At 72.0% G+C, this 49,035-nt stretch carries 42 protein-coding genes and 1 tRNA gene; 18 read left to right on the top strand and 25 right to left on the bottom strand.

The features are described 5' to 3' along the window. Positions 1–305: 305 nt before the first annotated feature. The 4 genes from ACFV0O_RS08560 to polA form a co-directional block, all read right to left on the bottom strand. Positions 306–971 (bottom strand): hypothetical protein, encoded by a 666-nt coding sequence (locus tag ACFV0O_RS08560; protein ID WP_380338139.1) that lies wholly within the window; start codon positions 969–971, stop codon positions 306–308. A 212-nt stretch (positions 972–1,183) separates the two neighbouring features. After that, positions 1,184–1,966 (bottom strand): hypothetical protein, encoded by a 783-nt coding sequence (locus ACFV0O_RS08555; RefSeq protein WP_380338137.1) that lies wholly within the window; start codon positions 1,964–1,966, stop codon positions 1,184–1,186. A 642-nt stretch (positions 1,967–2,608) separates the two neighbouring features. Next, entirely contained in the window at positions 2,609–3,382 is a 774-nt protein-coding gene (locus ACFV0O_RS08550; protein ID WP_380338135.1) for a GNAT family N-acetyltransferase, read from the bottom strand. Between the two features lie 139 nt (positions 3,383–3,521). Continuing rightward, positions 3,522–6,209 carry a DNA polymerase I gene (gene polA / locus ACFV0O_RS08545; RefSeq protein WP_380338302.1) on the bottom strand — a complete coding sequence of 896 codons (2,688 nt, stop codon included), beginning with the start codon at positions 6,207–6,209 and terminating at the stop codon, positions 3,522–3,524. Between the two features lie 303 nt (positions 6,210–6,512). Between polA and ACFV0O_RS08540 the strand changes: the two genes are divergently transcribed. The 6 genes from ACFV0O_RS08540 to ACFV0O_RS08515 all read left to right on the top strand — a co-directional run bounded on the left by ACFV0O_RS08540 (position 6,513) and on the right by ACFV0O_RS08515 (position 13,432). Next, positions 6,513–6,977: a hotdog fold thioesterase gene (locus ACFV0O_RS08540; RefSeq protein WP_360256764.1), complete on the top strand. Its 465-nt coding sequence runs from the start codon at positions 6,513–6,515 to the stop codon at positions 6,975–6,977. A 643-nt stretch (positions 6,978–7,620) separates the two neighbouring features. Then, the gene (locus ACFV0O_RS08535; protein ID WP_380338133.1) at positions 7,621–8,856 is read left to right on the top strand and encodes a branched-chain amino acid ABC transporter substrate-binding protein; all 1,236 of its coding nucleotides are present in this window, start codon (positions 7,621–7,623) and stop codon (positions 8,854–8,856) included. 148 nt (positions 8,857–9,004) lie between these two features. Then, positions 9,005–9,934: a branched-chain amino acid ABC transporter permease gene (locus tag ACFV0O_RS08530; protein WP_360256768.1), complete on the top strand. Its 930-nt coding sequence runs from the start codon at positions 9,005–9,007 to the stop codon at positions 9,932–9,934. Between the two features lie 5 nt (positions 9,935–9,939). Next, positions 9,940–11,871 carry a branched-chain amino acid ABC transporter permease gene (locus ACFV0O_RS08525; RefSeq protein WP_380338299.1) on the top strand — a complete coding sequence of 644 codons (1,932 nt, stop codon included), beginning with the start codon at positions 9,940–9,942 and terminating at the stop codon, positions 11,869–11,871. Positions 11,872–11,879: 8 nt separating this feature from the next. After that, on the top strand, positions 11,880–12,719 hold the full coding sequence (locus ACFV0O_RS08520) for an ABC transporter ATP-binding protein (protein ID WP_380338297.1): 840 nt from the start codon (positions 11,880–11,882) through the stop codon (positions 12,717–12,719). Beyond that, positions 12,716–13,432 carry an ABC transporter ATP-binding protein gene (locus ACFV0O_RS08515; protein WP_380338129.1) on the top strand — a complete coding sequence of 239 codons (717 nt, stop codon included), beginning with the start codon at positions 12,716–12,718 and terminating at the stop codon, positions 13,430–13,432. The genes ACFV0O_RS08520 and ACFV0O_RS08515 overlap by 4 nt, the downstream gene beginning before the upstream one ends. 60 nt (positions 13,433–13,492) lie before the next feature. Here ACFV0O_RS08515 and ACFV0O_RS08510 read toward each other — a convergent pair whose 3' ends face one another. Continuing rightward, positions 13,493–14,149: a response regulator gene (locus ACFV0O_RS08510; RefSeq protein WP_360256774.1), complete on the bottom strand. Its 657-nt coding sequence runs from the start codon at positions 14,147–14,149 to the stop codon at positions 13,493–13,495. Positions 14,150–14,249: 100 nt separating this feature from the next. Between ACFV0O_RS08510 and ACFV0O_RS08505 the strand changes: the two genes are divergently transcribed. Further along, positions 14,250–14,323, top strand: a tRNA-Leu gene (locus ACFV0O_RS08505). A 119-nt stretch (positions 14,324–14,442) separates the two neighbouring features. Then, positions 14,443–15,228 (top strand): helix-turn-helix domain-containing protein, encoded by a 786-nt coding sequence (locus ACFV0O_RS08500; protein WP_380338127.1) that lies wholly within the window; start codon positions 14,443–14,445, stop codon positions 15,226–15,228. A 42-nt stretch (positions 15,229–15,270) separates the two neighbouring features. On the opposite strand, the gene pyk is transcribed toward ACFV0O_RS08500, so the two are convergent. Further along, a complete protein-coding gene (gene pyk / locus ACFV0O_RS08495; RefSeq protein ID WP_380338124.1) occupies positions 15,271–16,701 on the bottom strand; it encodes a pyruvate kinase in 1,431 nt (476 codons plus the stop codon). Between the two features lie 354 nt (positions 16,702–17,055). Between pyk and ACFV0O_RS08490 the strand changes: the two genes are divergently transcribed. The 7 genes from ACFV0O_RS08490 (at position 17,056) to ACFV0O_RS08460 (ending at position 25,352) form a co-directional block, all read left to right on the top strand. Continuing rightward, a complete protein-coding gene (locus ACFV0O_RS08490) occupies positions 17,056–18,129 on the top strand; it encodes a hypothetical protein (RefSeq protein WP_380338122.1) in 1,074 nt (357 codons plus the stop codon). Beyond that, positions 18,126–19,778, top strand: coding sequence for an extracellular solute-binding protein (locus tag ACFV0O_RS08485; protein WP_380338119.1), 1,653 nt, complete (start codon positions 18,126–18,128; stop codon positions 19,776–19,778). The genes ACFV0O_RS08490 and ACFV0O_RS08485 overlap by 4 nt, the downstream gene beginning before the upstream one ends. Continuing rightward, positions 19,765–20,382 (top strand): hypothetical protein, encoded by a 618-nt coding sequence (locus tag ACFV0O_RS08480; RefSeq protein ID WP_380338117.1) that lies wholly within the window; start codon positions 19,765–19,767, stop codon positions 20,380–20,382. Before ACFV0O_RS08485 ends, ACFV0O_RS08480 begins: the two co-directional genes overlap by 14 nt. A 385-nt stretch (positions 20,383–20,767) precedes the next feature. Continuing rightward, a complete protein-coding gene (locus tag ACFV0O_RS08475; RefSeq protein ID WP_360256788.1) occupies positions 20,768–22,600 on the top strand; it encodes a 5'-nucleotidase C-terminal domain-containing protein in 1,833 nt (610 codons plus the stop codon). 82 nt (positions 22,601–22,682) lie between these two features. Further along, on the top strand, positions 22,683–23,252 hold the full coding sequence (locus ACFV0O_RS08470; protein WP_380338114.1) for a Uma2 family endonuclease: 570 nt from the start codon (positions 22,683–22,685) through the stop codon (positions 23,250–23,252). Between the two features lie 138 nt (positions 23,253–23,390). Continuing rightward, positions 23,391–24,317 carry an NADP-dependent oxidoreductase gene (locus ACFV0O_RS08465; RefSeq protein WP_380338112.1) on the top strand — a complete coding sequence of 309 codons (927 nt, stop codon included), beginning with the start codon at positions 23,391–23,393 and terminating at the stop codon, positions 24,315–24,317. 87 nt (positions 24,318–24,404) lie between these two features. After that, positions 24,405–25,352, top strand: a complete 948-nt coding sequence (locus ACFV0O_RS08460; protein WP_380338109.1) for an AraC family transcriptional regulator — start codon at positions 24,405–24,407, stop codon at positions 25,350–25,352. 69 nt (positions 25,353–25,421) lie between these two features. Here the strand turns inward: ACFV0O_RS08460 and ACFV0O_RS08455 are convergent, their stop codons facing one another. From ACFV0O_RS08455 to hisI, 19 genes are all read right to left on the bottom strand, one after another. After that, positions 25,422–26,879, bottom strand: a complete 1,458-nt coding sequence (locus tag ACFV0O_RS08455) for an aldehyde dehydrogenase family protein (RefSeq protein WP_380338294.1) — start codon at positions 26,877–26,879, stop codon at positions 25,422–25,424. A gap of 49 nt (positions 26,880–26,928) precedes the next feature. After that, entirely contained in the window at positions 26,929–27,795 is an 867-nt protein-coding gene (locus tag ACFV0O_RS08450; RefSeq protein WP_380338107.1) for a helix-turn-helix domain-containing protein, read from the bottom strand. 472 nt (positions 27,796–28,267) lie between these two features. Then, positions 28,268–29,728, bottom strand: a complete 1,461-nt coding sequence (locus tag ACFV0O_RS08445) for a glutamate synthase subunit beta (protein WP_380338104.1) — start codon at positions 29,726–29,728, stop codon at positions 28,268–28,270. After that, a complete protein-coding gene (gene gltB, locus ACFV0O_RS08440; RefSeq protein WP_380338102.1) occupies positions 29,721–34,337 on the bottom strand; it encodes a glutamate synthase large subunit in 4,617 nt (1,538 codons plus the stop codon). The genes ACFV0O_RS08445 and gltB overlap by 8 nt, the downstream gene beginning before the upstream one ends. A 481-nt stretch (positions 34,338–34,818) precedes the next feature. Further along, complete coding sequence (locus ACFV0O_RS08435; RefSeq protein ID WP_380338100.1) at positions 34,819–35,556, bottom strand: VIT1/CCC1 transporter family protein; 738 nt, start codon at positions 35,554–35,556, stop codon at positions 34,819–34,821. 148 nt (positions 35,557–35,704) lie between these two features. Then, a complete protein-coding gene (gene lgt / locus ACFV0O_RS08430; RefSeq protein ID WP_380338097.1) occupies positions 35,705–36,745 on the bottom strand; it encodes a prolipoprotein diacylglyceryl transferase in 1,041 nt (346 codons plus the stop codon). Between the two features lie 93 nt (positions 36,746–36,838). Next, entirely contained in the window at positions 36,839–37,702 is an 864-nt protein-coding gene (locus ACFV0O_RS08425; RefSeq protein WP_380338094.1) for a DsbA family protein, read from the bottom strand. Between the two features lie 68 nt (positions 37,703–37,770). Further along, complete coding sequence (locus ACFV0O_RS08420; protein WP_380338092.1) at positions 37,771–38,319, bottom strand: MauE/DoxX family redox-associated membrane protein; 549 nt, start codon at positions 38,317–38,319, stop codon at positions 37,771–37,773. 98 nt (positions 38,320–38,417) lie between these two features. Next, positions 38,418–38,651, bottom strand: a complete 234-nt coding sequence (locus tag ACFV0O_RS08415; RefSeq protein ID WP_380338089.1) for a hypothetical protein — start codon at positions 38,649–38,651, stop codon at positions 38,418–38,420. 256 nt (positions 38,652–38,907) lie between these two features. Next, positions 38,908–39,717 carry a tryptophan synthase subunit alpha gene (gene trpA, locus ACFV0O_RS08410; RefSeq protein WP_380338087.1) on the bottom strand — a complete coding sequence of 270 codons (810 nt, stop codon included), beginning with the start codon at positions 39,715–39,717 and terminating at the stop codon, positions 38,908–38,910. A gap of 2 nt (positions 39,718–39,719) precedes the next feature. Beyond that, positions 39,720–40,979: a tryptophan synthase subunit beta gene (gene trpB / locus ACFV0O_RS08405; protein ID WP_380338084.1), complete on the bottom strand. Its 1,260-nt coding sequence runs from the start codon at positions 40,977–40,979 to the stop codon at positions 39,720–39,722. A gap of 84 nt (positions 40,980–41,063) precedes the next feature. Continuing rightward, positions 41,064–41,213, bottom strand: coding sequence for a tryptophan biosynthesis modulator TrpM (gene trpM, locus ACFV0O_RS08400; protein ID WP_380338081.1), 150 nt, complete (start codon positions 41,211–41,213; stop codon positions 41,064–41,066). 9 nt (positions 41,214–41,222) lie between these two features. Further along, entirely contained in the window at positions 41,223–42,029 is an 807-nt protein-coding gene (gene trpC / locus ACFV0O_RS08395) for an indole-3-glycerol phosphate synthase TrpC (protein ID WP_360256820.1), read from the bottom strand. Between the two features lie 198 nt (positions 42,030–42,227). Then, a complete protein-coding gene (locus tag ACFV0O_RS08390) occupies positions 42,228–42,668 on the bottom strand; it encodes a DUF2752 domain-containing protein (protein ID WP_360256822.1) in 441 nt (146 codons plus the stop codon). 135 nt (positions 42,669–42,803) lie between these two features. Beyond that, entirely contained in the window at positions 42,804–43,067 is a 264-nt protein-coding gene (locus ACFV0O_RS08385; protein ID WP_380338079.1) for an HGxxPAAW family protein, read from the bottom strand. A gap of 192 nt (positions 43,068–43,259) precedes the next feature. Beyond that, the gene (locus ACFV0O_RS08380; RefSeq protein WP_380338076.1) at positions 43,260–43,847 is read right to left on the bottom strand and encodes a TIGR02234 family membrane protein; all 588 of its coding nucleotides are present in this window, start codon (positions 43,845–43,847) and stop codon (positions 43,260–43,262) included. Next, a complete protein-coding gene (locus ACFV0O_RS08375) occupies positions 43,844–44,353 on the bottom strand; it encodes a Uma2 family endonuclease (protein WP_380338073.1) in 510 nt (169 codons plus the stop codon). Before ACFV0O_RS08375 ends, ACFV0O_RS08380 begins: the two co-directional genes overlap by 4 nt. A 21-nt stretch (positions 44,354–44,374) precedes the next feature. After that, positions 44,375–45,898, bottom strand: a complete 1,524-nt coding sequence (locus ACFV0O_RS08370) for an anthranilate synthase component I (RefSeq protein ID WP_380338070.1) — start codon at positions 45,896–45,898, stop codon at positions 44,375–44,377. A 47-nt stretch (positions 45,899–45,945) separates the two neighbouring features. Beyond that, positions 45,946–46,317 carry a phosphoribosyl-AMP cyclohydrolase gene (gene hisI, locus ACFV0O_RS08365; RefSeq protein ID WP_380338067.1) on the bottom strand — a complete coding sequence of 124 codons (372 nt, stop codon included), beginning with the start codon at positions 46,315–46,317 and terminating at the stop codon, positions 45,946–45,948. 132 nt (positions 46,318–46,449) lie between these two features. On the opposite strand from hisI, the gene ACFV0O_RS08360 reads away from it, so the two are divergent. The 3 genes from ACFV0O_RS08360 (at position 46,450) to ACFV0O_RS08350 (ending at position 48,813) form a co-directional block, all read left to right on the top strand. Continuing rightward, complete coding sequence (locus ACFV0O_RS08360; RefSeq protein ID WP_380338065.1) at positions 46,450–47,022, top strand: hypothetical protein; 573 nt, start codon at positions 46,450–46,452, stop codon at positions 47,020–47,022. A gap of 22 nt (positions 47,023–47,044) precedes the next feature. Continuing rightward, entirely contained in the window at positions 47,045–47,683 is a 639-nt protein-coding gene (locus ACFV0O_RS08355) for a TIGR03085 family metal-binding protein (protein ID WP_380338063.1), read from the top strand. A gap of 350 nt (positions 47,684–48,033) precedes the next feature. Beyond that, on the top strand, positions 48,034–48,813 hold the full coding sequence (locus ACFV0O_RS08350) for a VOC family protein (RefSeq protein ID WP_380338060.1): 780 nt from the start codon (positions 48,034–48,036) through the stop codon (positions 48,811–48,813). Positions 48,814–49,035 lie beyond the last annotated feature (222 nt).

Genomic DNA, 49,035 nt, shown 5'->3' with positions numbered 1-49,035 from the left:
CACCCGCGGGGGGGGTGTGCGCGCTGTGCGGGGGGTGGGCCCCGCCCCCCGCCCCCCCCCGCGGCCGCCCCCCCCCGCCCCCCCCCCCCCCCGCCCCCCCCCCCACGACTCCGCCACCCGCCACGCCCTACCCGGTGCGGTCTGCCGGGCGCTGCCGACATCCGGCGAGCGCCCGTGCCACCGTCCCGCGCTCCTCGCCGTCGACCGGGTCGGGGAGCTCACCGGCGGTGACCAGGCCCGCCCAGGACTCCGCGGGCCGCGGGTGGCCGCACCCACCCGCGGCCGCAACACGCGCACGGAAGGGTTCAGCAGCCGCCCGAGTTCGCCGAGCCCGAGCCTCCGGAGATCCACGGCGAGGAGGACGCCGGCGAGGGCTTGGGCCGCACGCTGCGCTTGGTGATCAGTTCGACCTCGACGCCGGCGGGGCCGAGCAGCACGGTCAGGGCCGCCTGCAGGCGCTCCGCGTCGGTGCCGGCGGGCGGCTTCCACACCACCTGCCCGCCGGTGAAGTCCAGCCGTCCGACGAGCGTCTCCTCGGCCGGTGCGCGATCGCCCTCGTAGGGCTCCATGATGCTGTGCACCAGCCGGACGGCGGGCAGCTCGGTCAGCGGCCGCCAGTCGTCGGGGCGACCGCCCCGGACCAGCCGGTAGCGCTCCGCCACCTCGGGCGGGGCGAACTCGATCCGGTGGACGGTGGTCACTTCCATCCGGGCGATCACCGGGACGGCAAGCAGGTACTCGACCCCCACGATCACCCCGACCACCGCGGCGACGGTGCTCCCGGCCGCGCCGAGGATCCACAGGACGAACGCCACCGTGAAGGTCGGCGCGAAGAGCACCAGCGGCGCCTTCAGCGCGCTCCCGACGGCCGTCAGGCAGTACAGCAGCGCACTGCGCCGGGTGCCGCCGCCCGCGCGCAGGACGATGTCGGTCGAGGAGGGGCCGGTGCGCAGGACGTCATCCAGAGCCATGCCAGGAGCGTAGGACTGCCGAACAGGACCGGCCAGAGCCTCGACGCGGCCAATATGCCTGGTATCCAGGGCGGCTGATCATGCATCAGTCCGAGGAGGCCGGTCCCGGCCGGAGCAGGCTCACCCCGACCCGGGCGAGCACGCGCACGGGACCGGTCAGGCGGTCAGGCGGTCAGGCGGTCAGGCGGTCAGGCGGTCAGGCGGTCAGGCGGTCAGGCGGTCAGGGCGACGATGATGCTCCAGTCGGGGCTCAGGCCGCCCTCGGCCAGTTCGGTGAAGATGCCCTCGGTGTCGACCCGGCCGGTGGCGATCACGCCGTTGTCGGACCGGTAGAACAGTGCTTCCTCCCCTTCCGGCACGATGTGCGTCCACCCGTCGGAGAGCCGACCCTCGGCCAGCTCCGTGAAGATCCCGTCGGTGTCGATCCGCCCGGTGGCGATCACCCCGTTGTCCGACCGGTAGAACAACTCGGCTCCCAGGGGAGTGATGCGGGTCCACCCGTTGGACAGCCTGCCCTCGGCCAACTCCGTGAAGATCCCGTTCGTGTCCAGGTCCCCGGTGGCGATCACCCCGCTGTCCGACCGGTAGAACAACAGCACCCGCCCCACCGGCACGATGTGCGTCCACCCCTTGGACAGCCGGCCCTCGGCCAGCTCCGTGAAGATCCCGTTCGTGTCGATCCGCCCGGTGGCGATCACCCCGCTGTCCGACCGGTAGAACAGCAACTCCCGCCCCACCGGCACGATGTGCGTCCACCCGTTGGACAGCCGGCCCTCGGCCAGCTCCGTGAAGATCCCGTTCGTGTCGAGACGGCCCGTCGCGATCACCCCGTCACCGGCCCGGTAGAACAGCAGCTCCCGCCCGATGGGCACGATGTGCGTCCACTTCGGGGAGAGCTTTCCGTCCGCCAGGCCGGTGAAGATGCCGTCGGTACTCAGTCTTCCCGTCGCTATCAGGCCGTCGTTCGCCCGGTAGAAGAGCATTTCCCTGGACATGCTTCCTCCTCAGTCGCAGGGACCGGGGCCGTCGCGTCCCTCGGGTGCGCGCGGCCACCGTCGGGTCGGTCCCGTGCCGACCAGCTCTCTCCACGCTACGCGCACGAACATGTGGATGTCACCAGCCCATGGCCCGGCCGAACGCCTTTGAAGGGTCAACTTTCCGACTGCGGAGCGTACTTACGGCGACGGTGCGTCATCGCCGCGACGCCGAAGGGCCCGGGCACTGTGACGTCCGGCTCCCTCGCCCACGGCCGCACCAGGCCACCCCGACCACCCCGGCCACCGACCACCGGCCACCGACCACCCCGGCCACCCCGGCCACCGACCACCGGCCACCGACCACCCCGGCCACCCGGTCACCGACGACGCGCAGGAAGTCGACCTCACCGACTTCCTGCGCGTGCAGCAGCTGTTCGGCTGGGCCGCCGGCCCGCAGCGGACAGGCCGCGGGCCGCCGTACCGTCAGGAACCACCGGCGTAGGCCCCCGCCCGCGCCCGCGACCACGCCCGCGACCCCACCGGCACTCGACGAGCCGCCCGCAAGCGGCACCGGCACGGCGCCCGCCTACCGCTGAAGCCGTCCACAGGGCGGGTGCCCTGCGGGGACCCGGCGGGCCGGCGGCCCGACGGGCTTCACCGCTACGCCGTCCCGGAAGGCGCGGCCCACCAGGTCGAGGGCGTCGCGACCGTGTAACCCAGCGACTCGTACAGCGGCCTGCCCAGCTTCGAGGCGGTGAGCGTGGCCGGCAGGTCCGCCAGGTGGGCGAGGGCTCCGAGCATCACGGCCCGGCCCACCCCACGCGAGCGGAACGCCGACGACGTGGCGACCCAGTAGTGGCTGCCGACGCCGTCGGCCACGACGCTGACGCAGGCTCCCGCGGCCGCACCGTCGAGCGAGGCGACGAACACGTCCACGCCCGGCTGTTCGATCAGCGCCGTCGGGAACAGCTCGCCGGGGCGGTAGGGCTCGAATCGGTCCAGTTCGAAGCCCTCGATCACGACCCGCTCGGCTGTCTGGAGGTCCTCGGGCCGCCGTACCCGGGTCACGTCGAGGGCCGGTTCGCCGACGGGCCCGGGCAGGCGCAGCATGATCGGCATCTGCCAGTTGCGCATGCCCAGGTGGCTCAGGTCGGTCGCGCTGAACGGATCCTCGACGTTCACCGCCCCCGCGGCCCCGCGCACCAGTTCGCCCACCTCGGCCAGTTCGCCGGGGTCGAGGTCGGGCTCCTGGACCAGGATCCGCAGGCCCGCGCGCTCGTCGCCGTCGACCGCGAGGAATCCGCGGCGCCGGATCACCTCGTGTCCCCGGCTCCGACCGGTCGCGGCCCAGAAGGCGGCGGAGTTGCGGGCCTGGCTGGTCGGCGCCTCGGCCGGGGACAGGGGCTGGTCGGTCGCAGTGGATCCTGTTGTCATTGTGCCTACGGTAGTACGAAATTGACTTGTCGTATGGGCCAATTCGCCGCAAGCCGGCTGGGCCACCCCGGGGCCGCCGATGACGGCGGGCCCGCACGCTCCACGCGTCCGGGCCCGCCGAGAACCGCTTGCGGCACCGTCAGTGCGCGGCGGTCTCCCAGTTGGCGCCGACGCCGACCGAGACGTCCAGCGGGGCGCGCAGCGGGTAGGCGCCCGCCATCTGCTCGCGGACCACGGCCTCCACCCGCTCGCGCTCGCCCGGGACCAGCTCCAGGACGATTTCGTCGTGCACCTGGAGCAGCATCCGGGAGGTGAGGCCGGCCGCGCGCAGCGCCTCGTCCACCCGGAGCATGGCGATCTTGACGATGTCGGCGGCCGAGCCCTGGATCGGGGCGTTGAGGGCCATCCGCTCGGCCATCTCGCGGCGCTGGCGGTTGTCGCTGTTGAGGTCCGGCAGGTACCGGCGGCGGCCGAGCAGGGTCTCGGTGTACCCCGTCGCGCGGGCCTCGTCGACGACCCGGCGCAGGTAGTCCCGGACGCCGCCGAAGCGCTCGAAGTAGGTGTCCATGAGGCCCTGTGCCTCGGCGGGCTTGATGCCGAGCTGCTGCGAGAGCCCGTACGCGGACAGCCCGTACGCCAGGCCGTAGGACATCGCCTTGATCTTGCGGCGCATCTCGGCGTCGACCGCGGCGCCCGGCACCTCGAAGACCTGGGAGGCGACGGTGGTGTGCAGGTCCTCGCCGGAGGCGAAGGCCTCGATCAGCGCCTCGTCCTCGGACAGGTGCGCCATGATCCGCAGCTCGATCTGCGAGTAGTCGGCGGTGAGCAGCGTCTCGTAGCCCTGGCCGACGACGAAGGCGCGGCGGATGGCGCGGCCCTCCTCGGTGCGGACCGGGATGTTCTGCAGGTTCGGGTCCTGCGAGGAGAGCCGGCCGGTGGCGGCGACCATCTGGTTGAAGGTGGTGTGGATCCGGCCCTTGGGCGAGACGGTCTTGAGCAGGCCCTCGACGGTGGTGCGCAGCTTGGCCTGGTCGCGGTGGCGCAGCAGGATGACGGGCAGCTCGTTGTCGGTCTGGGTGGCCAGCCAGGTGAGCGCGTCGGCGTCGGTGGTGTAGCCGGTCTTGATCTTCTTGGTCTTGGGGAGCGCGAGCTCGCCGAAGAGGATCTCCTGGAGCTGCTTGGGCGAGCCGAGGTTGAACTCGTGCCCGGCGGCGGCGTGCGCCTCCTCGACGCAGCGCTGGATCTCGGCGGCGAACTGCGCCTCCAGCGTGGTGAGCCACTCGCGGTCGGCGGCGATGCCGTAGCGCTCCATGCGGGCGAGCAGGGCGGCGATGGGCAGTTCCATGTCGCGCATCAGCCCGGTGGCGCCGACCTCGGCGAGGCGGGTGTCGAAGAGCGCGGCGAGGTCGAGCACGGCGCGGGCCTGGAGCATCAGCGAGCGGGCGGCCGCGGTCTCGTCCTCCTCCGGCGCGTCGAAGGCGAGTTGGCCGCTCTCGGTGGCGGGGGCCGGGGTGAGCGAGCGGGCCAGGTACTCCTCGGCGAGCACCTCCAGGGTGAAGGTGCGGCGGCCGGGCTTCTCCAGGTAGGCGGCGAGCGCGGTGTCGGCGACGACGCCCCCGACCGTCCAGCCGCGCTCGGCGAAGGCGCGCATGACCTGCTTGGCGATGTGCAGGGCCTTGGGTGCGGTGGTGTCGGCGAGCCAGCCGGCGAAGGCCTGCTCGTCCTCCTCGGCGAGCAGCGCCGGGTCGAACCAGGCGGCGGTCTCCCCGGCGGCGAGGGCCACTTCGGTGACCTCGCCGGTGCCGAGCGCCCACTGGTAGACGGCGGCGAGCGCGACCGTGGTCTTGCCGTCGGAGGCGTGCTCGCGCAGCCAGGCGGCCAGGGTGCCCGGGTCGGTGAGCAGTTCGCCGTCCACCTCGACGCCGGGGGCGAGTTCGGCTTCGGCGGCGGTCTCGCCGGCGGCCGGGTCGATGCCGTGGACGCGGTCGCGGAAGTTGGCGTTGCGGAACTCCAGCGAGTCCATCAGGGTGCCGACGGCGGCCCTGTCGAACGGTGCGCGGGCCAGGTCGGCGACGCCGAGCGGGAGTTCGACGTCGCGGACCAGCTCGGTGAGGACGCGGTTGCGCTTGACCGAGTCGAGGTGGTCGCGCAGCTTCTCGCCGATCTTGCCCTTCACCTCGTCGGCGCGGGCGACGAGTTCGTCGAAGGAGCCGAACTGGTTGACCCACTTGGCGGCGGTCTTCTCGCCGACGCCGGGGATGCCGGGCAGGTTGTCGGACGGGTCGCCGCGCAGCGCGGCGAGGTCCGGGTACTGGCGCGGGGTGACGCCGTACTTCTCGGTGACCTTCTCCGGGGTGAAGCGGGTGAGCTCGGAGACGCCCTTGGTCGGGTAGAGGACGGTGACGTGGTCGGTGACCAGCTGGAGCGAGTCGCGGTCGCCGGTGACGATGTCGACGTCGTAGCCGGCCGCCTCGGCGGCGGTGGCCAGGGTGGCGATGATGTCGTCGGCCTCGAAGCCCTCGGCGGTCAGCCGGGGGATGCTCATGGCGTCGAGCAGTTCGCCGATCAGGCCGATCTGGCTGCGGAACTCGTCGGGGGTCTTGGCGCGGTTGGCCTTGTAGTCGGGGAACTCGACGGAGCGGAACGTCTGCCGGGAGAGGTCGAAGGCGACGGCGACGTGGGTGGGCTGCTCGTCGCGGACGGTGTTGGCGAGCATCGACGCGAAGCCGTAGACCGCGTTGGTGGGCTGCCCGGTGGAGGTGTTGAAGTTCTCCACGGGCAGGGCGTAGAAGGCCCGGTAGGCCATCGAGTGCCCGTCGAGCAGCATCAGCCGGGGCCGCGGGCCGGCCCCGCCGCCACCCGTCGCGCCCTTGTCCGTACTCTGCGTAGCCACGTCAACGTCCGTTCCTGCCGATTCCACTACCGGCCACCGATCCTATGGCCCGGCACCGACAAAAGGGGCACGCCGCCGGCGGGCCCGGGCACCGCGGCGGCGGGGCGGCGAAGGTGCCCGCCCGGGCGTCCGCCGGGGCCGCCACGCCAGCCCCGGCCGCGCGCGGTACCGCCGAGTAGGACGGTCGTACGATCACAGGCAGCACGCCCCGTGACCCCGAGCGGCAGGAGTTCCCCCATGGCCGATGCGGCCCCCGACACCGCCCCCGTCCTGAAGGTCCCGCAGGACGTCCTGGACCACTTCGCCAAGCTCGGCGTGAGCCCGGAGACCTTCTCCGGCGGCGACCTCGGCGAGAAGCTCGGCATCCGGATCGTCGAGGCCTCCGGCGACCGCGTGGTCGGCACCATGCCGGTGGAGGGCAACCAGCAGCCGTACGGACTGTTGCACGGCGGCGCGTCCGCGGCCCTGGCGGAGACGCTGGGCTCGATCGGGGCGATGCTGCACGCCGGCCCCGGCCGGTACGCGGTCGGCGTGGACCTCAACGCGACCCACCACCGCTCGGCGACGTCCGGCCTGGTCACCGGGGTGGCGACGGCCGTGTTCAAGGGCCGCACCGCCGCCACCTACGAGATCGCGGTCACCGACGACACCGGCAAGCGGGTCACCAGCTGCCGGCTGACCTGCATGTTGCGCGACCTCTGACGTCCCGGTCGGCGCCGCGGCGCCCCACCCGTCACAGCGGGTGCAGCCGGCCCCACCGGTAACGTCCCTACCGTCGAAGCAAGTTCAGTCAAGACGACATCAAGTCCCTTTACCGCCCCCTTGTTTGACCATCCGCCACTCTGGGCAGGCGTTGGTCTGGACAAGGGGGCGGTTCGCATGTCCGGCGGGGGCCGACGCGTTCCCGACCCTTGTAACGCTGCGTAACAAGCAGGAAATCCGAGCAAAACCCGACCCCGAGCGCTCCCGGGGCCCCGGGGTCGCTTGACCGTGCTCTTCTCGTCCGTAATCCGGACGCTACCGGTCGAAACATGGGAATCGGACTTGGCTGTTCGATTATCGGTGACGCCAGCCGCAACCCCCATTTCCGGCCCTTACATCGCCCTACCAGCGCGTAAACGCCCGAAAGGGCCGGATCGATCGAGCCGAAACGACCACATGGTGAGACAACTGCTCCGTGTGCTCATAACAAGAGAATCACAGCCTGCTCGCAGCACTGCCCGAGCCGCCCAACGGCATCTAGAGTCACGGCCAGTCACCGCGCCATCCGAATGGGCCTGGCCCTCCGCGCACTCCGGCTCCCGCCACTCCGGCGCGGGCGCATCCCGAACCGAAGGGGACCCTCGTGCGTCACCGTTCAGCAGTTGTCGTGAGCATTGCCGTGATCGCCGCCCTCAGCCTCAGCGCCTGCGGCTCTCGCGGTGACAAGAAGTCCGGCGACGGGGGCAGCGGCGGCGGCTCCGCCACCACCGTCACCATCGGCATCGACGCCCCGCTCACCGGCGACCTCTCCGCCATCGGCCTCGGCATCCGCAACTCCGTCGAACTCGCGGCGAAGAAGGCCAACGAGGCCAACGAGGTCCCCGGCGTCAAGTTCCAGATCAAGGCCCTGGACGACACCGCCAAGCCCGGCCCCGGCCAGCAGAACGCCACCCAGCTGGTCGGCGACACCAGCGTCGTCGGCGTCGTCGGCCCGCTCAACTCCAGCGTCGCCCAGTCGATGCAGCAGATCTTCGCCGACGCCAACCTGGTCGAGATCTCCCCCGCCAACACCGGCGTCGCCCTCAGCCAGGGCGAGAAGTGGGCCAGCGGCGAGAAGAAGCGTCCCTTCAAGACCTACTTCCGCACCGCCACCACCGACGCCGTCCAGGGCCCCTTCGCCGCCCAGTACCTCGCCAAGGACGCCAAGAAGTCCAAGGTCTTCCTCATCGACGACCAGAAGACCTACGGCGCCGGCCTGGCCGCCACCTTCAAGGCCGAGTTCGTCAAGCAGGGCGGCTCCATCGTCGGCGAGGAGCACGTCAACCCCGACGACCGCGACTTCGCCGCCATCGTCACCAAGGTCAAGAGCTCCGGCGCCGAGGCCGTCTACTACGGCGGCGAGTACCCCGCGGCCGGCCCGCTCTCCCTCCAGCTCAAGGAGGCCGGCGTCGCCATCCCGCTGATGGGCGGCGACGGCATGCAGAGCGCCGACTTCATCAAGCTCAACCCGAAGAGCGCCGGCGACCTCGCCACCGCCGTCGGCGGCGCCGTCGAGAAGCTCCCGACCGCCGCGAAGTTCATCGCCGACTACAAGGCCGCCGGTTACAAGGACGCCTACGAGACCTACGGCGGCTACTCCTACGACAGCGGCTGGGCCATCATCCAGGCCGTCAAGGCCGTCGTCGCCGCCAACAACGGCAAGCTCCCGGCCAACCCCCGCGCCGCCGTCGTCGACGCCGTCCAGAAGGTCTCCTTCGACGGCGTGACCGGCAAGGTCTCCTTCGACGAGTTCGGTGACACCACCAACAAGCAGCTCACCGTCTACGCCGTCAAGGACGGCAAGTGGGACGTGGAGAAGACCGGCACCTTCGAGGGCTGACCCACCACCGGACCCGGCCCACCGAACCACCCACCCGGATCCGGCACCACCGAACCACCCAGCGCGCGGGGGCGCCACGAGTGCCCCCGCGCGCCCCCACATCCACCACCCACGCGGACACCCCCGAACGCACTACGGAGGCCCAGCGGTGCACGACCTACCGCAGCAGCTGGCCAACGGCCTGATCCTCGGCGCCCTCTACGGGCTCGTCGCGATCGGCTACACGATGGTCTACGGCATCGTCCAGCTCATCAACTTCGCCCACGGCGAGATCGTCATGGTCGGCGGCTTCGGCGCCCTGACCGCCTACCTCGCCCTCCCCGGCGGCACCACCCTCTGGCTGGCCCTACCGCTGATGCTGATCGCCGGCGTCCTGGTCTCCACCCTCACCGCCGTCGCCGCCGAGCGGTTCGCCTACCGCCCCCTGCGCAACGCGCCCCGGCTCGCCCCGCTGATCACCGCGATCGGGCTGTCCATCTTCCTCCAGCAACTCGTCTTCTCCTTCTACCCCGACGCCAAGAAGGCCCGGGTCTTCCCCAAGATCCCCGGCGACCCGTTCAGCCTCGGCTCCGTCACCATCCAGCGCAGCGACCTCTTCCTGATCATCGCCGCCCCGCTCTGCATGCTCGCCCTGGGCTGGTTCGTCACCCGCACCCGCTCCGGCCGCGCCATGCAGGCCACCAGCCAGGACCCGGACACCGCCAAGCTGATGGGCATCGACACCGACCGCATCATCGTCATGGCCTTCGCCATCGGCGCCGCGTTCGCCGCCGTCGCCGCCATCGCCTACGGCCTGCGCAGCGGCCAGGTCGACTTCCGGATGGGCTTCATCCTCGGCCTCAAGGCCTTCACCGCCGCCGTCCTCGGCGGCATCGGCAACATCTACGGAGCCATGCTCGGTGGCCTCGCCCTCGGCCTCGCCGAAGCCCTCGCCACCGGATACATCCAGCACCTGCCCGGCATGCACCTCTTCGGGGGCGGCGCCTGGAAGGACGTCTGGGCCTTCGTACTCCTCATCCTCGTGCTCCTCGTCCGGCCCCAAGGCCTGCTCGGCGAGCGCGTCGCGGACAGGGCGTGACCACCATGACCACCACGACCACCGAGACCACCCCGGTCATCCCCCTGCCGGCCCGCGCCGCCGCGGCCCTCACCGGCCTCGGCGCCCTCGCCACCGCCGCCTCCGCCGCCATGGCCTGGACCTGGACCTCCGACTTCCCCGGCGACCTCACCTACTACGGCTCCCCGGCCGGCCTCCAGTGGCTCGCCCTCGCGGCCGGCCTCCTCACCCTGGCCGTGCTGCTCGGCTCCCAGGGCGTCCGCGGCCTGCGCTGGGTCACCCCCGCCGGCAGCAACAACGCCGTCCTGTACGCCGCCACCGGCACCCTCGCCGTCAGCGCCTACTCGGTCGCCTCCATCGCCGTCGAACTCGACGGCCTCGTCAACCTCGAACCCGGCGGCTGGGTCCTCGCCGCCGGCGGCCTGCTCACCGTCCTCGGCGCCCTCGGCCTCCCGCTCGACCGGCGCACCGCCGTCCCGCTGCGGATCGTCGACAAGCGCCTCTTCCTGCTCGTCCCGGCCGCCCCCCTGGTCTGGTTCGGCGCCCACGCCGTCCCCGGCGACAAGCCCGTCGCCCCCGTCCTGACCGCCCTCGCCGGCGGCGTGGTCATCGCCACCGGCGCCGTCCTCCTCCTCCAGCTCGGCCACCTCGCCAACACCTGGCTGCGCCTCGGCAAGGTCGAGCGCCCGTCCGACGCCCCCCGCGCGCTGCCGTCCTGGGTCGAGGTCCTGGTCATCATCGTCGCCTTCGGGCTCGGCCTCTTCGCGATCACCTTCGGCATCGACACCGAGTACGGCGAACTCTTCATCGGCTGCCTGCTGTTCGCCGGCCCCACCCTCGCCGCCCTCACCAAGTCCGGCCTGATCGCCCGGCTGCGCGCACTGACCGTCAAGCACCGCCCGGTCACCACCGGCGCGGCGTTCGCCGCCGCCGCGAGCTTCCCCTTCACCCAGAACAGCGACCAGTACACCTCGGTCGCCACCAACATCCTGATCTTCGCCACCGTCGCCCTCGGCCTCAACATCGTCGTCGGCCTGGCCGGCCTGCTCGACCTCGGGTACGTCGCCTTCCTCGGCGTCGGCGCCTACGCCGCCGCCCTGGTCTCCGGCTCCCCCGCCTCGCCCATCCACGTCCAGTTCCCGTTCTGGGCCGCGATGCTCACCGGCGCCGCCGTCTCCATGGTCTTCGGCGTCCTCATCGGCGCCCCCACCCTGCGGCTGCGCGGCGACTACCTCGCCATCGTCACCCTCGGGTTCGGCGAGATCTTCCGCATCACCATGCTCAACCTCAACGGCACCACCGGCCCCAAGATCACCAACGGCTCCAACGGCATCCCGCGGATCCCCGACCTGGAGATCCTCGGCTTCGACCTCGGCAAGCCCCACACCGTCGCCGGCATCGAACTCGGCCGCTTCTCCAACTACTACCTGCTGATGCTGCTCGTAACCGCCCTGGTCGTGCTCGTCTTCGCCCGGGTCGGCAACTCCCGCATCGGCCGCGCCTGGGTCGCCATCCGCGAGGACGAGACCGCCGCCGAGGCCATGGGCATCAACGGCTTCCGCCTCAAGCTCCTCGCCTTCGCCCTCGGCGCCTGCCTCGCCGGCCTCGCCGGCACCGTCCAGGCCCACGTCAGCTACACCGTCACCCCCGACCAGTACACCTTCGCCGAGGCCCTCCCGCCCAACTCCGCCTTCCTGCTCGCCGCCGTCATCCTCGGCGGCATGGGCACCATCAGCGGACCGCTGGCCGGCGCCACCCTCCTCTTCCTCATCCCGAAGAAGCTCGAATTCCTCGCCGACTACCAGCTCCTCGCATTCGGCGCCGCCCTCATCATCCTGATGCGCGTCCGCCCCGAGGGCCTCATCCCCAACCGGCGCCAGCAGCTGGAGTACCACGAGGCCGCCATCCCGGCCCAGCCCACCGGCGAGCCGACCGCACTCACCAAGGCAGGGGCGTGACCGACCCGATGACCACCACCGCCGCACCCCTGCTCGAAGTCACCGGCGTCACCATGCGCTTCGGCGGCCTCACCGCCGTCAACGACGTCTCCCTCACCGTCGGCGAGGGCGAGATCATCGGCCTCATCGGCCCCAACGGCGCCGGCAAGACCACCTTCTTCAACTGCCTCACCGGCCTGTACGTCCCCACCGAGGGCACCGTCCGCTACCGCGACGTCCAACTGCCCCCCAAGCCCCACCTCGTCACCCAGGCCGGCATCGCCCGCACCTTCCAGAACATCCGGCTCTTCGCCAACATGACCGTCCTGGAGAACGTCCTCGTCGGCCGCCACAGCCGCACCAAGGAAGGCATCTTCTCCGCCATCCTCCGCTTGCCCGGCTACCACCGCGCCGAAGCCGAGAGCCGCGCCAAGGCCATGGAACTCCTCGAGTTCACCGGCCTCGCCGCCAAGGCCGACCACCTCGCCCGCAACCTCCCCTACGGCGAGCAGCGCAAGCTGGAGATCGCCCGCGCCCTCGCCTCCGACCCCGGCCTGCTCCTCCTCGACGAGCCCACCGCCGGCATGAACCCCCAGGAGACCCGCGCCGCCGAGGAACTCGTCTTCGCCATCCGGGACAAGGGCATCTCCATCCTCGTCATCGAGCACGACATGCGCTTCATCTTCAACCTCTGCGACCGCACCGCCGTGCTCGTCCAGGGCCAGAAGATCGTCGAGGGCGACCGCGAGACCGTCCAGAACGACGAGCGCGTCATCACCGCCTACCTCGGCGCCCCGCTCGACGACACCACCCCTCCCGAGGACGCCGCCCCGGCAGCACCGGAGACCGTTACGGAGAACGACCAGTGACCGCACTCCTCGAGGTCGAGGACCTCCGCGTCGCCTACGGCAAGATCGAAGCCGTCAAGGGCATCAGCTTCACCGTCAACCAGGGCGAGGTCACCACCCTCATCGGCACCAACGGCGCCGGCAAGACCACCACCCTGCGCACCCTCTCCGGCCTCCTCAAGCCCACCTCCGGACGCATCACCTTCGACGGCCAGGACCTCTCCACCGTCCCCGCCCACAAGATCGTCGCCCTCGGCCTCGCCCACTCCCCCGAAGGCCGGCACATCTTCCCCCGCATGACCATCGAGGAGAACCTCCTCCTCGGCGCCTTCCTGCGCACCGACACCGCCGGCATCACCGCCGACGTCGAACGCGCCTACGGCCTCTTCCCCATCCTCGGCGAACGCCGCAAGCAGGCCGCCGGCACCCTCTCCGGCGGCGAACAGCAGATGCTCGCCATGGGCCGGGCCCTGATGTCCCAGCCCAAGCTGCTCATGCTGGACGAACCCTCCATGGGCCTCTCCCCGCTGATGATGCAGAAGATCATGGCGACCATCATCGAGCTCAAGGCCGGCGGCACCACCATCCTCCTGGTCGAGCAGAACGCCCAGGCCGCCCTCTCCCTGTCCGACCGCGGCTACGTCATGGAGACCGGCCGCGTCGTCCTCTCCGGCACCGGCGCGGACCTCCTCCACGACGAGTCCGTCCGCAAGGCCTACCTCGGCGAGGACTGACCCCCACCACGCACGAAGGGCCCGGCAGATCCCCTGCCGGGCCCTTCCTCGCTGTGCGACCTACTCGGGCGCGCCCTCTTCCGCCTTCTTGCGGTCCTGGGCCTCGCCCTCCTCGATGACCGCCTCGGCCACCGCCGCCATCGTCATCCGCCGGTCCATCGACGTCTTCTGGATCCACCGGAACGCGGCCGGCTCGTTCAGCCCGAACTTCGTCTGCAGCACGCCCTTCGCCCGGTCCACCAGCTTCCGGGTCTCCAGCCGCTGGGTGAGATCCCCGATCTCCTTCTCCAGCGCCCGCATCTCGGTGTACCGCGACACCGCCATCTCGATCGCCGGCACCAGGTCCGACTTCGAGAACGGCTTCACGATGTACGCCATCGCCCCGGCGTCCCGCGCCCGGTCCACCAGCTCCCGCTGCGAGAACGCGGTCAGCATCAGCACCGGAGCCAGGTGCTTCTCGTGGATCTGCTCGGCGGCCGACAGCCCGTCCAGCACCGGCATCTTCACGTCGAAGATCGCCAGGTCCGGCTTCAGCTCCTCCACGAGCTTCACCGCCGTCGCCCCGTCCCCCGCTTCGCCGACGACGGTGTACCCCTCCTCCTCCAGCATCTCCTTCAGATCGAGGCGGATCAGCGCCTCGTCCTCGGCGATCACGATCCGGGTGATCTGGGGCGTATCGGTCTCAAGCGGCTGTGCCTGCTCGTCGGCGGTGCTCACGGGGCTCCTAGTTCCGGCGGGGTACTGCATGCACGAGGGTACCTAGACACGGTATGTTTGGACTCAGCAGGGTCGGGGGGCAACCTTCGAATCCGTGGATGCCCCGGTAGCCCAGTGGTTAGAGGCACGGCGCTCAAACCGCCGACAGCGTGGGTTCGAATCCCACCCGGGGTACTTTTCCTTCAATTCCAAAGCCACTTAGGGCAGCCCGATCGTTGGCGATCTTCATTCGTTCGGGCGAGAACAAGCCTATTCGCCCGCACAGTCGGCGCATGGTGTTCAAAATCACCCGCATGGCAACCCGCTCGACCCGCGAAGAAGCCGTCCTCCTCCTCCGCCAGGGCGTCCGCAATTCCGAGGTCTCCCGCCGCCTCGGAGTGCCCACGGGCACAGTCGGGTCGTGGAAGCACAAAGACCTCGCAAGACGCGGCAAACTGCCGGGCCGAAAGCGCTCCGCCTGCCCCCACTGCTACGGCGACGAGCTGAACCGCTCCGCCTACGCCTACCTCCTCGGCCTGTACCTCGGCGACGGCCACATCCTGCTGCCCAACGAGTACCGCAGGACCCAGAGCCTCCAGATCACCTGCGACGACAAGTGGCCGGGCGTCATGAATTCCGCCGAGCAGGCCATGCGTCAGGTCCTCCCCAACAACACGCCCTGCAGGGTACGACGCATCGGGTGCCACGACGTCAAGGTCTACTCGAACCACCTCACGTGCCTGTTCCCGCAGCACGGCCCCGGCAGGAAGCACGAGCGCACCATAGCCCTGGCGCCCTGGCAGCAGGAGATCGTGGACGCCCACCCCTGGGAGTTCCTGCGCGGTCTGATCCACTCCGACGGCTGCCGCATCACCAACTGGGCCACCCACACGGTGGCCGGCATCACCAAGCGCTACGAGTACCCGCGGTACTTCTTCACCAACACGTCGACCGACATCATCGGCCTCTTCACCGCCACCCTCGACGCCGTCGGCGTCCGGTGGAAGCACGCTTCCCGGTCCAACGGCGGCTTCAACATCTCCGTCGCCCGCAAGGAGTCCGTCGCCCTCATGGACGTCCACATCGGCCCGAAGTACTGACGGCGGCGCGGTCTTCGGCAGGACCGCGCCGCCCGAGGGGCATCAGGCGTCCAGCGTCCCCACGTGGTGGACGCGGACGAGGTTGGTGGAGCCGGCGAGGCCGGGGGGTGAGCCCGCGGTGATGACGACGATGTCGCCCTTCTGGCAGCGGCCGAGCGACAGCAGGGCCGCGTCGACCTGTTCGACCATCTGGTCCGTGGTCGGGGCGAACGGGCCGAGGAAGGTCTCCACGCCCCAGGTGAGGGCGAGTTGGCTCCGGACGGCCGGTTCGTAGGTGAAGGCGAGGACCGGGATGGGTGAGCGGTAGCGGGTCAGGCGGCGGGCGGTGTCGCCGGACTGGGTGAAGGCGATGAGGTACTTGGCGTGCAGGAAGTCGCCGATCTCGGCGGCGGCGCGGGCGACGGCGCCGCCCTGGGTGCGCGGCTTGCTGCCGGTGGTCAGCGGGGGCAGGCCGGCGGCGAGGATGTCGTTCTCGGCGGCTTCGATGATCCGGCTCATGGTCTTGACCGTCTCGACGGGGTACTTGCCGACCGAGGTCTCCCCGGAGAGCATCACCGCGTCGGTGCCGTCGAGGACGGCGTTGGCGACGTCGGAGGCCTCGGCGCGGGTCGGCCGGGAGGCGTTGATCATCGAGTCGAGCATCTGGGTGGCGACGATGACCGGTTTGGCGTTGCGCCGGGCGAGCTTGATGGCGCGCTTCTGGACCAGCGGGACCTGTTCGAGGGGCATCTCCACGCCCAGGTCGCCGCGGGCCACCATGATGCCGTCGAAGGCGTCGACGACGGATTCGAGGTTCTTCACCGCCTGCGGCTTCTCGATCTTGGCGATGACCGGGACGAAGCGGCCCTCCTCGGCCATGACCCGGTGGACGTCCTCGATGTCGCGGCCGCTCCGGACGAAGGAGAGCGCGATCAGGTCGGCCCCGGTGCGCAGCGCCCACCGCAGGTCGGCGACGTCCTTGTCGCTGAGTGCGGGGACGGAGACGGCGACGCCGGGGAGGTTGAGGCCCTTGTGGTCGGAGACCAGGCCGCCTTCGATGACGAGGCAGCGCACGCGGGGGCCGTCGACGGCGACGACTTCCAGGGTGACGCGGCCGTCGTCGACGAGGATGCGTTCGCCGCGGCTGACGTCGGCCGCGAGTCCGGTGTAGGTGGTGCCGCAGATGTCCTTGTCCCCCACGACGCCCTTGTCGGTGGAGATGGTGAACTCGTCGCCGCGTTCGAGGAGTACCGGCCCGTGGGCGAAGGTGTCGAGGCGGATCTTCGGGCCTTGAAGGTCGGCGAGGACGCCGACGCTCCGGCCGGTTTCGTCGGTGGCCTTGCGGACGCGGCGGTAGCGTTCCTCGTGTTCGGCGTGCGTGCCGTGGCTGAGGTTGAATCGGGCGATGTCCATACCGGCGTCGACCAGGGATTTGATCTGGTCGTACGAGTCGGTGGCGGGCCCGAGAGTGCAGACGATTTTTGCTCGGCGCATAGTGCTGAGACTAGGCATTACCGGCGCGTAACCACGAGGCGGGTCCGGTCCGCGGGATGACCTTTGCGGTAAGGCGAGTTGAACAATCTGACACACCCTCGGACCGGTGTGCGAACGGGCTCCTCCGGACCGGTCCGACCGCTCCCGTGACGGGCCGTCCGATGCGATTCCGTGAAGGGGTGTTCACCCTTCGTTCACCGCCTCTTCCGTTGGCGCTCCCCGCCCGGCGGGACGCTCGTCACCCCCGGGTGACGATCCGGAGGTGCCGGGTCACCACCCGGACGATGGAGCGACGCGGACGAAGTCGCTGACGAGGGGGAGGCGTTCGGCATGAGACGCGGAGGCGTTCTGGGGGTGGTGGCGACCTTGGCCCTGTTGGGCTGGGTCGCCTACGCGCTGATCCCCGACGACAGCGGGGCCGGGACCCCGGTGGTCACGGTCACGGGCCTGATCGGGTCGGAGAAGCGCGACTTCTTCGACAACCCCGATGTCAAGGCCGAGTTGAAGAAGCAGGGCCTGGAGGTCAGGGCGGACTCGACGGGCTCCTGGACGATGAGCGAGCAGGCGAGGAGCACCAAGGGGCTGGACTTCGCCTTTCCGGCGAGCGCCGCGCCGGCCCGGGAGATCCAGCGCAACTGGCAGCTGACGGACTCGCCGTTGGTGCCGTTCTACTCGCCGCTGGTGGTCGTGACGCACGAGTCGGCGGCGAAGGTCCTGAAGGAGAACCAGCTGGCGGACGTGGACGGCAAGGGCGTCTGGACGTTCCGCATGGACAAGTACGTGGCGGCACTGAAGTCCGGTCAGAAGTGGAAGGACCTGCAGGGCGCCGCGGAGCACCCGGAGCTGGCCGGACCGCTGTTCGTGTCCACCACGGACCCGGAGACGTCCTCCTCGGGCGCGATGTACCTGGCGCTGCTCTCGTACGTCGCGAACGGCAACCAGGTGGTGCAGGACGACGCCGGCGTCAACGCCGTCCGGGACGTGCTGGCGACCTCGAACGGCGTCCAGGGCATGCAGAAGATCAGCAGCGACGAGCCGTTCCGCGACTTCTTCGCCGGCGTCGGCACGCTGGTCTTCGCGTACGAGTCGCAGGCGGCCGCGCTGCCGCTGCGGGGCAAGGACACCGGGGACATGGTGGTGATGTACCCGGACACCACGATCCAGTCGGACCACACCCTGGTGGCCCGGACGGAGGCCGGCCGGAAGCTGGCCGACGCGCTGGAGAACGACGCGGTGCTGCGCGGTCTGGAGGCCCGGTTCGGTCTGCGCCCGCAGGCCGACCAGGAGGCCTTCTGGAACCTGATGAAGGACAAGAAGCCGGCCTTCGCGCACGACCTGCGCAACTCCGGGTTCAAGCAGGCCACGCTGCCCTCGCTGGACAACATGCTCAAGCTGACCGCCGCGGCGAAGGGTGGAAGCCCGAAGTGAACCTCCGTACGAAGCGCCGCAGCCGGCTCACCGCCGCACTGGTGGCCGTCCTGGCGGCGGTGACCGCCTGCACGTCCTCCGGCGGCACGTCCGGGCCGAGGCCGTCGGACCCGCCGGCGGAGACCGCGAGGCCCGGGGTGCTGCGCGTCCTGGCCGGCAGTGAACTGCAGGACCTGGCACCGGTGCTGGAGGACGCCAGGAAGGCCACCGGGGTGACGGTGCAGTTCGCCTGGACGGGCACGCTGGACGGCGCGGACGCCGTCTCCTCGGGCCGGGCCGACGGCAAGTACGACGCGGTGTGGTTCCCGTCGAACCAGTACCTGCGCCTGGACCCGACCGGGAAGTCCAAGGTGCTGTCCGAGACGCCGGTGATGGTCTCGCCGGTGGCGATCGGGGTGCGCTCCTCGGTGCTCGGCGACCTGGGCTGGGGGGACGGCTCGAAGGTGACCTGGGCGCAGGTCGGTGACGCGGCCGCGGCCGGCAAACTGACGTACGGGATGGCCGACCCGTCGCGCTCCAACTCCGGCTTCTCCACGCTGGTGGCGGTCGCCTCGGCGTTCTCCGGGGCGGACGGGGCGCTGGCCGAGGCGGACGTGCAGAAGGCGGCGCCGCGGCTGAAGCAGTTCTTCACCGGCCAGAAGCTGACGTCCGGTTCCTCGGGCTGGCTGGCCCAGGCGTACACCCGGGCCGAGTCGGGCTCGGTGGGGGCGCTGGTGAACTACGAGTCGGTGCTGCTGTCGTTGAACCGGACGCTGCCGCCGCAGCAGCAGCTGACGGTGGTGCGCCCGGTGGACGGCGTGGTGTCGGCGGACTACCCGCTGTCGCTGCTGTCCTCCGCGGCGCCGGACCAGCGCGACGCCTTCCAGCGGCTGACCTCGTACCTGCTCAAGGACGAGGTGCAGAAGCGCATGTCCGAGGTGACGCTGCGCCGCCCGGCGACGGCGGGTGTGGCCCCGGCCGCCGGCCTGCCGACGGACCGCCGCCGGGAGCTGCCGTTCCCGGGGACGCGGGCGGTCGCGGACGGCCTGCTGGCCTCGTACCAGAACGAGCTGCGCCGCCCGTCCCGGACGGTGTACGTGCTGGACACCTCGGGTTCGATGGAGGGTTCGCGGATCGCGGCGCTGAAGACCGCGCTGAGCCGGCTGACGGGCGCGGACGACACCCGCGGGGTGCGCCGCTTCCGCAACCGCGAGGAGGTCACCCTGCTCTCCTTCGCCTCCGCGGTGAAGTGGGCGAAGACGCACGTGGTGCCGCCGTCCGGCAGCCAGCCCGGCCCGCAGGCGGAGCTGGCGGCGATCGACGCGGACGTGCAGTCGCTGTCGGCCTCGGGGGGCACCGCGCTGTACGACTCGCTGGAGGAGGCGTACCGGGTGATCGAGCGTCAGCAGGCGGCGGCGAACGACGACCGCTTCACGTCGATCGTGCTGATGACCGACGGGGAGAGCAACGCCGGCGCGACGGACGCCGACTTCAAGCGCTTCCACGACGCGCTGCCGGCCTGGGAGAAGTCGGTCCCGGTGTTCCCGATCAGGTTCGGCGAGGCGGCGGTGTCCCAGCTGCAGGGCGTCGCGGACCTCAGCGGCGGCAAGCTGTTCGACGGCTCGGGGTCGCTGGACGGGGCGTTCGAGGAGATCCGTGGCTACCAGTGACGGGCCCGGCCGGCGGGCGCTGCGGTACCTGAACTCGCCCAGGAACCTGGCCGGGCTCGGGGGCGGCGCCGTCGGGGTGGGGCTGCACTACCTCGGGCTCGGCGGGGACCTGTGGCTGGGGGTGGTGGCCGCCCTGTACGGGGTGGGTGCGCTGGTCGCCCCCGGCCGCGGGCCCGCCGGGCCGGGGGGCCCGGAGGGATCGGACGGCCCGAACGGTTCGAGGAGTCGGGAGGGCGCGGGCCCCCCGGACGGACCGGAGGGCGGCTCCCCGGCCCCGGTGCCGCAGCCGGACCCGCAGCCGGTGCCGGCGCCGCAACCCGTGCCGGTGCCGGCACCGCAGCCCGACCCCGAACTGGAGGCGCTGGCCGCCTACCTGGACACCGTGCCGCTGCCGCCCTCCGCCGGGGTGGACGGCCTGCTGACGGCCCTGCGCGAGGCCGGCCCCGGTCCGGTGACGGAGCGGATCGTGCGGCACCGGCTGCCGCTCGCGGTGGCCGGCTACCTGCGGGCGCGGACCTGGCAGCCGTGGGCGGGCGCGGACGCCCCGGACCCTGCGGCCGAGCTCGGCCGTGAGGTGGTCCTGCTGAGCGCCGAACTGGTCTGAGTCCACGGGGCCGGGGAGGCCGGCGCCGGGAGGCTGACCCGAGAACCGACCGGCGAGGCCCAAGGACCCGGCCCGCGACGCCCGAAGACCCGGCCCGCGAGGCCCGAGGACCCGGCCCGGAAGCCTGACCTGGGGTCCGACCCGGAACGGCTTCCGGGCCGGGCCCGTCCGGCCCCCCTACCACCCCCGTCCCCGCCCGCCGTCGTCACGAACGAGTCGCCAAGATCTCACCTCTTGGACAGGTCCGGGGGCTATCCAGCGACCCGGCCCGCACGGCACACTTCTACGCGCGTCCCTCTACGCGCGTCGACGCGATGACGCACACGCACTCACGTACACAAGTTGACGGTCCATCTGCCGTCGTTCCCACCCGGGAGAGTCGTCCATGCCCCTGAACCGCCGTGACTTCGTCACCCGGTCCGCCGCCACCGCCGCCGGCGCCGCCCTGGCCAGTGGTGCCGCCGCGGCCGCCGCCCCCTCCGCCGCGGCTGCCGAGCCGGACGTGGCGGCCGCCAAGGGCCAGCGCAAGCCCCGCAAGCAGGCCTTCACCGTCATGGGCACCACCGACCTGCACGGCCGGGTGCTCAACTGGGACTACTTCACCGACGCCGAGTACGTCGACAAGGCGCACAACGCGGTCGGCCTCGCCAAGATCTCCACCCTGGCCAACCAGGTGCGCGAGGAGAAGGGCTGGGACCGCTGCCTGCTCATCGACTCCGGTGACATCATCCAGGGCACCCAGCTGACCTACTACTACGCCCGGATCGAGCCGATCGCCACCGACGGCGACACCGTGCCGGACCACCCGATGGCCGTCGCCATGAACCTCATGGAGTACGACGCCGCCGCGCTCGGCAACCACGAGTTCAACTACGGCATCCCGACCGTGAAGGCCTTCGAGGACCAGCTGGAGTTCCCGCTGCTCGGCGCGAACGCGCTGCACGCGAAGAACGAGAAGCCGGCCTTCCCGCCGTACGTGATCAAGGAGCTGCACCTCGGCGAGGGCAAGTCGCTGAAGGTCGGCATCCTCGGCCTCACCAACCCGGGCATCGCGATCTGGGACAAGGCCAACGTCAGCGGCAAGATGGTCTTCCCCGGCATCGTGGAGACCGCCGCCAAGTACGTGCCCCGGATGAAGGCGGCGGGCGCCGACGTCATCGTGGTCTCGGCGCACTCCGGCATCGACGAGGCGACCACCTACGGCGACCAGCTGCCCTGGCCCGAGGACGCCTCGGGCGAGATGGCGGAGACCGTCCCGGACATCGACGCGGTGCTGGTGGGCCACACCCACAAGGAGGTCCCGCAGCGCCTGATCGTCAACAAGAAGACCGGCAAGACGGTCGTGCTCTCCGAGCCGCTCTGCTGGGGCCAGCGCCTGAGCTGCTTCGACTTCGAGGTCGAGTTCGCCAACGGCGCCTGGAAGGTCACCTCGGTCTCCTCGCGGGTGCTGAACTCCAACACCGTGCCGGAGAACCCGGAGATCACCAACGCGCTCACCGAGCAGCACAAGAAGGTCGTCGCGTACGTCAACCAGAACATCGGCACCAGCAAGATCGAGCTGTCGATCGCCGAGTCCCGCTTCAAGGCGACCCCGATCATCGACCTGATCGGCAGGGTCCAGGCCGACGCCGTCAAGGCCGCGCTGGCGGGCGGGCAGTACGCCAACCTGCCGGTGCTCGCCCAGGCCGCGCCGTTCAACCGCACCGCCCTGATCCCGTCCGGCCAGGTCAAGCTGCGCGACGCCGCCGGCCTCTACATCTACGAGAACACCCTGGAGGCCCGCGTCCTGACGGGCGCCCAGCTCAAGGACTACCTGGAGTTCTCGGCGAAGTACTACAACCAGCTCGCCGTGGGCGCCCCGGTCGACAAGGACGCCCTGACCGGCGCCGAGGCCACCCCGGACTACAACTACGACTCGGTCTACGGTCTGACCTACGACATCGACGTCGCCCAGCCGAAGGGCTCGCGGATCGTCAACCTGTCGTTCCAGGGCAAGCCGATCGACCCCGCCGCCCAGTTCGTCCTGGCGGTCAACAACTACCGTGCCAACGGCGGCGGCAACTTCCCGCACGTGGCCAACGCCAAGCTGGTCTGGTCGAACTCCGACGAGATCCGCAACACCATGATCGCCTGGGTGAAGGCCAAGGGCGTCATCGACCCCGCCGACTTCTTCACCGACTCCTGGCGCCTCGTCCGCGCCGGCCAGCCGGTCTTCTGACCGACGCCCCCCGATGAGGCGCCGCCGGGCCCGTCCGCCCGGCGGCGCCTCGCCGCATCCGGCGCGGTGGAACAATGACGGCATGAGCGAGTTCCAGATCCCCGAGCGCCACGCCCGGCTGCTGGCGTACGCGCAGAGCCTGACGCCCCCGGCCGGGTGGAAGATCGAGATCTCCGGCGACGAGATCATCATGATGACCGGCCCTTCGGTCATCCACCAGCACAACATTCTGTTGGTCCGTGAGCAGATCGACGCACACCGCCCGTCCGACCTGATGCCGAGCGAGAACACCGACCTCGCCTCCCCGAACGTCGGCAAGCTCCGCAACCCCGACCTGACCTACATCCCGCGTTCGTTCGTCCAGCAAGGCGGCAACGAGGTGCCATCCGAGCAGGCTGCCATCGCGGTGGAGATCGTCTCCCCGTCGAATCCCGAGAACGACCTGGTCGGCAAGGTCCGCGACTACCCGCTGATGGACATCCCGCTGTACCTGGTGATCGACCCGCGCACCACCGCGATCACGCTCTACTCCGAGCCCTCCGCCACCGGCTACCACCAGCAGTGGAACGGCAAGTTCGGCGACCGGGTGCCGATCCCGTCTCCCTTCGACTTCGAGCTCACCACCGACGGTCTCGTCCGCTACCCGGCCTGAGCCGCTCACCCGGCGAGACGATCGGACATCCAGCGAAGACTGAAGGATATTCATCCGCTCATCCGCCCTCCCTATCGTTGAACACATCGCGAACGGCCCCACGGGGGGCCGGTGTTGACCGGACAGGGAGTGAGTGCGATGCGTGCGGTGGTGCAGCGTGAGGTCGGCGGGCCGGAGGTCCTGGAGGTCACCGAGGTCGAGCGCCCCGAGCTGCTGAGCGGCGAGGTGCTGGTGCGGGTGAAGGCGGCCGGCGTGAACCCGGTGGACGTGGCGGTGCGGGCGGGCCTGTTCCCGCTGCTCGGCGAGCCGCCGTTCACGCTGGGCTGGGACCTCTCCGGCGTGGTGGAGGAGGCCGCGCCCGGCGCCCGGTACCGGGTGGGCGAGGAGGTGTACGGGATGCCGTTCTTCCCGCGCGCCGCGAACGCCTACGCCGAGTACGTGGCCGCGCCGTCCCGCCAGCTGGCCCGCAAGCCGGCCTCGATCGACCACGAGCAGGCCGCCGCCCTGCCACTGGCCGCGCTGACCGCCTGGCAGGGCCTGGTGGACGCGGCGAAGATCGGCGAGGGGCAGCGGGTGCTGGTCCACCGGGCGGCGGGCGGCGTCGGCCACTTCGCCGTCCAGATCGCCAAGGCCCGCGGCGCGTACGTGATCGCGCTGGCGAGCGAGCCCAAGCACGGATTCCTCAGGGAGATCGGCGCCGACGAGGTCATCGACTACCGCACCACCGACTACACCGAGGCGGTCCGGGACGTCGACGTCGTCTTCGACTCCTCCTCCGAGAACACCCGCGCGCTGGAGGTGCTGAAGCCCGGCGGCGTCCTGGTGAGCATCATGGAACACCGGGACCGTGAGCTGGCCGCCGCGGTCGAGGCCGCCGGGCGCCGCTTCGCGGGGATCTCCGTCGAGCCCGACTACGCCGCGCTGGAGGCGATCGCCGCCCTGGTGGACGAGGGCCGGATCCGTCCGCACGTCGCGCAGGCCTTCCCGCTGGCCGAGGCCGGCCGGGCGCACGAGCTGGTGGCCTCCGGTACCGTCCAGGGCAAGGTCGTCCTGAGCGTCGACTGACCGGCGACCGACCGGCGGCCACGGAGAACGAGCAAGAACGAGCGAGAACGAGCGGGCACTGGCGAGAACGAGCAAGGGGGACGGGCGTTGGACATCCTGACCGAGGCACTGGGTTCGATGCGGACGGCCTACCTGTCCTCCGTCCGCACCGAGGGCCGCGCCCCCTGGGCCCTGCGCCTGCCCCCGGTGCTCGGCGCCGGCTTCCACGTGGTGCTGTACGGCACCTGCTGGTTGATCCCGCTGGGCACCGGGGACGACGACGGGCGGCGGCACGACCCGGTGGCGCTCAGCCCCGGCGACATCGTCTTCCTGCGCGACGGCGGCGGTCACGTCCTCGCCGACCATCCCGACACCCCGCCGGTGGACTCGCACACCTGCCGGGTGGACGACGCCTCGCCGATCGGCACCCTCGCCCTGGGCGGCGACGGCGCCCGCACGAGTCTGCTGTGCGGCAACTACCACCTGGACCAGGGCCGCCCGCACCCGATGGTCCGCCAGCTGCCGGCCCTGATCCACCTGCCGACCCGGCACGGCCGCCACCCCGAACTGGCTGCCGCGGTGCAGCTGTTGGGCACCGAGCTGGAGAACCCCCGGATCGGTTCGGCGGGCATCGTCCCGGCGCTGATCGACGCGCTGCTGCTGTACATCCTGCGGGCCTGGTTCGAGGACCAGCCCGCCGCGGCGGCGGCCGGCTGGGCGGCGGCGCTGCGGGACGCCGCCGTCGCCCCGGCCCTGGCGGCGATCCACGGGGCGCCGGCGACGCCGTGGACGGTGGAGTCGCTGGCGGACCGGGCGGGCCTGTCCCGGGCCGCCTTCGCCCGCCGCTTCACCACGATGGTGGGCGAGCCGCCGATGGCGTACCTGACCCGTTGGCGGATGACCACGGCGGCCCGGCTGCTGCGCGAGTCGGAGGCGCCGCTGACCTCGGTGGCGGCGCAGACCGGCTACGGCTCGGAGTACGCCTTCGCGAAGGCTTTCAAGCGGGAGTTCGGGCAGGCCCCCGGCGGCTACCGCCGGGAGGCCCGGGCCGCATGACCTGCCCCCGCTGCCGGCTCCCGGCCGCTGCCGACTCCCGGCCGGTGCATCCCGGCCGGGAGGCACCGGCTAGAACGGGAAGACCGCCCGGCCGTGCTGCACCGAGATCCACTTCAGCGTGGTGAAGGCGTCCACCGTGGCCTCCCCGTTGAGCCGCCCGACGCCGGAGTTCTTCTCCCCGCCGAACGGCACGCCCGGCTCGTCGGCGATGGTCCCGCCGTTGACGTGGATCATGCCGGTCTCGATCCGCTGGGCGAGCCGCACGCCGCGTTCGAGGTCGGCGGTGTGCACCGCGCCGCTGAGTCCGAACGGCGTGTCGTTGGCGATCCGCACGGCCTCGTCCTCGCCGTCGAAGGGCACCAGTAGCACGACCGGGCCGAACAGTTCGCGCCGCAGGATCGGCGCGTCCTCGGGGAGGCCGGTGAGCACGGTCGGCGCCATCAGGGCGCCGGTGGTGGTGCCGCGCAGCAGTGCGGTGGCGCCGGCGGCGACCGCCTGGTCGATCTGGGCGGAGAGGGAGTCGGCCTGGACGGGGTTGATCAGCGGGCCGATGTGGGTGGCCGGGTCCCTCGGGTCGCCGACGGTGAGCGAGGCGACCTTGGCGACGAACTTCTCGGTGAACTCGGCTTCGACGGCGCGGTCGACGAGGACGCGGTTGGCGGACATGCAGACCTGGCCCTGGTGGACGAAGCGGCTGAACACCGCCGCGTCCACGGCGTAGTCGACGTCGGCGTCGTCCAGCACGATCAGGGCGCTGTTGCCGCCGAGTTCCAGGACGGACCGCTTGAAGTGGGCGGCGGCGACGGTGCCGACGTGCCGGCCGACCTTGTCGGAGCCGGTGAAGGAGATCACCTTGGGCACCGGGTGTTCGATGAAGCTGTCGCCGATCTCGGCGATGTCGGTGATCACGACGTTCAGCAGGCCGGGCGGCAGGCCCGCATCCTCGAAGATCTTCGCGATCAGGCCGCCGCCGACCACCGGGGTCTCCTGGTGCGGCTTGAGGACCACGCCGTTGCCGAGGGCGAGCGCCGGGGCGACGGCCTTGAGCGCGAGGAACAGCGGGAAGTTGAACGGGCTGATCACGCCGACGACGCCGACCGGCAGCCGGTAGAGCCGGTTCTCCTTGCCCGGGGCGGGCGAGGGCAGCAGCCGGCCCTCGGCGGCCACGGACAGGTGCAGGCATTCCCGCAGCACGTCCTTGACCAGCGAGAGTTCGAAGCCGGCCTTCAGCGCGGTGCCGCCGAGTTCGGCCATGATCGCGGCGACGATCCCGGGCTCGCGCTCCTCGACCAGGCGCAGCGCGCGTTCGAAGACCAGGCGGCGCCGGTAGGGGTCGGTGGCGGCCCACCCCTTCTGGGCGTGCTCGGCGGCGCGGTAGGCCCGGTCGACCTCGGCGGTGGTGGCGACGGTGATGGTGGCGAGCTTGTCCCCGGTGTAGGGGTCGACGTCGACGATGTCCCAGGAGCCGTTGCCGCTGCACCATTCGCCGTCGATGTACTGCAGCGCCAACTCGGAGAAGTACGACATCTGATCCCTCTCGTGCACCCACCTGATGGGACATCATCGTACTGACGTGTCAAAGCTCCTGGCGTACGGCGTGCAGCAGGTCGCGGGTCCGTGCGGGGTCGAGGCTGTCGGCGACCAGGTCGTCCATCGCGTGCCGGTACTCGGCGACCTCGCCGGGTTTGTCGAGGTAGAGCGCGGTGGTGAACTGTTCCAGGTAGACGACGTCGGAGAGTTCCCGTTCGGCGAAGCCGAGCACGGTGAAGGCGCCGCTCTCGGCGGCGAGTCCGGCGTTGCCGAACGGCAGCACCTGCAGCCGCACGTTGGGGAGTTCGCCGAGTTCCAGCAGCCGGTCGAGTTGGCCGCGCATCAGCTCGGGCCCGCCCCAGGGGCGGCGCAGCGCGGCCTCGTCCAGCACGGCGACCAGGTGCGGGGCGCGTTCGCCGGTGAGGACGGCCTGGCGCTTGAGGCGTACGTCGACCCGGCGTTCGATCTCGTCGGGCGCGTGGTCGTGGCAGCCGGCGGTGACGACGGCCCGGGCGTAGTCGGCGGTCTGCAGGAGCCCGTGAACGAACTGGACCTCGTAGCTGCGGATCCGGGCGGCGGCCTCCTCCAGTCCGAGATAGTTCTGGAACCAGCCGGGCAGGACGTCGCCGTACTCGTGCCACCAGGAGCTGGCGTTGGCGTCGCGGACCAGGCCGAGGACGGTGGCGCGCTCCTGCTCGGCGTCGACGCCGTAGAGGGTGAGCAGGTCGGCGACGTCGCGTTCCTTGAAGCCGACCCGGCCGAGTTCCATCCGGCTGATCTTGGATTCGGAGGCGCGGATCGAGTACCCGGCCTCCTCCCGGCTGACGCCCCTGGCCTCGCGGAGCTTGCGCAGCTGGGTGCCGAGCAGCAGACGTCGTACCGTCGCGCCCCCGCCTGCCTGAGTCGTGCCCATCGAAGTCACCCTCCGCACTCGCGCAGCCCCCCGGCCGTCGGCGGAAGTCTGCCACTTGGCACCGACGAACAACAGCCCGTCCCGGGAGGCTTTGCGGCGGCTGTGAGAAGCCTGTGGTTCCGCTGTGAGCCAACCCTCGGTGTACGGACGGTCGTCGCGCGCGCCGCACGCGGAGCCTCCCCTGCGGAGCTGCGGGAAAACGCGGGGACACCGGTTCGTTGTCTTCCCCGTCCCCTCCCGTTCGCCCTCCCGACACCGTCCCGCGGACGCGGCGGCGCCCGGCGGGACACCCGGTGGCGCCCTCCGGGGACGCGGCGGCGCCTTCCGGAGAACGCGACGGCGCCCGCCCTCCAACTGGTCGGGGAAGAGGGCAGGCGCCAGGAGACCGCGTTGGCCCGGCGACTCTGGCGGGGGCAGCGGGTTGAGCTCCCGGCGATGCGGCGCCGGGGGTTCAGGGGGGCCGGTCGGACCGTCAGACCACCAGGGGGCGGTCCGTGGGCCGGATCGGGGCGGGAAGCGGGGTCTTGCCGCCCAGGTACGTGTCCACCGCGGCAGCGGCCGAACGGCCTTCCGCGATGGCCCAGACGATCAGCGACTGGCCACGGCCGGCGTCTCCGCAGACGTACACGCCATCGACATTGGTGGCGAACCGGCCGTCGCGGGCAATGTTACCCCGCGCGTCGAGGTCGGCTCCCAGCTGCTCGACGAGCCCGTTCTTCACGTCCGTACCGGTGAAGCCCATGGCCAGGGTGACCAGCTGCGCCGGGACGGCCCGCTCGGTGCCGGGCACCGGCTCGAACCGGCCGTCCTTGAACTCCACCTCGACGAGGTGCAGTTCCTGGACGTTGCCGTCCTCGTCGCCGGTGAAGCGGGTGGTGTTGACGGAGTAGATCCGCTCGCCGCCCTCCTCGTGGGCGGAGGTGACCTTGTACGTCATCGGCATGGTCGGCCACGGCTGGTGGCCGGGCCGCTCCTCGCTCGGACGCGGCATGATCTCCAGCTGGGTGACGGAGGCTGCCCCCTGCCGGTGGGCGGTGCCGACGCAGTCCGCGCCGGTGTCGCCGCCGCCGATGACGACGACGTGCTTGCCCTTGGCGCTGATCGGGGACTCGACGAAGTCGCCCTCCTGCACCTTGTTGGCCAGCGGCAGGAACTCCATGGCCTGGTGGATGCCCTTGAGTTCGCGCCCGGGCACCGGCAGGTCGCGGGCGGTGGTGGCGCCGGCCGCGACGACCACGGCGTCGAAGCGCTCGCGCAGCTGCTGCCCGGTGATGTCCTCGCCGACGTGCACGCCGGTGCGGAACCGGGTGCCCTCCGCCCGCATCTGCTCGATGCGGCGGTTGATGTGGCGCTTCTCCATCTTGAACTCGGGGATGCCGTAGCGCAGCAGTCCGCCGATGCGGTCGGCCCGCTCGTAGACCACGACGGTGTGGCCGGCGCGGGTGAGCTGCTGGGCGGCGGCGAGGCCGGCCGGGCCGGAGCCGACGACGGCGACGGTCTTGCCGGAGAGCCGCTCGGGCACCTGCGGGGCGACGCCGCCGCGGTCCCAGGCCTTGTCGATGATGGTGACCTCGACGTTCTTGATGGTCACCGCGTCCTGGTTGATGCCGAGCACGCAGGCCGACTCGCAGGGCGCCGGGCAGAGCCGCCCGGTGAACTCCGGGAAGTTGTTGGTGGCGTGCAGCCGCTCGATCGCGCCGACGAAGTCGTCCCGGTAGGCGAGGTCGTTCCACTCGGGGATGAGGTTCCCGAGCGGGCAGCCGTTGTGGCAGAACGGGATGCCGCAGTCCATGCAGCGGCCGGCCTGCTTGGTGATGATCGGCAGGAGGCTGCGCTCGACGTAGACCTCGTTCCAGTCGCGCAGACGGACGTCCACGGGACGGCGCTCGGCCAGCTGCTTGGGCGTGGTCAGGAAGCCCTTGGGGTCAGCCATTAGCCGCCTCCATCATCTTGCGAGTGGTCTCGGCCTCGGAGAGGCCATCGCGCTCAGCGGCGTCCTTGGCGGCGAGCACTGCCTTGTAGTCGGTCGGCATGATCGTGGAGAAGCGGGAGACCCCGCTGCCCCAGTCGGCCAGGAGCTCGGCGGCGACGGTGGAGCCGGTCTCCTCGTAGTGCTGCTGGACGGTCTCGCGCAGCCATTCGCGGTCGTCGGCGGTGGGGGCCTCGATGCCCACCATGCCGGCGTTGACGTTGGCGGGGCGAAGATCGAGGACGTACGCGATGCCGCCGGACATGCCGGCCGCGAGGTTGCGCCCGGTCTCGCCGAGGATGACGACCCGGCCGCCGGTCATGTACTCCAGGCCGTGGTCGCCGACGCCTTCGACGACCAGGGTGGCACCGGAGTTGCGGACGGCGAAGCGCTCGCCGGCCTTGCCGCGCAGGTGGATCCGGCCGCTGGTGGCGCCGTAGCCGATGGTGTTGCCGGCGATGACGTGGTTCTGGGCGTCGTTGCCGATGGCGGCGGCCTCGCGGGCCGGGCGGACGATCACGACGCCACCGGAGAGGCCCTTGCCGACGTAGTCGTTCGCGTCGCCTTCGAGCCGCAGCGTCACGCCGCGGGGGACGAAGGCACCGAAGGACTGCCCGGCGGAGCCGGTGAAGGTGACGTCGATGGTCCCCTCCGGCAGGCCCTCGCCGCGGTACCGCTTGGTCACCTCGTGGCCGAGCATGGTGCCGACGGTGCGGTTGACGTTGCGGATGGGCAGCTGGATGCGGACGGCGTCGCCGCGCTCCAGGGCGTCCTCGGCGAGCGTGATCAGCTGGTTGTCCAGGGCCTTGTCGAGCGCGTGGTCCTGGGTGGTGGTGCGGTGGCGGGCCGCGCCCTCGGGCAGCTCCGGCACGTGGAAGAGCGGGGCGAGGTCGAGCCCGGCGGCCTTCCAGTGGTCGACCGCGGCCCGGGAGTCGATGTGCTCGGCGTGGCCGACGGCCTCCTCGATCGAGCGGAAGCCCAGCGAGGCCAGGATCTCCCGGACCTCCTCGGCGATGAACTCGAAGAAGTTGACGACGAATTCGGGCTTGCCGGAGAACCGCTCGCGCAGCACCGGGTTCTGGGTGGCGACGCCGACCGGGCAGGTGTCCAGGTGGCAGACGCGCATCATGATGCAGCCGGAGACGACCAGCGGGGCGGTCGCGAAGCCGAACTCCTCGGCGCCGAGCAGCGCGGCGATGACGACGTCACGGCCGGTCTTCAGCTGGCCGTCGGTCTGGACCACGATGCGGTCGCGCAGCCCGTTGAGCAGCAGGGTCTGCTGGGTCTCGGCGAGGCCGAGCTCCCAGGGGCCGCCGGCGTGCTTCAGCGAGGTCAGCGGCGAGGCGCCGGTGCCGCCGTCGTGGCCGGAGACGAGGACCACGTCCGCGTGCGCCTTGGAGACGCCCGCGGCGACCGTCCCGACGCCGACCTCGGAGACCAGCTTCACGTGGATGCGGGCCGCCGGGTTGGCGTTCTTGAGGTCGTGGATCAGCTGGGCCAGGTCCTCGATGGAGTAGATGTCGTGGTGCGGCGGCGGCGAGATCAGACCGACGCCCGGGGTGGAGTGCCGGGTCTTGGCGACCCACGGGTAGACCTTGTGGCCGGGCAGCTGGCCGCCCTCGCCGGGCTTGGCGCCCTGGGCCATCTTGATCTGGATGTCGTCGGCGTTGACCAGGTACTCGGAGGTGACGCCGAAGCGGCCGGAGGCGACCTGCTTGATCGCGGAGCGGCGCTCCGGGTCGTACAGGCGGTCCGGGTCCTCGCCGCCCTCGCCGGTGTTGGACTTGCCGCCGAGGCGGTTCATCGCGATGGCGAGGGTCTCGTGCGCCTCGCGGGAGATCGAGCCGTACGACATGGCGCCGGTGGAGAAGCGCTTGACGATCTCGGAGACCGGCTCGACCTCGTCGACCGGGATCGGCTCGCGGCCGAGGCCGTCGAGCTGGAACAGGCCGCGCAGCGTCATCAGGCGGGCGGACTGCTCGTTCACCCGGTCCGTGTACTGCTTGAAGATGTCGTACCGGCGGTTGCGGGTGGAGTGCTGCAGCCGGAAGACGGTGTCCGGGTCGAACAGGTGCGGCTCGCCCTCGCGGCGCCACTGGTACTCGCCGCCGATCTCCAGCGCGCGGTGCGCGGCGGGGATGCCCGAGGCCGGGTAGGCCTTGGTGTGGCGGGCGGCGGTCTCGCGGGCGATCTCGTCCAGGCCGATGCCGCCGAGCTTGGTGGTGGTGCCGGCGAAGTAGCCGTCGACCAGCTCCTGGGAGAGGCCGATGGCCTCGAAGACCTGGGCGCCGCGGTAGGAGGCGACGGTGGAGATGCCCATCTTGGACATGACCTTGAGCACGCCCTTGCCGAGCGCCTTGATCAGGTTCTTGATGGCCTTCTCGGGCTCGACGCCGTGTCCCTCGAAGAAGGTGCCCTGCGCGACGAGGTCCTCGACCGACTCCATGGCCAGGTACGGGTTGACCGCGCCGGCACCGTAGCCGATCAGCAGCGCGACGTGGTGCACCTCGCGGACGTCACCGGCCTCGACCAGCAGCGACACCTGGGTGCGCTGCTTGGTGCGGATGAGGTGGTGGTGGATCGCGGAGGTGAGCAGCAGCGAGGGGATCGGGGCGTGCTCGGCGTCCGAGTGCCGGTCGGAGAGCACGATGATCCGGGCGCCGTCGGCGATCGCGGCGTCGGCCTCGGCGGCGATCGCGGCGAGCCGGGAGGCCAGGCCCTCGCCGCCGGTGGAGACCTTGTAGAGGCCGGAGAGCGTGACGGCCTTGAGGCCGGGCTGGTCGCCGTCGGCGTTGATGTGGACGAGCTTGGCCAGCTCGTCGTTGTCGATCACCGGGAAGGTGATGCCGACCGAGCGGCAGGCGGCGGACTCGGCGGCCAGCAGGTTGCCCTCGGGGCCGAGGTTGGAGAGCAGCGAGGTGACGAGTTCCTCGCGGATGGCGTCCAGCGGCGGGTTGGTGACCTGCGCGAAGAGCTGCACGAAGTAGTCGAACAGCAGGCGCGGCTTCTCGCTCAGCGCGGCGATCGGCGAGTCGGTGCCCATCGAGCCGAGCGCCTCGGCGCCGGTGCGGGCCATCGGCGCCAGGATGACGCGCAGCTCCTCCTCGGTGTAGCCGAAGGTCTGCTGGCGGCGGGTGACGGAGGCGTGGGTGTGGGCGATGTGCTCGCGCTCGGGCAGCTTGGCGAGCTGGATCTGGCCGGCGCCGATCCACTCCTCGTAGGGGTGCTCGGCGGCGAGGGCGGACTTGATCTCCTCGTCCTCGACGATGCGGCCCTCGGCGGTGTCGATCAGGAACATCCGGCCGGGCTGCAGGCGGCCCTTCTTGGCGACCTTCTCCTGGTCGATGTCGAGCACGCCGACCTCGGAGGAGAGGACGACCAGGCCGTCCTCGGTGATCCAGTAGCGGGCCGGGCGCAGGCCGTTGCGGTCGAGGACGGCGCCGATCTGGGTGCCGTCGGTGAAGGTGACGCAGGCCGGGCCGTCCCAGGGCTCCATGAGGTTGGAGTGGTACTGGTAGAACGCGCGGCGGGCCGGGTCCATGGTGGCGTGGTTCTCCCACGCCTCCGGGATCATCATCAGCACCGAGTGCGGCAGCGAGCGGCCGCCGAGGTGGAGCAGCTCCAGGACCTCGTCGAAGGAGGCGGAGTCGGAGTGCTCGGGGGTGCAGATCGGGAAGATCCGCTCCAGGCCCTGCCCGTTCCGGTTGGCCGGGATGAGGTCGGTGACGAGCTGGGACTCGCGGGCGCGCATCCAGTTGCGGTTGCCCTTGACCGTGTTGATCTCGCCGTTGTGGGCGACGAACCGGTACGGGTGGGCGAGCGGCCAGCTCGGGAAGGTGTTGGTGGAGAACCGCGAGTGCACCAGGCCGATCGCGGACGCGTAGCTGCGGTCCGACAGGTCGGGGAAGAAGGGCTCCAGCTGGCCGGTGGTCAGCATGCCCTTGTAGACGATGGTGCGCGCGGACAGCGACGGGAAGTAGACCCCGGCCTCGCGCTCGGACCGCTTGCGGACCACGAAGGCGATCCGGTCCAGCTCGATGCCGGCCAGGCCGTCCTTGCCCAGGAAGAGCTGGCGGAAGCGCGGCATCACGCTGCGCGCGGTGGCGCCGAGCAGGTCGGGGGTGACCGGGACGTCGCGCCAGCCGAGGACGGTGAGGTCCTCCTCGGCCGCGATCGCCTCGATCCGCTCGACGGCGGCGGCGGCCGACGCGTCCTCGTCCGGCAGGAAGGCGATGCCGACGGCGTAGGCGCCGGCCGCCGGGAGCTCGAACCCGACCTTGCCGCGCAGGAAGGCGTCCGGGATCTGGGTCAGGATGCCCGCGCCGTCACCGGAGTCCGGCTCGGCGCCGGTGGCGCCGCGGTGCTCCAGGTTGCGCAGGACGTTCAGCGCCTGCTCGACGATGGTGTGGTCGGCGATGCCGGTCAGCGTGGCGACGAAACCGACGCCACAGGCGTCGTGCTCGTTTCGCGGGTCGTACAGGCCCTGAGCAGCAGGTCGCGCATCCGGCACGAGCGCGTACGGCCGGCGGGCGGCCTGCGGCTCGTTGGCGGAGTGCATGGATGCAGACAGCATCGGCTCTCCCGTCGTCGTCTTTCGGCAAGTTGGTGCAAGTAGGGACGACGTTGGCCCTGATGCGATGGTGCGGTGTCGTGCAAGTTACATGATGCCCAGAATCCCGAGAAGCGGAATATCCCGTCCACATGGCGGGACGAGCCGCAGGTCAGGGGGTGTGGGGAGAGGGACGCGCCACAGTGCGCGTCCCGACGATTGTGCCCAACGGTCCGCGGCCTGAAACAGGGGCGAAACCGGGGCGCCACACAAGCCGATCATGGCCGCCTGCGAATCCATTCCGGGAGCCGGTCCACGGATGCGAATCCGCGGCGCCGAGGCCCGGATGATGAGACTAGGCCAGGCACCTCAGGGCGCCCATGTGTGAAACGTCACGCGTTGGCCAGCATAATCATGCAGAGTTCTGGGTCATCCCACAGACCCCGACGGGGGCGTCGCACGCACCCGCCGGGGCCGTCCGGACCTCTCCGGGGCTCGACGGGCCTCACCCCACGTGCCCGCCGATCAGCCGGCCGAGCAGGAACGTCACCCCGGCCGCCGCCCCGCCGAGCACCAGCTGCCGCAGCCCGCTGAACCACCAGCTGCGCGCCGTCACCCGGGCCACCACCGCGCCGCACAGGAACAACCCGGCCGCCGCCAGCACCAGCGCGGGCAGCAGCGAGGTCGCGCCCAGCAGGTAGGGCAGCAGCGGCAGCAGCGCGCCGAGCGCGAAGCACAGGAACGACGACCCGGCCGCGACCAGCGGCGAGGGCAGGTCGGTGGGGTCCACGCCCAGCTCCTCGCGGGCGTGCACCTCCAGGGCCAGCTCCGGGTCCGCGGACAGCTGCCGGGCCACCTCGTGGGCCAGCTCCGGGTCCACCCCCCGCGAGACGTACAGCTGGGCCAGCTCGGCCAGCTCGCCGTGCGGGTTGCGGCTCAGCTCCAGCCGCTCGGCCTCGATCTCGGCCTGCACCAGCTCCCGCTGCGAGGCCACCGAGGTGTACTCCCCCGCCGCCATCGAGCAGGCCCCGGCCGCCAGGCCCGCCAGCCCGGTCAGGATCACCGTGCCGTTGGACACCGCGCCGCCGACCACACCGGTCATCAGCGCGAAGTTGGACACCAGCCCGTCCACCGCGCCGAACACGGCCGGGCGCAGCCAGCCCCCGTTGACGTCCCGGTGGTGGCCTTCCGCGGGTATCCGGGGGTGGTGCCCGGCCTCGGGCTCCAGGGTGGTCGCAGTCATCGTCTCTTCCCCTCCGTCGTCGTTCGTCGCCCTGAACGTAGCCCTCCTGACCTGGGCATTTCCAGCAAAGTAAGGCTGTCCGAACACCAGTGAGGCCACCCTTCGCAAGCCTCGCGAAGGGTGGCCTCAGCCGGTGGGAAGTCCCAGGTCAGATCGGGTTCCTGGCGTCCTCGCCGCTCTTCTCGGCGGCCACGGCGACGGTTTCGGCGGCCGGCACCTCGTCCCCGGACCGGGACGATTCCTTGCCGTCCCCGCCCTTTCCGGCCGTGCCGACCGTCGTGTCACCGGCTCCGGACCCGGCCTTGCCGTCGACCTTGCCGTCGGTCTTGCCCCCGGCCTCCCGGCCGTCCTCCTCCAGGTGCGCCGCCGGGTCGATGGTCGCCGGGTCCTCCCGGCCGGGCCGCTTCTTGCCGACGATCACCAGGTACGCCACGGCGCCCAGGAACACGACGATCGACGTCCAGTCGTTGAGCCGCAGGCCGAAGTAGACGTGTGCCTCGTCGATCCGCAGCCACTCGGTCCAGAACCGGCCCACCGTGTACGCGGCCACGTACAGCGCGAACGCCCGGCCGTGGCCCAGCGTGAACCGGCGGTCCGCCCAGATCACCAGCAGGGCGACGAGCACGCACCAGATCGACTCGTACAGGAAGGTCGGGTGGTAGACGCCCGTCACGACCTCGCCGTTGGGCAGCGTCTTGTGGATCTCCAGGCCCCACGGCAGCGTGGTCGCCCGTCCGTACAGCTCCTGGTTGAAGTAGTTGCCCCAGCGGCCCATCGCCTGCGCGAGCGCGATGCCCGGCGCGATGGCGTCGGCGTACGCGGGCAGCGGCACGCCCCGGCGGCGGGCACCGATCCAGGCGCCGACCGCGCCCAGCGCGATCGCGCCCCAGATCCCGAGGCCGCCCTCCCAGATCTTGAAGGCGTTCCAGGGGTTCCTGCCTTCGCCGAAGTACAGCTGGTGGTCGGTGATCACGTGGTAGAGGCGGCCGCCGACCAGGCCGAACGGCACGGCCCACACGGCGATGTCACCGACCGTGTGCTTGGCACCGCCCCGGGCGACCCAGCGCTTGCTGCCGAGCCAGACGGCGACGACGACACCGAGAATGATGCAGAAGGCGTAGGCGCGCAGCGGGACCGGTCCGAGGTACAGGACGCCCCGCGACGGGCTGGGAATGTAGGCGATATCCATGGCAGTTCCGACGCTACAGGGTCGACGGCCCGCGTCGGACACCCCAGGGGTCACAGAAACCGAACAACAACGGCCGTGGGCCGGGTACGGGGCTCAGCCGGCGGCCGGAGACGGGTTGTTGGCCTCCGAAGCAGCACTGGTCGGCGCCGGGGTCTGGCCGTGCGAGCCCGCCGTGCCCAGCGGCTTGCCCTGGTTGGCGGCGTCCACCCACTTCGCCAGGTTCTCCGGCGTGATCTCCTCGCTGCCGTTCTTCGGGTAGACCGGCTGGCCGTTGAGCAGCACGGTCGGGGTCGACTTGTAGCTGGACTTGTCGAAGTCCTGCTGCACCGAGGACACCCATCCGCCGTACTTGTTGTCGTTGACGCAGGCCTGGAACTCGGGCGTGTCCAGGCCGTTGACCTGCTTCGCCAGGTTGAGCAGGACGGCCTTGTCGCCGAAGGCGTCGCTGGTCTCCTCCGGCTGGTTGCGGTACAGCACGTCGTGGTAGTCGCGGAAGTGCCCGGCGTCCTGGGCGCAGGCCAGCGCGTTGGCCGCGGTCTTGGAGCCCTTGCCCGGCACGGCCCGGTCGATGAACGACACGATGTGGTAGTTGGTGTAGATCTTGCCGGCGTCCTCCAGCTGGTCGACGGTCGCCGAGAACTCCCGCTCGAAGGTGCCGCAGGCGGGGCAGCGCGGGTCCTCGTAGACGGTGAGGACGGAGGGCGCGTTGCCCGCGCCGACCGGGATGACCAGGTTCTTGTCGCCGATGGTCCCGGCCGGGGCGGCGGTCGGGGTCTCCGGCTTGGAGCGCTGGTTCTGCACCACGACGCCGACGACCACCGCGGCGGCGATCACCGCGAGCGCGGCCCCGCCCACGATCAGCTTCTTCCTGCGCTTGGCGGCGGACTCCTCGGCCGCCCGCTGCTCCTGCATCCGCTCGCGGGCGGTGCGCTTGCCATCTCGGTTCTTCTCGCTCATTGCCTTGACATCCACGGTCGGGGGGCCTTCGTCGTGTGCGGGGATGGGAGTGGGGCGGGGCCGGACGGTCAGCTCGCCAGCCGGCCGTCCACCGAGAACCGGGTCCGGGGCCGCCACAGCAGCCACCCGGCCAGCAACAGGAACCCGGTGTCGCGCAGGATCTCCTGCAGGTACTTCGTCTGGGACTCGTCGACGTGGCCGCCGCCGCCGAAGCAGCCGCAGTCGATCGAGATGCCGCGCGCCCAGGCGGAGGCGATCCCGGCGATGAAGGCGAGCAGCAGCAGCGCGGAGATCCCGGCGACCAGCCGGACGCCGAGCCCGATCAGCAGCAGCAGCGCGAGCGCCAGCTCCAGGAAGGGCAGGCCGTAACCGATCGGCTTGACCAGGCTCTCGGGCAGGATCTCGTAGGCGCGGACGGCCTGGGCGGCCTCCGCCGGGTCGGCGATCTTGGCCAGTCCGGCCCAGCCCCACACCACCGCGAGACCCAGCCGAGCGACCGTGCCGACCCACTCGCTCCAGACCGGCACCGGCCGCCGCACCGGCGGCGTGGGAGCCGGTTCGCCGGGCTGCACCGCCGGGCCGGCCATCAGGGAACCCCCCTCGGGAAACTCGTTCACTTCCTGACGAACCGTAAGGGAGGAAGGGGGGTTCCTCCGTATTCAGGAATTAAGCCGGAAGAGTGACACTTCGTCCGAATCCGCCGAACACCCGTACGTCAGCGGCACCCCGGCATCCGCCCGGGATCGAACAACTCCGGGTACCCGTGCTCCGCCCGCTCGACGGCGTCCCACCGGGCCGCCTCGGCACAGGCGACCGCCTCCCGCTCCGCCCGCTCCGCCCCCCGCTTCGCCAACGCCTGCCCCACCACGGTGTGCACCCCGACAGCAGCCCCGAGCGCCAGCGCGGCAGCCGCCGCCCGCAGCAGAACGGCCTGATGGAAACCCCGCACCGGCTCACCCCTTCGCTCGCTCCGCCACCCACGTGCACGTCGCCCGTGCACTCGTCCCTCCACTCAACGCCGGTCAACCCCGGCTGATGCGTGTCGCCGCCCCTGTTCACCCGTTCGGGGCCGCCCCCGAGTCAACACACCGCACCCCGCCCCCTCGCCGTGGGCGACCCCCTCCGAGCGACCCCCGCCCCGAAAACGCCGACGGCCCACCACCCCAGAGGAGTGGCAGGCCGCCGATACCCGTTTCCGCCGCGCGTCAGCGCCTCCGCACGCCGCGGGCCAGCTCCCCGGCCAGCGCCCGCACCGCGTCCAGCCCCGCCGTCTCGTCCGCGCCGGCTTCCAGGATCCGCTTCACGAACGCCGAGCCCACGATCACCCCGTCCGCGAACCGGGCGACCTCCGCCGCCTGCCGGGCGTCGGAGACTCCGAGCCCGACGCAGACCGGCAGGTCGGTGGTGGCGCGGGTGCGCGCGACCAGGTCCTCGGCCAGCGAGCCGACGGCGGACCGGGTGCCGGTCACGCCCATCACCGCGGCGGCGTAGACGAATCCGCTGCCCGCCGCCGTGACCTCGGCGAGCCGTGCGTCCTTGCTGCTGGGGGCGACCACGAACACGGTGTCGAGCCCGTGCGCGTCCGCGGCCTTGCGCCACTCCTCGGACTCCTCCACCGGCAGGTCCGGAAGGATGCAGCCGGCCCCGCCGGCGGCCGCCAGGTCGGCGGCGAAGCGCGCCACGCCGTAGCGGTCGACCGGGTTCCAGTAGGTCATCACCAGCACCGCCGCTTCGGGGTGCGCGGAGGCGACCTCCTGGACGGTGCGCAGCACGTCCTTGATCCGCACGCCGCCGCGCAGCGCGATGTCGTCGGCGGTCTGGATGACGGCGCCGTCGAGCACGGGGTCGGAGTGCGGCAGGCCGACCTCGACGACGTCGCAGCCGCCCTCGATCAGCGCGTTGATCGCCCGCACGCCGCCGTCGACGGTCGGGAAGCCGGCCGGCAGGTAGCCGACCAGTGCGGCCCGGTCCTCGGCCTTGGCGGCCGCCAGGATCCCGCTGAGCTTGGAAGCCATGGTCACTTACCCCCCTGGGCGGTGCCGGCGGAGCCGGCGCCCGGCTCGTCGTACAGGCCGAAGTACTCGGCGGCGGTGTGCATGTCCTTGTCGCCGCGTCCGGAGAGGGAGACCAGGATGGTGGCCTCCGGCCCGAGTTCGCGGCCGAGCTCCAGGGCCCCGGCGAGCGCGTGGGCGCTCTCGATGGCCGGGATGATGCCTTCGGTGCGGGACAGCAGCCGCAGCGCCTGCATCGCGGCGGCGTCGGTGACCGGCCGGTACTCGGCCCGTCCGGTGTCCTTCAGCCAGGCGTGCTCCGGGCCGACGCCCGGGTAGTCGAGGCCGGCCGAGATCGAGTGCGACTCGATCGTCTGCCCGTCCTCGTCCTGGAGGACGTACGTCCGGGAGCCGTGCAGCACGCCCGGGTCGCCCTTGGTCAGGGTCGCCGCGTGCCGGGGCGTCTCGGCGCCCTCGCCGGCCGCCTCGCAGCCGATGAGGCGCACGTCGGCGTCCGGGATGAACTCGTGGAAGATGCCCATCGCGTTGGAGCCGCCGCCGACGCAGGCGACGACGGCGTCGGGCAGCCGCCCGGTCCGGTCGAGGACCTGCTGCCGCGCCTCGATGCCGATGATCCGGTGGAAGTCGCGGACCATCATCGGGAAGGGGTGGGGCCCGGCGACGGTGCCGAACAGGTAGTGGGTGGAGTCCACGTTGGCGACCCAGTCGCGGAACGCCTCGTTGATGGCGTCCTTCAGGGTGCGGCTGCCGGAGGTGACGGCGATCACCTCGGCGCCGAGCATGCGCATCCGGGCGACGTTCAGCGCTTGGCGCTGGGTGTCGACCTCGCCCATGTAGATGGTGCAGTCGAAGCCGAAGAGCGCGCAGGCGGTGGCGGTGGCGACGCCGTGCTGGCCGGCGCCGGTCTCGGCGATGATCCGGGTCTTGCCCATCCGCTTGGTGAGCAGGGCCTGGCCCAGCACGTTGTTGATCTTGTGCGAGCCGGTGTGGTTGAGGTCCTCGCGCTTGAGCAGGACCCGCGCGCCGCCCGCCTCGGCGGAGAAGCGGTGCACGTCGGTCAGCGGGCTCGGACGGCCGGTGTAGTCCTTGAGCAGCGCGTCGAGTTCGGCGGTGAAGGCCGGATCGGCCTTGGCCTTCTCGTACTCCTCGGCGACCTGCTCGACCGCGGCGACCAGCGCCTCGGGGATGAAGCGGCCGCCGTACGCGCCGAAGTATCCGCGCGCGTCCGGCACCTGGGCGCCGGGCAGGTAGTCCTTCTCGGACATGGTGGTTTCCCTTGGGGAGTTGGACGACAGTGACGTCTGATCGGCCTGCTCCGGCGGTCCGCTGGTCCCAGCGGCCGGCCGGCGTCAGCCGTGCGCCACCCGCCATCGCCGCCCCGGCACCTGCCCGGGCTCGCAGCCGATCACGTACCGCACCCGACGCCCCAGCACCCGGCGTGCGGGTGCGCGGCAGCCGCGCGGGCGGCAACCGGGGGCGAGTCGGGCGGCGATCTTCATCGGGCTGTGTCAGTCCTTGTGCCGGACGGCGGGGTGGGCCCCGGCGGCGACCAGGTCGGCGACCGCGGCGCGCGGGTCCTTGCCGGTCACCAGGGACTCGCCGACCAGCACCGCGTCGGCGCCGAGGTTGGCGTAGTTGATCACGTCCAGCGGGCCGCGGACACCCGACTCGGCGATCTTGACGATGCCGTCCGGAATGGCGTGGGCGACGTTCTCGAAGGTGTTGCGGTCCACTTCGAGGGTCTTCAGGTTGCGGGCGTTGACGCCGATGATCCGCGCCCCGGCGTCGACCGCGCGCTTGATCTCCTCCTCGTCGTGCACCTCGACCAGCGGGGTGAGGCCGATCGACACGGCGCGCTCGATCAGCGACTCCAGAGCCGGCTGGTCGAGCGCCGCGACGATCAGCAGCGCGAGGTCGGCGCCGTGCGCACGGGCCTCCCACAGCTGGTACGACGTGACGATGAAGTCCTTGCGCAGCAGCGGGGTGTCCACCGCGGCCCGGACGGCGTCCAGGTCGGCCAGCGAACCGCCGAAGCGGCGCTCCTCCGTCAGCACGCTGATCGCGGCGGCACCGCCGGCCGCGTAGTCGCGCGCCAGGGCGGCCGGATCGGCGATCGAGGCCAGGGCGCCCTTGGAGGGGCTGGAGCGCTTCACCTCGCAGATCACCCGGACCCCGTCGCCCTTGAGGGCGGCGACGCCGTCCTTGGCCTCCGGGACCTTGGCCGCGCGCTCCTTCAGCGCGTCCAGGGAGACGACGGCCTGCCGCTTGGCGAGGTCCTCGCGGACCCCTTCGATGATCGAGTCGAGCACACTCACTCAGGAGCCCCCATCTTTTCTGCCAGTTGGCCAGCGAGAGCCGGGCGGGCAGTGGCCCGCCGGCACTTCGATGGTATCGGCACCCGGGAGCGCGGGGCGCATCCGCCCGGCACGCGTCTCGCGGACCGGACGCCCGCTCCGGCGGCCCTCAACTGCGGCTTCACCGCTCCTCCACCCGCCCCGGGGCGGGCCCGGCGGTCAGACCAGCGGCGGCGCCAGACCGGCTCCGACCGGCGAGTTCCGCACCACCGTGAAGACCAGCACGAGCAGCGCGATCAGCACCCAGCGGCGGCCCCCGACGGTGACCCGGGGCGCCGGCCCGCCGGTCAGCGCGGCCCAGGCCCAGCGCAGCCAGAACACCCCCAGCACACCGAACAGCAGGACGGCGGCGGCGTTGTCGTGCAGGGCCGAGGTGAGGTCCCCGTGGCTGAGCGCGTGGACGCAGCGCAGCCCCCCGCAGCCGGGGCACCACCAGCCGGTGGCGGTCAGGAACGGACAGTCCGGGTAGTGCCCGGGGCTGTCGGGGTCCACCACGGCGACGTACGCGGCGGGGACGGCCACCGCCGCGAGCGCGGCCAGCGGCGGGCCCAGCCGGCGCAGCACGGGCGGCGGGACGGAGGCGGTGGGGGCGGCGTTCACGCCCCGATTCTGCCCGCGCCGGGACCCGGGAACGACGAAACGGCGGGCGCGACGCGCCCGCCGTTCGGTTGTGCGAAAGGCGTGCCGGACGACGGCGCTCCCGGAGGGGAGGCGTGTCCTGCGGAGGGCCGGTCGTCAGGCGGCGACGGCGACGCGGGCCTCGCGGGCCGCGGTCTGCTCCTCGGCCGACTTGTAGACGTTGGCGCTCGGCTGCTGGCCCATGCCGGCCATCGACATGGCCTTGCCGACCACGCCGCCGACCACGACGACCGCCAGGCCCGCGCAGACGAGCAGCACCGACGGCAGGATCATCGCGACGCCCGCGATGGCGAAGCCGACGAAGGAGATGACGACGCCGGTCCAGGCGGCGGGGGTGTGGCCGTGTGCTGCTGCTGCCATCTGAGTGGTGCTCCTTGGCTCTCGGGGCCCGGCCGGGCCTGCGGGGCCGCCGGCGGGTTGACGGGTTCCATTGTGCCGGGCCACACACCGGCGACCCAAAGCGGGTGGCGGGTCTATCGCGTCACATGTGCGCCGCGGGTGCGAACGGGGGCCGCAGGGGCCGTACGGGACCGCGCAGGGGCCGGGCAGGGCCTAGCCGGCCGTGGGGTCCTCGCCGCGGTCCAGGGCCTTCCACAGGTCGCCCGGGGTGTCCGCCCGGGCCGGGGCCTTGCGGGTCGGGGCCTCGTAGCGGCTGCCCATGGCGGGCCAGCCGCGGCCGTAGCGCAGGGTGAGCAGTCCGGCGAGGGCGAGCAGTACGCCGCCGACCAGCGCGACCCAGGGCCAGGCGGTGTGCGACACCTCGGTGGCCGCCGAACCGCTGAGGGCGAGCTTGCGGGCGGCCTCCCCGTCCAGCGCGGCGGTGTCCCCCGCCCCGGCGACCGAGGCGGCGGCCGCGCCGATCCCGGCGAGCAGGGTCAGCGCGCCGACCGCGATCCGCCCGGCGCCGCGCACCGCGAACACCGCGACGGCCGCGGCGAGGCCCACCAGGGCCAGCCCACCGGGCAGTTCGGAGATCGCGCCGCCGGTGACGGAGACGTCCAGGGTGCCGGCCCGGCCCTCGGCCCAGGTCCGCCCGGCCGCGGTCAGCACCAGCACCGCGCTCAGCACGGTCAGCAGCAGCATCACGCCGAGCGTGCGGCGGCTGGGGGCGGCGGGGGCGGGGGTCTGGTCAGCGCTCACCCGTCCACTATCCCCCGGCCGACACCCGGGTCCGTACCCGGGGTGGGGAACGGGTCCGTCCGCAGCACCACCGTCCGCCCGCCCAGCGGCAGGAACAGGTCGTTGCCGAACGGCACCCGCTCGGCCTCCCGGTACACCCCCTCGGGGGCCGGCGCGGTGTGCACGGTGCAGACCGCCGCCGCCGGGTCGACCACCAGGTAGAACGGCACGCCGCTGCGCGCGTACGCCCGTCCGGCCTCCGCCAGGCCGGGCCGGGCCACCTCCAGCACCGCCTCCACCCCGGCCGCGCCGAACCGGCCCCGCCCGCCCCGCACCGCGTCCCGGGCGAGCACGGTCACGTCGGGGGCGAACACGGTCACGTCCGTGGCGGAGCCGCCGGGTGCCGCCGGGAACTCGACCGCCACCCCGGACAGCACCCGGCCGTGGCCCGCCGGCTGCTCACCGAGCTGCCCCGCGGCGCTCAGCACGACCTCCCAGCGCAGCTCGTCGTACGGCACCTCGGGCATCCCGGCCGCCTCCCTCACGCCTCAGGACAGTTCCGGCCTCCGCAGCGTATTGGCGGTGGCGACGGCCCGCAGCACGGCGGCCGCCTTGTTGCGGCACTCGGTGTCCTCGCCGTGCGGGTCGGAATCGGCGACGACGCCCGCGCCCGCCTGCACGTACGCCGTGCCCTCGCGCAGCACCGCCGTCCGGATCGCGATCGCGGTGTCGGAGTCCCCGGCGAAGTCCAGGTAGCCGACGCAGCCGCCGTACAGGCCGCGGCGGGTGGGCTCCAGCTCCTCGATGATCCGCATCGCCCGCGGCTTGGGGGCACCGGAGAGGGTGCCGGCCGGGAAGCAGGCGGTGAGCACGTCGAAGGCGGTCCGCCCGGGCGCGACCCTGCCGGTGACGGTGGAGACGATGTGCATCACGTGGCTGTAGCGCTCGATCTGCATGAAGTCGACCACCTCGACGCTGCCCGGCTCGCAGACCCGCCCGAGGTCGTTGCGGCCGAGGTCCACCAGCATCAGGTGCTCGGCCCGCTCCTTGGGGTCGGCGAGCAGTTCGGCGGCCAGCGCCGCGTCCTCGTGCGGGGTGGCGCCGCGGTGCCGGGTGCCGGCGATCGGGTGCAGCATCGCCTCGCCGTCGGTGACCTTGACCAGCGCCTCCGGGCTGGAACCGACCACGTCGAAGCCGCCCTCGGCGGTGCCGTCCGGCCCGGGGAAGCGGAACAGGTACATGTACGGGCTGGGGTTGGTGGTGCGCAGCACCCGGTAGACGTCCAGCGCGGTGGCCGGGCAGGGCGCCTCGAAGCGCTGCGAGGGCACCACCTGGAACGCCTCGCCGGCCCGGATCCGCTCCTTGATGTCGTCCACCGCCGCGCGGTAGGGCGCGCCCCCGAACGGCGAGTTCACCTCGCCGGGGCCGGCCGGGGTGAAGGTGGCCAGGCCCGGGTCGACCGGCTTGACCAGGTCGGCCTCCATCGCGTCCAGGCGGCCCACCGCGTCCGCGTAGGCCTCGTCGACGCCGCTGGCCAGGTCGTTGTGGTTGACGGCGTTGGCGATCAGCAGCACCGTGCCGTCGGCGTGGTCGAGCACCGCGAGGTCGGTCGCCAGCAGCATCGTCAGCTCGGGCAGCTTGAGGTCGTCCGGGTTGAGGTCGGGCAACTTCTCCAGGCGGCGGACGACGTCGTAGCCGAGGTAGCCGACCAGGCCGCCGGTGAGCGGCGGCAGGCCGTCGTCGGGGTGCCGCGGGGTGTGCAGCGCCTCCAGGGCGGCCCGCAGCACCTGCAGCGGGTCGCCGGTGGTGGGGATGCCGACCGGCGGGGTACCGAGCCAGCGGGCGTTGCCCTCCTGGTCCGCGGTGAGCACGGCGGCGCTGCGCACGCCGACGAAGGAGTAGCGCGACCAGCTGCGGCCCTGCTCGGCGGACTCCAGCAGGAAGGTACCGGGCCGCTCCTCGGCGAGGCTGCGGTACAGGCCGATCGGGGTGAGGCCGTCCGCGAGGAGCCTGCGGGTGACCGGGATGACCCGGGTGTCGACGGCGAGCTTGCGGAAGGCTTCGAGGTCCATGCGGGGCGGCACCTTCTGGAGTTCTGGCGTGGGTGGTGGGAGGTGGATCAGGAGAGCGGGAGCACGTCGGCGTCGAAGCAGGTGCGGTCGCCGGTGTGGCAGGCCGCTCCGGTCTGGTCGACCTTCACCAGCAGGGTGTCGCCGTCGCAGTCCAGGGCCACCGACCTGACCGCCTGGACGTGACCGGAGGTGTCGCCCTTCACCCAGTACTCGCTGCGGCTGCGGCTCCAGTAGGTGCAGCGGCCCGTGGTCAGGGTGCGGTGCAGCGCCTCGTCGTCCATCCAGCCGAGCATCAGCACCTCGCCGGTGTCGTACTGCTGCGCGATGGCCGGGAGCAGGCCGTCCTCGGTGCGCTTGAGGCGGGCGGCGATCTCGGGAGCCAGGGCGGTGGTGCCGGGAGTGGCGGGTGTGGTGGACATGCGGCCCATTGTGTCAGTCCGCCCGGCCGGGGCGGCCGGTCCGTCCGACCCGCGGTCGCCGGGGCCGTCCGTCCGGGGTGAGTTCGGCCAACCGCCTGCCGGGCGGCCCCTTCGTGGGCCATCCTCGTGGCCATGACCCCCGAGCAGCCGCCCGCAGCCGCCGCCTCCCACCCGTCCCGCGGCCTGGTCCTCACCGTCATCGCCGTACTGGTCGTCCTGCTCGCGGTGGTCGCCACCGCCGCGCTCTGGCCGGACGACACCAGACGTGCCGCCGCCCCGCCCCCGCCCACCCCCACGGCCACCCCGACGCCCACCCCGACCCCGACGCCCACCCCGACCAAGCCGCAACCGCCCTACGCCTTCTTCCCGGTCGGCACCTGCTTCGACCACCCGCAGCTGAGCCCGGTCATCACCAGGGCCGAGGAGCGCCCCTGCACCGGCGACCACGACGGCGAGGTGATCGCCGACCTCAAACTCGCCGACAACCTGACCGGCGAGGTCCCGATCGCCCTCGCCATGCGGGACGGCTGCAAGGAGGCCGAGGCCGCCGCCAAGGCCAGGCAGGGCGACGGGAAGACCTACTACGGACGGCAGTTCGGCCCGGCCCTGGTCAACTACCAGCAGGGCTGGCGGGACTACACCTGCACCCTGACCGGCAGCAACAAGCAGAACGGCCCCAAGCTCACCGGCCACCTCCGCCCGTAACGCGCCGCTCTAGGCTGACGCCATGTCGAACCACGCCCTCGCCGAACGCCACCGCCTCACCGAACTCCTGGCCGCCGCCGGTCCTGACGCCCCCACCCTCTGCGCCGGCTGGACCACCCGGGACCTCGCCGCCCACCTGGTGATCCGGGAACACCGGCCCGACGCGGCGGCCGGCATCCGGATCGCCGCCCTGGCCGCCCGGACCCGGCGGGTCCAGGACGACTACGCCGCGCGACCCTACGAGGAACTGCTGCGGCTGTTCCGCTCCGGCCCGCCGGTGTACTCGCCCTTCGCCCTGCCCGGCGCGGACGAGGCGGCCAACACCGTCGAGTACTTCGTGCACGCCGAGGACGTCCTGCGCGCCACCGGGGACCCGACGCCCCAGCCCCTGCCGCCCGGCCGCGCCGAGGCCCTGTGGCGCCGACTCCCCATGATCGCCCGCTTCGAGGCCGGCCGCCGCTCCCCCGTCCGCCTGGTCCTCACCCACCCCGACGGCCGCTCCCTCACCGTCGGCCCGGCCGGCACCCCCACCGTCCACCTCACCGGCGAGCCCGGCGAACTGGTCCTCTTCACCTACGGCCGCGGCGCCCGCACCACCCTGACCGTCGACGGCGACCCCGACGCCGTCGAAGCCCTCCGCCACGTCCTCCCGCTGCCCTGAGCGAACCGGACGTCGTCCCCGTCCCCGAAGATCCGCCCCCACCGGCCACCGCCGGTCGCCCGTCGCCGCTTCGCCCCCACCGAAGCGGCGACGCCGCCCCGGGCCGCAGCGACGGGCCGCAGCGACGGGCCCTCTTCCGGGATCGTCGGTGACGCTTCCGAACCGGCCCCCGTGCCTCGGTTCGTCCCCACGTCTGACGCATCGCCCCGACCCGCCCGGACCCCCGGGGCGGCCGCCTCCCGGCTGCGGATGTCGGTGCCCGGGTGCAGACTCGCAGGTGGCCGGGGTGGGGGCGTGCGCGCGCCCGACGGAACCGCCCCGGTCACTCTCCGTCGAAGGGGCACCACTCCATGCTCACCACCGACTTCCCCGCCGGCTCCCCCTGCTGGATCGACCTCGGCAGCCCGGACATCTCGGCCACGGCGAGGTTCTACGCCGACGTCTTCGGCTGGGTCTTCCACGAGGTCCCCGAGACCGGCGGCTACGGCTTCCTCCAGCTGAACGGCAGGACCGTGGGCGCGATCGGCAACCTCGACCAGGGGGCGCGGTCGGCCTGGACGACGTACTTCCGCACCGACGACGTGGACGCGACCGTGAAGGCCGCCGAGCAGGCCGGGGCGACGGTCCGGGTGCCGCCGACGGACGTCATGCAGGCGGGCCGGTTCGCCGCCCTCACCGATCCGCTGGGTGCCGAGTTCGCGGTGTGGCAGGCGGGCGACACCAAGGGGTTGGACGTCGTCTCCGAGGACGGCACGCTGGTCTGGTCCGAGCTGCACACCTCGGGCCCGGACGTCGCGTTCGCCTTCTACGAGAAGCTGTTCGGCTGGCGGGTGGAGAACTTCGAGCCGTCGCCGGGCATGACCTACCGGGTGGTCTCCACCGCCGAGGGCGACCAGCAGGACGCCAGTTTCGGCGGCATCGCCCCGACGATGTCCCCGGAGCAGCCGTCCGCGTGGACGCCGTACTTCGCGGCCTCCGACGTGGACGCGGTGATCGCCCGGGCGACGGCGGCCGGCGGCTCGGTGCTGATGCCCGCCGCGGACGTGGAGAACGTCGGCCGGCTGGCCTGGCTGGCGGATCCGAACGGCGCGCCGTTCGCGCTGATCAAGGGCGAGCCGCGGCAGTCCTGAGCGCGCGGCGTACGAGCACGAGACGCACGGGCACGCACGAGCGCGCACGGGCACGAGACGCACGAGACGCACGAGACGCACGAGACGCACGAGACGCACGGGCACGCACGACGAGGGCCCGCCGGTGCGGGGGCCCCCGGGCCCCCCACCTCCGGTGGGGGGGGGGGCCCCCCCCCGGGGGGCGGGCTACCGCCCGGGGGGGGGGGTTAAAAAAAAGACAAC

The sequence above is a fragment of the Kitasatospora sp. NPDC059577 genome (assembly GCF_042735475.1).
GTDB lineage: Bacteria > Actinomycetota > Actinomycetes > Streptomycetales > Streptomycetaceae > Kitasatospora.
Note: the sequence above shows the minus strand (reverse complement) of the source record. Positions and strands in the feature narration are given on the sequence as shown.

Excerpts from the sequence above, each read along its gene's own strand:
- ACFV0O_RS08540 (WP_360256764.1), top strand. The coding sequence starts at position 6,513 with ATGGCCGATGCGGCCCCCGACACCGCCCCCGTCCTGAAGGTCCCGCAG.
- ACFV0O_RS08375 (WP_380338073.1), bottom strand. The coding sequence starts at position 44,353 with ATGCCCGAGGTGCCGTACGACGAGCTGCGCTGGGAGGTCGTGCTGAGC.
- ACFV0O_RS08360 (WP_380338065.1), top strand. The coding sequence starts at position 46,450 with ATGACCCCCGAGCAGCCGCCCGCAGCCGCCGCCTCCCACCCGTCCCGC.
- ACFV0O_RS08550 (WP_380338135.1), bottom strand. The coding sequence starts at position 3,382 with ATGACAACAGGATCCACTGCGACCGACCAGCCCCTGTCCCCGGCCGAG.
- ACFV0O_RS08455 (WP_380338294.1), bottom strand. The coding sequence starts at position 26,879 with ATGTCGTACTTCTCCGAGTTGGCGCTGCAGTACATCGACGGCGAATGG.
- gltB (WP_380338102.1), bottom strand. The coding sequence starts at position 34,337 with ATGCTGTCTGCATCCATGCACTCCGCCAACGAGCCGCAGGCCGCCCGC.
- ACFV0O_RS08555 (WP_380338137.1), bottom strand. The coding sequence starts at position 1,966 with ATGTCCAGGGAAATGCTCTTCTACCGGGCGAACGACGGCCTGATAGCG.
- ACFV0O_RS08385 (WP_380338079.1), bottom strand. The coding sequence starts at position 43,067 with ATGGCAGCAGCAGCACACGGCCACACCCCCGCCGCCTGGACCGGCGTC.
- ACFV0O_RS08470 (WP_380338114.1), top strand. The coding sequence starts at position 22,683 with ATGAGCGAGTTCCAGATCCCCGAGCGCCACGCCCGGCTGCTGGCGTAC.
- ACFV0O_RS08475 (WP_360256788.1), top strand. The coding sequence starts at position 20,768 with ATGCCCCTGAACCGCCGTGACTTCGTCACCCGGTCCGCCGCCACCGCC.
- hisI (WP_380338067.1), bottom strand. The coding sequence starts at position 46,317 with ATGTCCACCACACCCGCCACTCCCGGCACCACCGCCCTGGCTCCCGAG.
- ACFV0O_RS08425 (WP_380338094.1), bottom strand. The coding sequence starts at position 37,702 with ATGAGCGAGAAGAACCGAGATGGCAAGCGCACCGCCCGCGAGCGGATG.
- ACFV0O_RS08465 (WP_380338112.1), top strand. The coding sequence starts at position 23,391 with ATGCGTGCGGTGGTGCAGCGTGAGGTCGGCGGGCCGGAGGTCCTGGAG.
- ACFV0O_RS08370 (WP_380338070.1), bottom strand. The coding sequence starts at position 45,898 with ATGGACCTCGAAGCCTTCCGCAAGCTCGCCGTCGACACCCGGGTCATC.
- trpB (WP_380338084.1), bottom strand. The coding sequence starts at position 40,979 with ATGTCCGAGAAGGACTACCTGCCCGGCGCCCAGGTGCCGGACGCGCGC.
- ACFV0O_RS08445 (WP_380338104.1), bottom strand. The coding sequence starts at position 29,728 with ATGGCTGACCCCAAGGGCTTCCTGACCACGCCCAAGCAGCTGGCCGAG.
- polA (WP_380338302.1), bottom strand. The coding sequence starts at position 6,209 with ATGCTGCTCGACGGGCACTCGATGGCCTACCGGGCCTTCTACGCCCTG.
- ACFV0O_RS08450 (WP_380338107.1), bottom strand. The coding sequence starts at position 27,795 with ATGGGCACGACTCAGGCAGGCGGGGGCGCGACGGTACGACGTCTGCTG.
- ACFV0O_RS08500 (WP_380338127.1), top strand. The coding sequence starts at position 14,443 with ATGGCAACCCGCTCGACCCGCGAAGAAGCCGTCCTCCTCCTCCGCCAG.
- ACFV0O_RS08525 (WP_380338299.1), top strand. The coding sequence starts at position 9,940 with ATGACCACCACGACCACCGAGACCACCCCGGTCATCCCCCTGCCGGCC.
- pyk (WP_380338124.1), bottom strand. The coding sequence starts at position 16,701 with ATGCGCCGAGCAAAAATCGTCTGCACTCTCGGGCCCGCCACCGACTCG.
- ACFV0O_RS08520 (WP_380338297.1), top strand. The coding sequence starts at position 11,880 with ATGACCACCACCGCCGCACCCCTGCTCGAAGTCACCGGCGTCACCATG.
- trpA (WP_380338087.1), bottom strand. The coding sequence starts at position 39,717 with ATGGCTTCCAAGCTCAGCGGGATCCTGGCGGCCGCCAAGGCCGAGGAC.
- ACFV0O_RS08560 (WP_380338139.1), bottom strand. The coding sequence starts at position 971 with ATGGCTCTGGATGACGTCCTGCGCACCGGCCCCTCCTCGACCGACATC.
- ACFV0O_RS08350 (WP_380338060.1), top strand. The coding sequence starts at position 48,034 with ATGCTCACCACCGACTTCCCCGCCGGCTCCCCCTGCTGGATCGACCTC.
- lgt (WP_380338097.1), bottom strand. The coding sequence starts at position 36,745 with ATGGATATCGCCTACATTCCCAGCCCGTCGCGGGGCGTCCTGTACCTC.
- trpM (WP_380338081.1), bottom strand. The coding sequence starts at position 41,213 with ATGAAGATCGCCGCCCGACTCGCCCCCGGTTGCCGCCCGCGCGGCTGC.
- ACFV0O_RS08435 (WP_380338100.1), bottom strand. The coding sequence starts at position 35,556 with ATGACTGCGACCACCCTGGAGCCCGAGGCCGGGCACCACCCCCGGATA.
- ACFV0O_RS08355 (WP_380338063.1), top strand. The coding sequence starts at position 47,045 with ATGTCGAACCACGCCCTCGCCGAACGCCACCGCCTCACCGAACTCCTG.